At 71.1% G+C, this 57,671-nt stretch carries 50 protein-coding genes and 1 tRNA gene (1 of these 51 cut by a window edge); 28 read left to right on the forward strand and 23 right to left on the reverse strand.

Annotated features, from left to right (window positions below; genetic code table 11):
* Positions 1-124: 124 nt before the first annotated feature.
* Complete coding sequence (locus ABTX78_RS26520; protein ID WP_502993970.1) at positions 125-1,189, reverse strand: ADP-ribosylglycohydrolase family protein; 1,065 nt, start codon at positions 1,187-1,189, stop codon at positions 125-127.
* A gap of 224 nt (positions 1,190-1,413) precedes the next feature.
* Here ABTX78_RS26520 and ABTX78_RS26525 point away from each other — a divergent pair, with 224 nt between their 5' ends.
* The 6 genes from ABTX78_RS26525 (at position 1,414) to ABTX78_RS26550 (ending at position 10,983) form a co-directional block, all read left to right on the forward strand.
* A complete protein-coding gene (locus ABTX78_RS26525; protein ID WP_352209297.1) occupies positions 1,414-2,142 on the forward strand; it encodes a VIT1/CCC1 transporter family protein in 729 nt (242 codons plus the stop codon).
* A 735-nt stretch (positions 2,143-2,877) separates the two neighbouring features.
* Positions 2,878-7,452 carry a glutamate synthase large subunit gene (gene gltB, locus ABTX78_RS26530; protein WP_352209298.1) on the forward strand — a complete coding sequence of 1,525 codons (4,575 nt, stop codon included), beginning with the start codon at positions 2,878-2,880 and terminating at the stop codon, positions 7,450-7,452.
* Entirely contained in the window at positions 7,445-8,905 is a 1,461-nt protein-coding gene (locus tag ABTX78_RS26535) for a glutamate synthase subunit beta (RefSeq protein WP_352209299.1), read from the forward strand. The genes gltB and ABTX78_RS26535 overlap by 8 nt, the downstream gene beginning before the upstream one ends.
* A 230-nt stretch (positions 8,906-9,135) precedes the next feature.
* The gene (locus ABTX78_RS26540) at positions 9,136-9,876 is read left to right on the forward strand and encodes a vWA domain-containing protein (protein WP_352209300.1); all 741 of its coding nucleotides are present in this window, start codon (positions 9,136-9,138) and stop codon (positions 9,874-9,876) included.
* A complete protein-coding gene (locus tag ABTX78_RS26545) occupies positions 9,873-10,433 on the forward strand; it encodes a HutD/Ves family protein (RefSeq protein WP_352209301.1) in 561 nt (186 codons plus the stop codon). Before ABTX78_RS26540 ends, ABTX78_RS26545 begins: the two co-directional genes overlap by 4 nt.
* A 76-nt stretch (positions 10,434-10,509) precedes the next feature.
* The gene (locus ABTX78_RS26550) at positions 10,510-10,983 is read left to right on the forward strand and encodes a pyridoxamine 5'-phosphate oxidase family protein (protein ID WP_352209302.1); all 474 of its coding nucleotides are present in this window, start codon (positions 10,510-10,512) and stop codon (positions 10,981-10,983) included.
* On the opposite strand, the gene ABTX78_RS26555 is transcribed toward ABTX78_RS26550, so the two are convergent.
* Together ABTX78_RS26555 and ABTX78_RS26560 are read right to left on the reverse strand one after the other, a co-directional pair.
* The gene (locus ABTX78_RS26555) at positions 10,980-11,993 is read right to left on the reverse strand and encodes an acyl-CoA dehydrogenase family protein (RefSeq protein WP_352209303.1); all 1,014 of its coding nucleotides are present in this window, start codon (positions 11,991-11,993) and stop codon (positions 10,980-10,982) included. The two genes, ABTX78_RS26550 and ABTX78_RS26555, sit on opposite strands and share 4 nt — an antisense overlap.
* Positions 11,993-13,132, reverse strand: a complete 1,140-nt coding sequence (locus tag ABTX78_RS26560; protein ID WP_352209304.1) for an acyl-CoA dehydrogenase family protein — start codon at positions 13,130-13,132, stop codon at positions 11,993-11,995. Before ABTX78_RS26560 ends, ABTX78_RS26555 begins: the two co-directional genes overlap by 1 nt.
* A 46-nt stretch (positions 13,133-13,178) precedes the next feature.
* Here ABTX78_RS26560 and ABTX78_RS26565 point away from each other — a divergent pair, with 46 nt between their 5' ends.
* The 6 genes from ABTX78_RS26565 (at position 13,179) to ABTX78_RS26590 (ending at position 18,673) form a co-directional block, all read left to right on the forward strand.
* The gene (locus ABTX78_RS26565; RefSeq protein ID WP_352209305.1) at positions 13,179-13,967 is read left to right on the forward strand and encodes an SDR family oxidoreductase; all 789 of its coding nucleotides are present in this window, start codon (positions 13,179-13,181) and stop codon (positions 13,965-13,967) included.
* Between the two features lie 27 nt (positions 13,968-13,994).
* The gene (locus tag ABTX78_RS26570) at positions 13,995-14,606 is read left to right on the forward strand and encodes a TetR/AcrR family transcriptional regulator (protein ID WP_352209306.1); all 612 of its coding nucleotides are present in this window, start codon (positions 13,995-13,997) and stop codon (positions 14,604-14,606) included.
* A gap of 17 nt (positions 14,607-14,623) precedes the next feature.
* Positions 14,624-15,781, forward strand: a complete 1,158-nt coding sequence (locus ABTX78_RS26575) for an acetyl-CoA C-acetyltransferase (RefSeq protein WP_352209307.1) — start codon at positions 14,624-14,626, stop codon at positions 15,779-15,781.
* 156 nt (positions 15,782-15,937) lie between these two features.
* Positions 15,938-16,435 (forward strand): SRPBCC family protein, encoded by a 498-nt coding sequence (locus tag ABTX78_RS26580; protein WP_352209308.1) that lies wholly within the window; start codon positions 15,938-15,940, stop codon positions 16,433-16,435.
* Between the two features lie 229 nt (positions 16,436-16,664).
* Positions 16,665-16,868, forward strand: a complete 204-nt coding sequence (locus ABTX78_RS26585) for a cold-shock protein (RefSeq protein WP_037915390.1) — start codon at positions 16,665-16,667, stop codon at positions 16,866-16,868.
* Between the two features lie 98 nt (positions 16,869-16,966).
* The gene (locus ABTX78_RS26590) at positions 16,967-18,673 is read left to right on the forward strand and encodes a DEAD/DEAH box helicase (RefSeq protein ID WP_352209309.1); all 1,707 of its coding nucleotides are present in this window, start codon (positions 16,967-16,969) and stop codon (positions 18,671-18,673) included.
* Between the two features lie 10 nt (positions 18,674-18,683).
* Here the strand turns inward: ABTX78_RS26590 and ABTX78_RS26595 are convergent, their stop codons facing one another.
* The 4 genes from ABTX78_RS26595 to ABTX78_RS26610 are packed head-to-tail and all read right to left on the reverse strand — an operon-like array spanning position 18,684 to position 22,088.
* Entirely contained in the window at positions 18,684-19,751 is a 1,068-nt protein-coding gene (locus ABTX78_RS26595; protein WP_352209310.1) for an NAD(P)H-dependent flavin oxidoreductase, read from the reverse strand.
* Positions 19,748-20,494, reverse strand: coding sequence for a CoA-transferase subunit beta (locus ABTX78_RS26600; protein WP_352209311.1), 747 nt, complete (start codon positions 20,492-20,494; stop codon positions 19,748-19,750). The genes ABTX78_RS26595 and ABTX78_RS26600 overlap by 4 nt, the downstream gene beginning before the upstream one ends.
* Positions 20,491-21,342, reverse strand: coding sequence for a CoA transferase subunit A (locus ABTX78_RS26605; RefSeq protein WP_352209312.1), 852 nt, complete (start codon positions 21,340-21,342; stop codon positions 20,491-20,493). Before ABTX78_RS26605 ends, ABTX78_RS26600 begins: the two co-directional genes overlap by 4 nt.
* The gene (locus ABTX78_RS26610) at positions 21,339-22,088 is read right to left on the reverse strand and encodes an enoyl-CoA hydratase family protein (RefSeq protein ID WP_352209313.1); all 750 of its coding nucleotides are present in this window, start codon (positions 22,086-22,088) and stop codon (positions 21,339-21,341) included. Before ABTX78_RS26610 ends, ABTX78_RS26605 begins: the two co-directional genes overlap by 4 nt.
* A gap of 56 nt (positions 22,089-22,144) precedes the next feature.
* Between ABTX78_RS26610 and ABTX78_RS26615 the strand changes: the two genes are divergently transcribed.
* The 4 genes from ABTX78_RS26615 to ABTX78_RS26630 all read left to right on the forward strand — a co-directional run bounded on the left by ABTX78_RS26615 (position 22,145) and on the right by ABTX78_RS26630 (position 24,819).
* Positions 22,145-23,002 (forward strand): SDR family oxidoreductase, encoded by an 858-nt coding sequence (locus ABTX78_RS26615; RefSeq protein ID WP_352209314.1) that lies wholly within the window; start codon positions 22,145-22,147, stop codon positions 23,000-23,002.
* 1 nt (position 23,003) lies between these two features.
* Positions 23,004-23,885, forward strand: a complete 882-nt coding sequence (locus tag ABTX78_RS26620; RefSeq protein ID WP_352209315.1) for an SDR family oxidoreductase — start codon at positions 23,004-23,006, stop codon at positions 23,883-23,885.
* 118 nt (positions 23,886-24,003) lie between these two features.
* A complete protein-coding gene (locus ABTX78_RS26625) occupies positions 24,004-24,414 on the forward strand; it encodes a guanyl-specific ribonuclease (RefSeq protein WP_352209316.1) in 411 nt (136 codons plus the stop codon).
* Between the two features lie 18 nt (positions 24,415-24,432).
* Positions 24,433-24,819 (forward strand): barstar family protein, encoded by a 387-nt coding sequence (locus tag ABTX78_RS26630; RefSeq protein WP_352209317.1) that lies wholly within the window; start codon positions 24,433-24,435, stop codon positions 24,817-24,819.
* Between the two features lie 184 nt (positions 24,820-25,003).
* On the opposite strand, the gene ABTX78_RS26635 is transcribed toward ABTX78_RS26630, so the two are convergent.
* Entirely contained in the window at positions 25,004-26,731 is a 1,728-nt protein-coding gene (locus tag ABTX78_RS26635) for a HEAT repeat domain-containing protein (protein ID WP_352209318.1), read from the reverse strand.
* 23 nt (positions 26,732-26,754) lie between these two features.
* A complete protein-coding gene (locus ABTX78_RS26640; protein ID WP_352209367.1) occupies positions 26,755-27,657 on the reverse strand; it encodes a hypothetical protein in 903 nt (300 codons plus the stop codon).
* A 241-nt stretch (positions 27,658-27,898) separates the two neighbouring features.
* On the opposite strand from ABTX78_RS26640, the gene ABTX78_RS26645 reads away from it, so the two are divergent.
* Both ABTX78_RS26645 and ABTX78_RS26650 read left to right on the forward strand, forming a co-directional pair.
* The gene (locus ABTX78_RS26645) at positions 27,899-28,651 is read left to right on the forward strand and encodes a S1 family peptidase (RefSeq protein ID WP_313946949.1); all 753 of its coding nucleotides are present in this window, start codon (positions 27,899-27,901) and stop codon (positions 28,649-28,651) included.
* Between the two features lie 229 nt (positions 28,652-28,880).
* Complete coding sequence (locus ABTX78_RS26650) at positions 28,881-32,003, forward strand: endo-alpha-N-acetylgalactosaminidase family protein (RefSeq protein ID WP_352209319.1); 3,123 nt, start codon at positions 28,881-28,883, stop codon at positions 32,001-32,003.
* 471 nt (positions 32,004-32,474) lie between these two features.
* On the opposite strand, the gene ABTX78_RS26655 is transcribed toward ABTX78_RS26650, so the two are convergent.
* Complete coding sequence (locus tag ABTX78_RS26655; RefSeq protein WP_352209320.1) at positions 32,475-33,362, reverse strand: hypothetical protein; 888 nt, start codon at positions 33,360-33,362, stop codon at positions 32,475-32,477.
* A 121-nt stretch (positions 33,363-33,483) separates the two neighbouring features.
* On the opposite strand from ABTX78_RS26655, the gene ABTX78_RS26660 reads away from it, so the two are divergent.
* Both ABTX78_RS26660 and ABTX78_RS26665 read left to right on the forward strand, forming a co-directional pair.
* Positions 33,484-33,903 (forward strand): hypothetical protein, encoded by a 420-nt coding sequence (locus ABTX78_RS26660; protein WP_352209321.1) that lies wholly within the window; start codon positions 33,484-33,486, stop codon positions 33,901-33,903.
* Between the two features lie 83 nt (positions 33,904-33,986).
* Entirely contained in the window at positions 33,987-34,364 is a 378-nt protein-coding gene (locus tag ABTX78_RS26665) for a HEAT repeat domain-containing protein (protein WP_352209322.1), read from the forward strand.
* Here ABTX78_RS26665 and ABTX78_RS26670 read toward each other — a convergent pair.
* On the reverse strand, positions 34,351-36,099 hold the full coding sequence (locus tag ABTX78_RS26670) for a glycoside hydrolase family 35 protein (protein ID WP_352209323.1): 1,749 nt from the start codon (positions 36,097-36,099) through the stop codon (positions 34,351-34,353). The two genes, ABTX78_RS26665 and ABTX78_RS26670, sit on opposite strands and share 14 nt — an antisense overlap.
* A gap of 132 nt (positions 36,100-36,231) precedes the next feature.
* Here ABTX78_RS26670 and ABTX78_RS26675 point away from each other — a divergent pair, with 132 nt between their 5' ends.
* The 5 genes from ABTX78_RS26675 (at position 36,232) to ABTX78_RS26695 (ending at position 43,766) form a co-directional block, all read left to right on the forward strand.
* Complete coding sequence (locus ABTX78_RS26675; protein ID WP_352209324.1) at positions 36,232-37,110, forward strand: helix-turn-helix domain-containing protein; 879 nt, start codon at positions 36,232-36,234, stop codon at positions 37,108-37,110.
* Between the two features lie 20 nt (positions 37,111-37,130).
* On the forward strand, positions 37,131-37,457 hold the full coding sequence (locus ABTX78_RS26680) for a chorismate mutase (RefSeq protein ID WP_352209368.1): 327 nt from the start codon (positions 37,131-37,133) through the stop codon (positions 37,455-37,457).
* A 272-nt stretch (positions 37,458-37,729) separates the two neighbouring features.
* Positions 37,730-40,219, forward strand: coding sequence for an aminopeptidase N (gene pepN, locus ABTX78_RS26685; protein WP_352209325.1), 2,490 nt, complete (start codon positions 37,730-37,732; stop codon positions 40,217-40,219).
* A 734-nt stretch (positions 40,220-40,953) separates the two neighbouring features.
* Positions 40,954-42,327 (forward strand): pyridoxal phosphate-dependent decarboxylase family protein, encoded by a 1,374-nt coding sequence (locus tag ABTX78_RS26690; protein WP_352209326.1) that lies wholly within the window; start codon positions 40,954-40,956, stop codon positions 42,325-42,327.
* The gene (locus tag ABTX78_RS26695; RefSeq protein WP_352209327.1) at positions 42,324-43,766 is read left to right on the forward strand and encodes a lysine N(6)-hydroxylase/L-ornithine N(5)-oxygenase family protein; all 1,443 of its coding nucleotides are present in this window, start codon (positions 42,324-42,326) and stop codon (positions 43,764-43,766) included. Before ABTX78_RS26690 ends, ABTX78_RS26695 begins: the two co-directional genes overlap by 4 nt.
* Before the next feature lie 38 nt (positions 43,767-43,804).
* Here ABTX78_RS26695 and ABTX78_RS26700 read toward each other — a convergent pair whose 3' ends face one another.
* On the reverse strand, positions 43,805-45,604 hold the full coding sequence (locus ABTX78_RS26700; protein WP_352209328.1) for a bifunctional metallophosphatase/5'-nucleotidase: 1,800 nt from the start codon (positions 45,602-45,604) through the stop codon (positions 43,805-43,807).
* Positions 45,605-45,782: 178 nt separating this feature from the next.
* Here ABTX78_RS26700 and ABTX78_RS26705 point away from each other — a divergent pair, with 178 nt between their 5' ends.
* Both ABTX78_RS26705 and pyk read left to right on the forward strand, forming a co-directional pair.
* Positions 45,783-46,496 carry an SIMPL domain-containing protein gene (locus tag ABTX78_RS26705; RefSeq protein WP_352209329.1) on the forward strand — a complete coding sequence of 238 codons (714 nt, stop codon included), beginning with the start codon at positions 45,783-45,785 and terminating at the stop codon, positions 46,494-46,496.
* A 145-nt stretch (positions 46,497-46,641) separates the two neighbouring features.
* Entirely contained in the window at positions 46,642-48,075 is a 1,434-nt protein-coding gene (pyk, locus tag ABTX78_RS26710; protein ID WP_352209330.1) for a pyruvate kinase, read from the forward strand.
* 30 nt (positions 48,076-48,105) lie between these two features.
* Here pyk and ABTX78_RS26715 read toward each other — a convergent pair whose 3' ends face one another.
* Both ABTX78_RS26715 and ABTX78_RS26720 read right to left on the reverse strand, forming a co-directional pair.
* Complete coding sequence (locus tag ABTX78_RS26715) at positions 48,106-48,876, reverse strand: helix-turn-helix domain-containing protein (RefSeq protein ID WP_352209331.1); 771 nt, start codon at positions 48,874-48,876, stop codon at positions 48,106-48,108.
* 108 nt (positions 48,877-48,984) lie between these two features.
* Positions 48,985-49,059, reverse strand: a tRNA-Leu gene (locus ABTX78_RS26720).
* A gap of 99 nt (positions 49,060-49,158) precedes the next feature.
* Between ABTX78_RS26720 and ABTX78_RS26725 the strand changes: the two genes are divergently transcribed.
* Complete coding sequence (locus ABTX78_RS26725; RefSeq protein WP_352209332.1) at positions 49,159-49,812, forward strand: ANTAR domain-containing response regulator; 654 nt, start codon at positions 49,159-49,161, stop codon at positions 49,810-49,812.
* A 103-nt stretch (positions 49,813-49,915) separates the two neighbouring features.
* Here the strand turns inward: ABTX78_RS26725 and ABTX78_RS26730 are convergent, their stop codons facing one another.
* The 9 genes from ABTX78_RS26730 to ABTX78_RS26770 form a co-directional block, all read right to left on the reverse strand.
* Positions 49,916-50,632, reverse strand: a complete 717-nt coding sequence (locus tag ABTX78_RS26730) for an ABC transporter ATP-binding protein (protein ID WP_352209333.1) — start codon at positions 50,630-50,632, stop codon at positions 49,916-49,918.
* Entirely contained in the window at positions 50,632-51,525 is an 894-nt protein-coding gene (locus ABTX78_RS26735; protein ID WP_352209334.1) for an ABC transporter ATP-binding protein, read from the reverse strand. The genes ABTX78_RS26730 and ABTX78_RS26735 overlap by 1 nt, the downstream gene beginning before the upstream one ends.
* Before the next feature lie 3 nt (positions 51,526-51,528).
* Positions 51,529-53,349, reverse strand: coding sequence for a branched-chain amino acid ABC transporter permease (locus tag ABTX78_RS26740; RefSeq protein ID WP_352209335.1), 1,821 nt, complete (start codon positions 53,347-53,349; stop codon positions 51,529-51,531).
* Positions 53,350-53,354: 5 nt separating this feature from the next.
* Entirely contained in the window at positions 53,355-54,284 is a 930-nt protein-coding gene (locus tag ABTX78_RS26745) for a branched-chain amino acid ABC transporter permease (protein ID WP_352209336.1), read from the reverse strand.
* A gap of 91 nt (positions 54,285-54,375) precedes the next feature.
* The gene (locus ABTX78_RS26750) at positions 54,376-55,608 is read right to left on the reverse strand and encodes a branched-chain amino acid ABC transporter substrate-binding protein (RefSeq protein WP_352209337.1); all 1,233 of its coding nucleotides are present in this window, start codon (positions 55,606-55,608) and stop codon (positions 54,376-54,378) included.
* A gap of 104 nt (positions 55,609-55,712) precedes the next feature.
* Positions 55,713-56,462, reverse strand: coding sequence for a Tat pathway signal sequence domain protein (locus ABTX78_RS26755; protein ID WP_352209338.1), 750 nt, complete (start codon positions 56,460-56,462; stop codon positions 55,713-55,715).
* Between the two features lie 14 nt (positions 56,463-56,476).
* A complete protein-coding gene (locus ABTX78_RS26760; RefSeq protein ID WP_352209339.1) occupies positions 56,477-56,875 on the reverse strand; it encodes a hypothetical protein in 399 nt (132 codons plus the stop codon).
* A 39-nt stretch (positions 56,876-56,914) separates the two neighbouring features.
* Complete coding sequence (locus ABTX78_RS26765) at positions 56,915-57,391, reverse strand: PaaI family thioesterase (RefSeq protein ID WP_352209340.1); 477 nt, start codon at positions 57,389-57,391, stop codon at positions 56,915-56,917.
* Positions 57,392-57,497: 106 nt separating this feature from the next.
* Positions 57,498-57,671, reverse strand: partial view of an FdhF/YdeP family oxidoreductase gene (locus ABTX78_RS26770; protein WP_352209341.1) — the end only. The gene runs 2,100 nt beyond the window's last position; only the last 174 of its 2,274 coding nucleotides appear in the window; its start codon lies off the right edge, out of view; it ends in the stop codon at positions 57,498-57,500.

Below are 57,671 nucleotides of genomic sequence, written 5' to 3' on the forward strand. Positions count from 1 at the left end.
GCGCCGACCGGATGGCCGAGCACGACCGTCCCGCCCGCCGGGGGCGGAGCCGGCCGGGTCGCCGGCGCGGCGGCCGGATCGGGCTCGGGGATCGACGCGTCGTTCGTCGGTGGAGTCAGTGTCATCACGCCGCCTGCGGGTCGTCGGGGGTGAGGAGGTCCGCGATCTCCAGCACGTGGTGGCCCTTCATCGACGGGAGACAGCTGCCCCGTACCGGACCGATCACCGAGGCCCAGGCGGCGGGGATGGCCGCCGCGCCCGAGACCGCCCCCGCCAGTGCCCCCGCCACCGCCGCGGTCGTGTCGGCGTCCCGGCCCATGTTCACCGCCGTCAGCACCGAGGTACGGAAGTCCCCGCGCGCCGCCGCGAACGCGCCGAACGCCAGGCCCACCGCCTCCGGGGCCAGATCCGTCCACGGGTAGCCACCGATCACCACCGCCGAGCGCACCGCGCGTTCCGTGGACAGGGGGTCGCCCTGGCTGCGCTGGGCCGTCACCACCGCGCGCCGCAGGGAGCGGGCCGTCCAGGAGTCCATCGGGATGACCGAGAGCGCGGCGCCGATCACCCCGGCGGGGCCGGCGCCGGTCATCGCCGCCGCGACCCCCGCGGCCACCGCCTGCCCGCCGTAGATGCCCTCGCCGTCGTGGCTGACCGAGCCGTCGATCGCCACGAGCCGGGCCGCTTCGGCCGGCAGGCCCGCGGCGAAGACCCCGAAGGGCGCCGCCCGCATCGCGAGACCGTCGCTCCAGGCGTGCCGGTGCTGGGCGGAGATCGGGGCGGCGAGCCCGCGCCGCAGGTTCTCCAGGGTGCCGCGCTCACTGAAGCCCGCTCCCCGGAAGGGGCCCTCGTCCAGATCGGCGATCCAGTGATGCCACGCGGTCTCGACATGGGTGGCGGTCAGGGCCGAGCCGTGCCGGGCCAGCAGCAGGCCGGAGAAGATCGCGTACTCGGTGTCGTCCGTGCCCGCGGGGTCGTCGTCCACGAAGCCCTCGATACGGCCCCACCGGGCCCGGATCTCCGAGGGACGCATGTTCTCCGCGGGCGCGCCCAGCGCGTCGCCCACCGCCAGGCCGAGCAGTGCGCCGCGGGCCCGCTCCCGCAGCACGCAGGCGGGAACGGCCGGCGCCGCGGGAGCCGTACCGGGCGCGCGCTCGGAGGGATCAGCGGGATCGCATGCAACCAACTCCACGGGGCGGGCCCCTTTCGCGTGCGTCGGCGGTTCCTGCATCTGTGCCACACGCGGCCCGGGACGAGTCTGAGAAACGCCTCTGTCACCCGATCCGGCATCCCCCGCCCTGAGGTAAGTACGGCCTGCCTTGCTGGCGCGACCCTTACAGGCTGCGTATGTTCGACGGTGTCGAAGGGGGAGCGGACCGCTGTTTCCGCTGCTGAAAAGGGTTGAAGGGGAGAGTTGTGTCCATCATCGAAAACACCGCGACGCTGCACGAGGCGCATCGCGACAACCACACCCACCGGGACGTCAACGGCGGCTGGCTGCGTCCCGCGGTCTTCGGTGCGATGGACGGACTGGTCTCGAACCTCGCCCTGATGACCGGCGTGGCGGGGGGTGCCGTGTCGCAGCAGACCATCGTCATCACCGGGCTCGCCGGGCTGGCTGCGGGAGCGTTCTCGATGGCCGCGGGGGAGTACACCTCCGTCGCCTCCCAGCGCGAGCTCGTCCAGGCCGAGCTGGACGTCGAGCGGCGCGAGCTGCGCAAGCACCCGGTGGACGAGATGGAGGAGCTGGCGGCGCTCTACGTGGCCCGTGGCGTCCAGCCCGCGCTCGCCCGTGAGGTCGCGATGCAGCTGTCGAAGGACCCGGAACAGGCGCTGGAGATCCATGCCCGCGAGGAGCTCGGCATCGACCCGGACGATCTGCCGTCGCCGACGGTCGCCGCCGTCTCGTCCTTCGGATCGTTCGCGCTGGGCGCCCTGCTGCCGGTGCTGCCCTATCTGCTCGGCGCGACGGCGCTGTGGCCGGCGGTCCTGCTGGCGCTGGTGGGTCTCTTCGCCTGCGGTGCGGTGGTCGCTCGCGTGACGGCACGCAGCTGGTGGTTCAGCGGCCTGCGGCAGCTGGCGCTCGGTGGGGCGGCGGCGGCGCTCACCTACGGCCTGGGCTCGCTGTTCGGCGCGGCGGTCTAGCCCGTCTCGGGCGGGGTGTTGCCCCGGCCCGCGCCGGGCCCTCCCCGCCCCGCGCCGGAACCTCCCCGCCCCGGGCCGTACCTCCCCGGCCTGTGGGCCCGGCCTCCCCGGTCTGTGCCATGGGTTCTTCCGGCTCTCTGCACGCCGAGCATCCCGCCCCCGCTCAGGCCCTCCCCGGTCTGTGCCCCGGGCGTTCCTCCGGCTCTGCGCGCCGAGCCTCCCGCCCCCGCTCCAGACCCTCCCCACCCCCGCCTCGGGTTCTCCCGGCTCCGCGCCCCGGGTTTTCCGTCCGCCCGGCACCCCCGCCGCCCCGAAATGCCCCGACCTGACTGATTCGCATCCTGTCGGTGAGGGGCGAGTCGTGTCAGGCTGGGTATCCCCACACCACCGGGAAGACACCTCGCTGTGACGCACATCCCCACCGCGGATCCCGCTTCCGGTGAGACACTATGCATGGCGCTACATAAGTAGCCGTAACTCGGCGGTTTCGAATCCTTAACCACCGGGCATGAGCCGAAAGCGCTGCGGGCAACGAAGCCTGCTCTGCGATGGTCCTGCGGATACCGATCTGTCCGACGGCGACCCACCCCCGACCGCTACGCGCGGTGTCCGCATGCTGGAATGCGCTATCCACTTTTCGAGAACCATTCCATCATGTAACCTGCACGAAATTTTGCGGAGGGCCAACGTCGTCCCTCGGTACTTGCATATGCCACGACGACGACGGGAGAGCCGATGCGTTCCGACGCCTGGTCGCCCATGGACGGTCGCCCCGCCCCTCAGGGGATGTACGACCCCCGGAACGAACACGACGCGTGCGGCGTCGGGTTCGTGGCCACCCTCACCGGTGTGGCCAGCCATGAGCTGGTGGAGCAGGCGCTGACCGTACTGCGCAACCTCGAGCACCGCGGTGCCACCGGCTCCGAGCCCGACTCGGGTGACGGTGCGGGCATCCTGCTCCAGGTTCCCGATGCATTCCTGCGTGAGGTCAGCGGATTCGAACTCCCCGAAGCGGGTTCGTACGCCGTCGGCATCGCCTTCCTCCCGGCCGATGATGACGCGCAGGCCGTCTCACGTATCGAGACGATCGCCGCCGAAGAGGACCTGAAGGTCCTCGGCTGGCGTGACGTCCCCGTCAGCCCGGATCTGCTCGGCAACGGCGCCCGCGCCACCATGCCCGCCTTCCGGCAGCTCTTCGTCGCCGGCGTGGCCGGGGACGAGGGCCCCTGCACGGGTATCGCGCTGGACCGCAAGGCCTTCATCCTGCGCAAGCGCGCCGAGCGCGAGGCCGGTGTCTACTTCCCGTCGCTCTCCGCGCGCACGATCGTCTACAAGGGCATGCTGACCACCGGCCAGCTGGAGCCCTTCTTCCCCGACCTGTCCGACCGGCGCCTCGCCACGGCCGTCGCGCTCGTCCACTCGCGGTTCTCCACGAACACCTTCCCGAGCTGGCCGCTCGCCCACCCGTACCGCTTCGTCGCGCACAACGGCGAGATCAACACGGTCAAGGGCAACCGCAACTGGATGCGTGCCCGTGAGTCCCAGCTCGCGAGCGACCTCTTCGGCGCCGAGCAGCTGGACCGGATCTTCCCCGTCTGCACCCCGGACGCCTCCGACTCCGCGTCCTTCGACGAGGTGCTGGAGCTGCTCCACCTCGGCGGCCGGTCGCTGCCGCACTCCGTACTGATGATGGTCCCCGAGGCGTGGGAGAACCACGACTCCATGGACCCCGCCCGGCGCGCGTTCTACCAGTACCACGCCACGATGATGGAGCCCTGGGACGGACCCGCCTGCGTCACCTTCACCGACGGCACCCAGGTAGGCGCCGTCCTCGACCGCAACGGTCTGCGCCCCGGCCGCTACTGGGTGACGGACGACGGACTCGTCGTCCTCTCCTCCGAGGTCGGCGTCCTCGACATCGACCCGGCGAAGGTCGTCCGCAAGGGCCGCCTCCAGCCCGGCCGGATGTTCCTCGTCGACACCGCCGAGCACCGCATCATCGAGGACGACGAGATCAAGGCCGGTCTCGCCGCCGAGCTCCCGTACCAGGAGTGGCTGGAGGCCGGTGAGATCGAGCTCGAGGACCTCCCCGAGCGCGAGCACATCGTCCACACCCACGCCTCGGTCACCCGCCGCCAGCAGACCTTCGGTTACACCGAGGAAGAGCTGCGCATCATCCTCGCGCCCATGGCCAGGACGGGCGGCGAGCCGCTCGGCTCCATGGGTACGGACTCGCCGATCGCGGCCCTGTCCGAGCGCCCCCGGCTGCTCTTCGACTACTTCACCCAGCTGTTCGCGCAGGTCACCAACCCGCCGCTGGACGCCATCCGCGAGGAGCTCGTCACCTCGCTGCGCTCCTCGCTGGGCCCGGCCGGCAACCTGCTGGAGCCGACCGCCGCGTCCTGTCGCAGCGTCACCCTGCCCTTCCCGGTGATCGACAACGACGAGCTGGCCAAGCTCATCCACATCAACGCCGACGGCGACATGCCCGGCATGAAGGCGGCCACGCTCTCCGGCCTCTACCGCGTCAGCGGCGGCGGCGACGCCCTCGCCGCCCGGATCGAGGAGATCTGCGCCGAGACCGACGCGGCGATCGAGGACGGCGCCCGTCTGATCGTCCTGTCCGACCGGCACTCGGACGCCGAGCACGCGCCCATCCCGTCGCTGCTGCTCACCTCCGCCGTGCACCACCACCTCATCCGCACCAAGCAGCGCACCCAGGTGGGTCTGCTGGTCGAGGCCGGTGACGTGCGCGAGGTGCACCACATCGCGCTGCTGATCGGCTACGGCGCGGCGGCCGTCAACCCCTACCTTGCGATGGAGTCGGTCGAGGACCTCGTCCGGGCCGGCACCTTCATCGAGGGCCTGGAGCCCGAGCAGGCCATCCGCAACCTGATCTACGCCCTCGGCAAGGGCGTGCTCAAGGTGATGTCCAAGATGGGCATCTCGACCGTGGCCTCCTACCGCGGAGCGCAGGTCTTCGAGGCCGTCGGCCTGGACGAGGCCTTCGTCGAGAAGTACTTCAACGGCACCGCCACCAAGATCGGCGGAGCGGGTCTCGACGTCGTCGCCAAGGAGGTCGCCGCCCGGCACGCCAAGGCGTACCCGGCCTCCGGCATCTCCGCCTCGCACCGCGCGCTGGACATAGGCGGTGAGTACCAGTGGCGCCGTGAGGGCGAGCCGCACCTCTTCGACCCGGAGACGGTGTTCCGGCTCCAGCACTCCACGCGCAACCGCCGCTACGACATCTTCAAGAAGTACACGGACCGGGTGAACGAGCAGTCCGAGCGGCTGATGACGCTGCGCGGCCTGTTCGGCTTCAAGTCCGACCGCCCGTCGATCTCCATCGACGAGGTCGAGCCGGTCAGCGAGATCGTGAAGCGGTTCTCCACCGGTGCGATGTCCTACGGCTCCATCTCCCGCGAGGCGCACGAGACCCTCGCCATCGCCATGAACCAGCTCGGCGGCAAGTCCAACACCGGTGAGGGCGGTGAGGACGCCGACCGGCTGTACGACCCCACGCGCCGGTCCGCCATCAAGCAGGTCGCCTCCGGCCGCTTCGGTGTCACCAGCGAGTACCTGGTCAACGCGGACGACATCCAGATCAAGATGGCGCAGGGCGCCAAGCCCGGCGAGGGCGGCCAGCTGCCCGGCCACAAGGTCTACCCCTGGGTCGCCAAGACCCGGCACTCGACCCCGGGCGTCGGTCTGATCTCCCCGCCGCCGCACCACGACATCTACTCGATCGAGGACCTGGCCCAGCTGATTCACGACCTGAAGAACGCGAATCCGCAGGCGCGGATCCACGTGAAGCTGGTCTCCGAGGTCGGCGTCGGCACGGTCGCGGCGGGTGTCTCCAAGGCCCACGCGGACGTCGTGCTCATCTCCGGTCACGACGGCGGCACCGGCGCCTCCCCGCTGACCTCGCTCAAGCACGCGGGCGGCCCCTGGGAGCTCGGTCTCGCCGAGACCCAGCAGACGCTGCTGCTCAACGGGCTGCGCGACCGTATCGTCGTGCAGACCGACGGCCAGCTGAAGACCGGCCGTGACGTCGTCATCGCCGCGCTGCTGGGCGCCGAGGAGTTCGGTTTCGCGACCGCGCCGCTCGTCGTCTCCGGCTGCATCATGATGCGCGTCTGCCACCTCGACACCTGCCCGGTCGGTATCGCCACCCAGAACCCGGTGCTGCGCGACCGCTTCTCCGGCAAGGCCGAGTACGTCGTCAACTACTTCCAGTTCATCGCCGAAGAGGTGCGCGAGATCCTCGCGGAGCTGGGCTTCCGCTCCGTCGAGGAGGCCGTCGGCCACGCCGAACTCCTCGACACCGAGCGCGCCGTGAACCAGTGGAAGGCACAGGGCCTGGACCTCGCACCCCTGTTCCACGTGCCCGAGCTGCCGGACGGCGCGGTGCGCCACGCGCTGATCACCCAGGACCACGGTCTGGAGAAGGCGCTCGACAACGAGCTGATCAAGCTCGCCGCCGACGCGCTGAGCGCCGAATCCGCCGAGGCAGCCCAGCCGGTCCGCGCACAGGTCGCCATCCGCAACATCAACCGGACCGTGGGCACCATGCTCGGCCACGAGGTGACGCGGAAGTTCGGCGGTGCGGGCCTGCCCGACGACACCATCGACATCACGTTCACGGGCTCGGCCGGCCAGTCCTTCGGCGCGTTCGTCCCGCGCGGCGTCACGCTGCGGCTGGAGGGCGACGCGAACGACTACGTCGGCAAGGGCCTCTCCGGCGGCCGTGTCGTCGTCCGCCCGGACCGGGGCGCCGACCACCTGGCGGAGTACTCGACCATCGCGGGCAACACCATCGCGTATGGCGCGACCGGCGGCGAACTGTTCCTGCGCGGCCGCACCGGCGAGCGCTTCTGCGTCCGCAACTCCGGCGCCACGGTCGTCTCGGAGGGCGTGGGGGACCACGGCTGCGAGTACATGACCGGCGGCCACGCGGTGGTGCTCGGCGAGACGGGGCGCAACTTCGCGGCCGGCATGTCGGGCGGTGTCGCGTACGTGATCGACCTCGACCCGGACAACGTCAACGCCGGGAACCTGGGAGCGGTCGAGCCACTGTCGGACGCGGACAAGGAGTGGCTGCACGACGTCGTGCGCCGCCACCAGGAGGAGACGGCCTCCACCGTCGCCGAGAAGCTTCTCGCCGACTGGTCCGCGAACGTGAACCGGTTCAGCAAGATCATCCCGACCACCTACAAGGCAGTGCTCGCCGCCAAGGACGCCGCTGAGCTCGCCGGTCTCTCCGAGCAGGAGACCACCGAGAAGATGATGGAGGCGGCGATCAATGGCTGACCCCAAGGGCTTCCTGACCACCGGGCGCGAAGTCGCCCAGACCCGCCCCGTGGCCGAGCGCGTCAAGGACTGGAACGAGGTCTACGTTCCCGGCGCCCTGCTGCCGATCATCAGCAAGCAGGCCGGCCGCTGCATGGACTGCGGCATCCCGTTCTGCCACAACGGCTGTCCGCTCGGAAACCTCATCCCCGAGTGGAACGACTACGCGTACCGCGAGGACTGGTCGGCCGCCTCCGAGCGGCTGCACGCGACCAACAACTTCCCGGAGTTCACCGGCCGGCTGTGCCCCGCGCCCTGCGAGGCCGCCTGCGTCCTCGGCATCAACCAGCCCGCCGTGACCATCAAGAACGTCGAAGTCTCGATCATCGACAAGGCCTGGGACTCCGGCGACGTCACCCCGCAGCCGCCGGAGCGCCTGTCGGGCAAGACCGTCGCGGTCATCGGCTCGGGCCCTGCGGGACTCGCCGCCGCCCAGCAGCTGACCCGGGCCGGTCACACGGTCGCCGTCTACGAGCGCGCGGACCGCATCGGGGGTCTCCTCCGGTACGGCATCCCCGAGTTCAAGATGGAGAAGGTGCACATCAACCGCCGTATCGAGCAGATGCGCGCGGAGGGCACCAAGTTCCGCACCGAGGTCGAGATCGGCCGGGACATCGACGCGGCGAAGCTGCGCCGGCGCTACGACGCCGTGGTCATCGCGGCCGGTGCCACCGTCTCCCGCGACCTGCCCGTGCCGGGCCGTGAGCTGAACGGCATCCACTTCGCCATGGAGTACCTGCCGCTCGCCAACAAGGTGCAGGAGGGCGACTTCGTCGCCCCGCCGATCACCGCGGAAGGCAAGCACGTCGTCGTCATCGGCGGCGGCGACACCGGCGCCGACTGCGTGGGCACCGCCCACCGCCAGGGCGCGGCCTCGGTCACCCAGCTGGAGATCATGCCCCGCCCGGGCGACGAGCGGAGCGCCGGCCAGCCCTGGCCGACGTTCCCGATGCTCTACAAGGTCACCTCCGCGCACGAGGAGGGCGGCGAGCGGGTCTACTCCGTCTCCACCACCCACTTCGAGGGCGACGAGGACGGCAACGTCCAGTTCCTCCACCTCACCGAGGTGGAGTTCAAGGACGGCAAGCTGGAGCAGAAGCCCGGCACCGAGCGGAAGATCCCGGCGCAGCTGGTCACCCTCGCCATGGGCTTCACCGGCACCGACCAGGAGAACGGTCTGGTCCAGCAGTTCGGGCTCGAGCTGGACGAGCGCGGCAATGTCGCGCGCGACGCCGACTTCGCCACCAACGTCGACGGCGTGTACGTCGCCGGTGACGCGGGCCGCGGCCAGTCCCTGATCGTGTGGGCGATCGCCGAAGGCCGCTCGGCGGCCCGCGGTGTGGACCGCTTCCTGACCGGGGCGAGCGACCTGCACGCCCCGATCAAGCCGACGGACCGTTCGCTGATGGTCTGACGCACCGGCCGAAAGACGTCCCGTACAACGGCGTACGGAAACGAACACGGCGCCTGCTCTGTCCCCGACCGGACATGGAGCAGGCGCCGTGCTGCGTGCCAACACCGGTTGCCACGACGGGGTTCGGGGGCGCACAGGACCGGGGCGGCGAGCACCGCGGTCGCCGGGATCCCCGGGGAATGGCGGGATACCCTCGGCGGACGTCCCGCACCCGACGAACGGAGCCGCGCATGGCCACTGCTGGCATCCCCGGACCGGCCATCAGTCTCCGTAAGGTCGAGGAGCAGGCGCCCGCGCTCGTGAGCCTCTACAAGTCCGCCGGGGTCTCGCTGCGCAAGCACGGCCTGGACGGGCAGCGCGCCGCCGTCTATCTGGTGCTCGACTACTCGGGCTCCATGAAGGACTACTACAAGGACGGCAGTGTGCAGGCGCTGGCCGACCGGGTGCTGGGCCTGTCGGCGAACCTCGACGACGACGGCTGTGTCCCCGTCGTCGTCTTCTCCACCGACATCGACGCCGTCACCGAGATAGCACTGGAGAACCACCACGGCCGGATCGACGCGATCGTCGCGGGCCTCGGGCACATGGGCAGGACGAGCTACCACCTGGCCATGGACGCCGTGATCGACCACTACATCGACAGCGGCTCGACGGACCCCGCGCTCGTCGTCTTCCAGACGGACGGCGGTCCGATCAGCAAGCACGCGGCCGAGCGCTATCTGTGCAAGGCGGCGAAGCTGCCGCTGTTCTGGCAGTTCATCGGCTTCGGGAACAAGCGCAGTTCGCAGTTCGACTTCCTGCACAAGCTCGACGAACTCCCCGTGCCCGCCAAGCGGGTCGTGGACAACGCCGGCTTCTTCCACGCCGGACTCGACCCGCGCACGGTCCCGGACTCCGAGCTGTACGACCGGCTGGTCGGCGAGTTCCCGCTGTGGCTGGCCGCCGCCCGTGGCCAGGGCATCGTGCGGTGACGCCGCGGGTGCTGCGGGCCGACGGCCGCCGGGCCGTGCCGTGGAAGAACGGCGGCGGTACCACCCGTAAGGTCGCGGTGGCGCCCGAAGGCACGGGGACGGACGACTTCGACTGGCGGATCTCGCTCGCCGACGTCGGCGTGGACGGGCCGTTCTCCGCGTTCCCCGGTGTGGAGCGCATCCTGACCGTCGCCGACGGTGCGGGGATGGAACTGACGGTGGGCGGGAAGCGCACGGTCGCCGACCAGCGCTACCGGCCCCATGCCTTCCCCGGCGATGTGCCGACCGAAGGCCGGTTGCTGGGCGGCCCGGTCGTCAACTTCAATGTGATGTACCGGCGGGACCGCATCGCATGCCGGACGTCGGTCGTACGGGGAGAGGCCGCACCGGCGGTGCCGCCCGGCGCCACCGTGGTGGTGGTCGCACTCGACGGCACGACGGCCGTCGGCGACACGGGCCTGACGCTCGGTCGGTACGACGCCGTACTGCTCGACGGACCGCCCGGCCCGCTGCGTACGGACGGACACGCGGCGGTCGTCGCCCTGCGGAGGCTGTGAGGCGTTCCGCGGACCGTAGGAGGGGCCGCAGGGAAACCCGACAGCAGATGTCCGGTTTCCGCGGTTCGATGGACGCATGACCTCAACCACATGGACCGGCTTCCGTGCGGCCGAGCCCGAGTTCGCCGCTACCGTGCAGACCCGTTTCGAGCGCTACAAGCACCATGTCCTCGCCACCCTGCGCAAGGACGGGTCGCCGCGTGTGACCGGGCTGGAAGTGACCTTCCGCGGCGGGGAGTTGTGGCTCGGCATGATGCCGGACTCCCGCAAGGCCCGGGATCTGCGGCGGGATCCGCGCTTCGCCGTGCACGCCAACCCCGGGCCCGACGACTCCATGGACGGCGGTGACGTACGAATCTCCGGACGGGCCCTGGAGGTGACCGACCCCGCGGAGATCGCCGCGTTCGTGGCCGAGGTCGGGCCGCCGGAGCCGTTCCACCTGTTCCGCGTCGACGTGGGCGAGGTGGTCCGGATCACCGTCGAGGGCCAGGAGCTGGTCGTGCGGTCCTGGAACCCGGGTGGTCCCCTCCGGACCGTCCGGCGTCGCTAGCGCCACGGACGGCCGGCCAGCACCTCCGCGCGGCAGCGGGCGGGGGCGCCCCACGCGTCCCGCAGGGGCCGGGCCTTGCGCAGCCACAGCGCGAGGTCCAGCTCGTCCGTGTAGCCGACGGCGCCGTGCAGTTGCAGCGCCGTCCCGGCCGCCGCGTACGCGGCCTCGCCCGCGGTGACCTTCGCGGCGCAGATGTCCGCGGGAGCCAGGGTGAGCGCGGCCGCGTGCAGCAGCGGCCTCGCGAACTCCAGCCCGATCAGCGTGTCCGCGAGCCGGTGCTTGACCGCCTGGAACGAACCGACGGCGACACCGAACTGGGTGCGCTGCTTGACATGGGCCACGGTCCGGTCGAGGAGGGTGAGCCCGACGCCCAGTGCCTGCGCGGCGGTGAGCAGCCTCGCCAGCGCGGCCGCGCGATCGGCGGCGGCGGCCAGGTGCGGGCCGCTCGCGAGAATCGCACCGCCGGCCAGTGGGGCGGCGAGACGCCGGACCGGGTCGGCCGAGACCCGCACGGCCCCGTGCCCGGGCGCACACCGCAGCCGGGCCGCTTCCCCGTCCGCCGCCTCGGGTTCGACCACCAGCACCAGGTCCGCCGCGTCGGGGTCCAGGGCACGGGTGCCGTGGCCCGCCACCGTCAGCGTCGCCGTGCCGTCCCCCGCCACCAGCCCCGGCAGCAGCCGCTTCGCCGGTGCCGCGTCGCCCAGTTCGGCCAGACCCGTCAGCAGCGCCGCCACGACTGCCGTCTCCACGAGCGGTCCCGGCACCGCCGCGCGGCCCAGCTCCGTGAAGGCGAGCGCCAGCTCGACCGGGAGCGGGCCCACGCCGTCGTACGTCTCCGGCGCCGCGAGCGCGAAGAGGCCCGCGTCGGCGAGCCGGGACCACACCGCCCGGCCCGGCGCACGGTCGCCGGCGGCCCAGGCGCGCGCCGCCGACGGCACGTCCGCCGCGGTCAGCATCGCCTCCAGCGAGCGGACGAAACCGAGCTGTTCGGAGGTCGGCGTCAGATCCATCAGCGGCGGCCCTTCGGAAGGCCGAGCAGCCGCTCGGCGATGATGTCGCGCTGGATCTCGTTGGTCCCCGCGTAGATCGGTCCCGCCAGCGAGAAGAGATGGCCCTCCGCCCAGGCCGTGTCGGACAGTTCGCCCTCCTCGCCCAGCAGATCGAGCGCCGTCTCGTGCAGGGCGATGTCGTACTCGGACCAGAAGACCTTGTTGAGACTGGACTCCGCCCCGATGCTGCCGCCCTGCGCGAAGCGCGAGGCACCCGCCCAGGTGAACAACTCGTAGGCCCGCGCGCCGATCACCGCGTCCGCGACCCGGTCCCGTACGCCCCGGTCCTCGCCCCCCTCCCGCCACTGCCGTACGAGACGGTCGGCCGCCGCCAGGAAGCGGCCGGGGGAGCGCAGCGTCAGCCCCCGTTCGTTGCCCGTCGTGGACATCGCGATCCGCCAGCCCCGGCCCGGCTCGCCGATCACGTCCTCGTCCGGCACGAAGACGTCGTCGAGGAAGAGCTCGGCGAAGGCGGGCTTCCCGTCGAGGCGGCCGACCGGCCGGACGCTCACCCCGGGCGCCGACAGGTCGAACATCAGATATGTCAGGCCCTGGTGGGGCCGGTCAGCCGAGGGGTCGCTGCGGAAGATGCCGAACGCGCGGTCCGCGAACGCCGCCCGTGACGACCAGGTTTTCTGGCCGTTCAGCAGCCAGCCCCCGTCCGTCGGGACGGCCCGCGAGCGCAGCGACGCGAGGTCGGAACCGGCCTCGGGTTCGGACCAGGCCTGGGCCCAGACGACGTCGCCGCTCGCCATCGGGGGCAGCACCCGGGCGCGCTGCTCCTCGGTGCCGTGGTCGAAGAGGGTGGGTGCGAGGAGGCTGATGCCGTTCTGCGAGACCCGGCCGGGTGCGCCGGCGGCGTAGTACTCCTGCTCGAAGAGCAGCCAGGCGAACAGACCGGCGCCCCGGCCGCCGTACTCCCTCGGCCACGAGACGACCGACCAGCGGTCCGCGTGGAGCCGCGCCTCCCAGGCGCGGTGGGCCGCGAACCCCTCGCGTGTCTCCAGGGACGGCAGCGGGCGCTCCGGCACATGTGCGGCGAGCCACGCGCGGGCCTCGGCCCGGAGCGCCTCGTCCTCGGGGGAGTGCTGCAGGTCCATACGCGCATCCTTCCCTAACAAGTGTTTGGTAGGTTAACGTGCCGGTGTGACGGACAACAGGGCTCAGTACGTACCGGGCCACGGCCTGCTGACCGGCCGTACCGCCGTGCTCACCGCCGCGGCCGGCGCCGGGATCGGAGGAGCGACCGCCCGCAAGTTCCTGGAGGAGGGCGCGCGGATCCTGATCAGCGACGCCCACGCACGACGGCTGAAGGAGACGGAGGCCGCGCTCGCCGCGGAATTCGGCGCCTCCGCCGTCTCCTCCCAGCCGTGCGACGTCACCGACGAGGCCCAGGTGCAGGCGCTGTTCGACCGCGCGGCCGAGGACCACGGCGGGCTCGACATCGTCGTCAACAACGCCGGCCTCGGCGGTACGGCCGAACTCGTCGACATGACCGACGAGCAGTGGGACAGCGTCCTCGACGTCACCCTCACCGGCACGTTCCGCTGCACCCGCGCCGCCCTGCGCGCCTTCCGGGCGGGCGGGAGCGGCGGAGCGATCGTCAACAACGCGTCTGTGGTGGGCTGGCGGGCCCAGGCCGGCCAGGCGCACTACGCCGCCGCCAAGGCCGGGGTCATGGCGCTCACCCGCTGCGCCGCCGTCGAGGCCGCCGCCCACGGCGTACGGGTCAACGCGGTCGCGCCCAGCCTCGCCATGCACCCCCATCTGGTGAAGGTCACCTCCGCCGAGGTGCTGGCCGACCTGACCGCCAAGGAGGCGTTCGGCCGGCCCGCCGAACCGTGGGAGATCGCCAACGCCATCGTCTTCCTGGCCAGCGGCTACGCCTCGTATCTCACCGGCGAGGTCGTCTCCGTCAGCAGCCGCCATCCGTAACCGCCGAGAACGCCGGACAATGACCGTGTGCCGAACAAGAAGAAGAACCAGGTGACCCCCTCGCCCGAGCGCCGGCGTGAACTCCTCGCCCTCGCCGCCGAGGTGTTCGCCGCGCAGGGGTACAACGCCACCACCGTCCGCAGGATCGCGGACGAGGCCGGGATGCTCGCCGGCAGCCTCTACTACCACTTCGATTCCAAGGAATCGATGGTCGACGAGATCCTCTCCACGTTCCTGGACGAGTTGTGGCAGGGCTACGACAGCGTCCTCGCGGCCGGCCTCGGCCCGAGGGAGACCATCGAGGCACTCGTCACCGAGTCGTTCCGGGAGATCGACCGGCACCGGGCAGCCGTCGCGATCTACCAGAAGGAGTCCCGGCACCTGGCCGCGCAGCCCCGCTTCCACTACCTCACCGACTCTCAGCAGAAGTTCGAGAAGGCCTGGCTCGGGACGCTGGAACGCGGCGTCGCCGACCGGGCCTTCCGCGCCGACCTGGACGTCCGGCTGACCTACCGGTTCGTGCGCGACACCGTGTGGGTCGCGGCGTCCTGGTACCGGCCCGGCGGACAGCACAGTCCCGAGGAGATCGCCCGCCAGTATCTGTCGATGGTGCTGGACGGAATCGCCGTACGTCAGTAACCGACCGAGGAGTTGTCATGGGCGAGGCATACATCGTCGAAGCGGTACGGACCCCGGTGGGCCGGCGCAGGGGAGGCCTCGCCGCTGTCCACCCCGCCGACCTGGGCGCCCATGTGCTCACCGCGCTGATGGCCCGCTCCGGCGTCGATCCGTCGGCCGTCGAGGACGTCGTGTTCGGCTGTCTGGACACCGTGGGCCCGCAGGCCGGCGACATCGCGCGGACCGCCTGGCTCGCGGCGGGCCTGCCCGAGGAGGTGCCGGGCGTGACCGTCGACCGGCAGTGCGGCTCGTCGCAGCAGGCCGTGCACTTCGCGGCCCAGGCGGTGCTCTCCGGCACCCAGGACCTGGTGGTCGCGGGCGGCACCCAGAACATGTCGATGATCCCCATCGCGTTCGCCTCCCGGCAGGCAGCCGGTCCGCTCGGCCTGACCGAGGGCCCCTTCGCGGGCAGCGAGGGCTGGCGGGCGCGGTACGGCGATCAGCCGGTCAACCAGTTCCACGGCGCCGAACTGATCGCGGCGAAGTGGGGCATCACCCGCCGAGACCAGGAGGAGTACGCCCTTCGCTCCCACCGGCGCGCGGTCCGGGCGATCGACGAAGGGCGCTTCGCGCGCGAGACGGTGGCGTACGGCGACGTGACCGTGGACGAGGGCCCGCGCCGTGACACCACGGTGGAGAAGATGGCGGGCCTGGACCCCGTGATGCCGGACGGCACCATCACCGCGGCGTGCTCCTCGCAGGTGTCGGACGGCGCCGCGGCGATGCTGCTGGCGAGCGAGCGGGCCGTCCGCGAGCACGGCCTGACACCGCGGGCCCGTGTCCACCATCTGTCGGTGCGCGGCGAGGACCCCATCCGCATGCTCTCCGCCCCCATCCCGGCGACGGCCCACGCGCTGAAGAAGACCGGCATGTCGATCGACGAGCTGGACCTGGTCGAGATCAACGAGGCCTTCGCGCCCGTCGTCCTGGCGTGGCTGAAGGAGACGGGCGCGGACCCGGCCAGGGTGAACGTCAACGGCGGCGCGATCGCGCTCGGCCATCCGCTCGGCGCGACGGGAGTGCGGCTCATGACGACGCTGCTCCACGAACTGGAACGCACGGGCGGCCGCTACGGCCTCCAGACGATGTGCGAGGGCGGCGGCCAGGCGAACGTGACCATCGTCGAACGCCTCTAGGCCGCGTCCGCGCAGCCCCCGCCCGCGCCCGGCCGTGTCCGGACCGGGCGGCGCTGCGCCCGCAGGACCGATGAGTTCCTCCCCGCCGCGTCGTCTCCATGGTGTGAGCGTCTCCTGCCGCGTCGGCGGGAGGCCCGAGGCGAGACGACGAGGAGCGTGGACACCGTGCCCGAGGAGAACGTGAGCGCCACCCTGACCGTCGCCGTGCCGCCCGCGAAGGTGTACGCGGTGCTTGCGGACCCGACGACCCACGCGTCGATCGACGGCACCGGCTGGGTCCAGGACGCCGTCGACCGGCTGCCCCTGACCGAGGTGGGGCAGCTCTTCCGCATGGACATGTACCACCCGGGCCATCCGGACGGTGACTACCGCGTGTTCAACGAGGTCCAGGTGGCAGACCCGCCGCGCGCCATCGCCTGGCGTACGGGGTACGACCCCAAGGGCGACGGTCACCTGGAGTTCGGCGGCTGGTTCTGGCGGTACGACCTGACGCCGCTCGGTCCGTCCGGGACCGAGGTCACGCTCACCTACGACTGGTCCGCGGTGCCGCAGTCAGTCCGGGAGTACCTCCGGTTCCCGCCGTTCGGCCCCGAGCACCTCGGCAACTCGCTCCAGCACCTGGCCGAGCTCGCCGCGCCGACGCCCCGGCCCTGATTCCGGCGCGCGATCAAGAAACTGCCGTGCCTGCGAGCCATTCAGGAAGGGGCATGCTACGGTTACTGTGTTGCAGTTTTGGTACCCATGAACTTTGTGTGCGCCTGACGGGACGCTTCCGCAGGCGCATATTTTGTTTGCCGGTCATTTCCGGATGGGGGTCAATGCGGCGACGGGAAATCCACGAGGTGTGGATTTCCGGCTTGCCCCTCGTTTTAGGAGTAATGACATGGCTACTGGAACCGTGAAGTGGTTCAACGCGGAAAAGGGCTTCGGCTTCATCGAGCAGGACGGCGGCGGCGCCGACGTCTTCGCCCACTACTCGAACATCGCCACCCAGGGCTTCCGTGAGCTCCAGGAGGGCCAGAAGGTTTCCTTCGACGTCACGCAGGGCCAGAAGGGCCCGCAGGCGGAGAACATCGTCCCGGCCTGATCTGCCGGCGCGTGAACTCCTAGCCGGGGTCCGCACCCTCAAGGGTGCGGGCCCCGGCTTGTGCGTGCTGTCCCGAGGCCCAGGAAGGCAATATCCGCATGACTCGCTCCGATCGACCGGCCGGGCAGGACCGTCCGGCACGTCAGGACCGCCCGGCGCGGCCGGCCCGTAAGCGCACGGCTGATTCCCGTGGCACCGGCTCCGGCAGGCCCGCGGCAAAGACAGCGGGCAACGGCTCGCGAAAGAACCCCGGCAAGGGCCCCGCCCGCAAGGCGGCTCCCCCGCAGGAATTCGCGCTGCCGGAAACCGTAACCCCGGCGCTGCCCGCCGTTCACGCATTCGACGAGCTGGACATGCCGGCCGCATTGCTGAAGACCCTCGTGGCCCAGGGACTGACCGAGCCTTTCCCCATCCAGGCGGCGACGCTGCCGAACTCGCTCGCAGGCCGTGACATCCTCGGCCGCGGACGCACCGGTTCGGGCAAGACACTGGCCTTCGGGCTCGCGCTGCTCGCCCGTACCGCCGGCCGCCGTGCCGAACCCCGGGCGCCCCTCGCGCTCGTCCTGGTACCGACCCGTGAACTCGCGCAGCAGGTCACCGACGCGCTGACCCCGTACGCGACGTCCGTGCAGCTGCGGCTCACCACCGTCGTCGGCGGACTGTCGATCTCCAAGCAGGCGGGCTCGCTGCGCCGCGGCGCCGAGGTGCTCGTGGCCACGCCCGGCCGGCTCAAGGACCTGATCGAGCGCGGCGACTGCACCCTGGACCGGGTGTCCATCACCGTCCTCGACGAGGCCGACCAGATGGCCGACATGGGGTTCATGCCCCAGGTCACGGCGCTGCTCAAGCAGGTCGAGCCGGACGGTCAGCGGATGCTCTTCTCGGCGACGCTGGACAAGAACATAGACCGGCTCGTCCGGATGTTCCTGACCGATCCCGTCGTGCACTCGGTCGACGCCTCCGTGGGAGCCGTCACCACCATGGAGCACCATGTGCTGCATGTCGCGGACGAGACCGACAAGAAGGCCGTGGCCACCCGTATCGCGGCCCGCGACGGCCGGGTGATCCTCTTCGTCGACACCAAGCGCGCCGCCGACCGCTTCGCGAAGCGGCTGCTGGCCAGCGGTGTCCGCGCGGCGGCGCTGCACGGCGGCCGTTCGCAGCCGCAGCGCAACCGCACTCTGGACCAGTTCAAGAACGGGCAGGTCACCGCGCTGGTCGCGACCAATGTGGCCGCCCGCGGCATCCATGTCGACGATCTCGGACTCGTGGTGAACGTCGACCCGCCCGTCGACCACAAGGACTATCTGCACCGTGGCGGCCGTACCGCCCGCGCGGGTGAGTCCGGCAGCGTGGTGACGCTGGTGCTGCCCGAGCAGCGGCGTGAGATGACGCGGCTGATGGCGGACGCCGGTATCAGCCCGCAGACCGCGCGGATCAAGTCGAGCGACGAGGAACTGAGCCGGATCACCGGCGCTCGCGAGCCCTCGGGTGTCGCCGTCACCGTCGAGGTGCCGGAGCCGGCCGCGCAGCAGCAGCGACCCCGTCAGACCCAGGGCCGGGCGCGCAGCGCCCCCGGAGGCCGCCGTGGCGGTCAGGCCCGTGAGGGCGGCAGGACCGGTCAGAACGGTCAGGCCCGTGAGGGCGGCAGGACGGGTCAGGGCGGCCAGTCGCGCCAGAGCGGTCAGTCCCGTCAGGGCGCGTCGGTGCGACAGGGCGGCCAGGCGCGCCAGGGTCAGGCAGGCGGCCAGGCCGCAGGCCGGCAGCGCGGGACGGCGCAGAGCAGCCGCCGCAGGGCTGCCTGACCGGAACTCCTCACGGATGCCCGGGGCCCGGCAGTGCATCGAGCACCTGCCGGGCCTCGGCCATCACCCGGTCGACGAGCTCCGCACACGTGGGCAGGTCGTCGATGACCCCCGCGACCTGACCCGACGCCATCACCCCCAGGTCGGTGCGGCCCTCCACCATGGAGGCCCGCAGCAGCATGGGCGTGTTGGCGGCGAGCAGCACCTGGCTCCACGACAGTTCCCGCCCGTGCCTCATGGCCAGGCCGTCGTGGAGCATCCGTGGCCAGCTCAGACCGGAGAGCTTCCGGAAGCCGGCCGCGTGGCGGACCGCCCGGGCCAGGGTGCGCGTACGGCCGTGCCGCTCCAGCGAGTCGACCAGCTCCGTCCGCAGCATCCGGTGCGGCAGCCCGTCGACGGCCGTCGTCACCGTCACGTCCTTCACGGACGCCGCCAGATACCTCGCCTTCACCGCGTCCGGCACGGTCGACTCGGCGGTGAGCAGGAACCGGGTGCCCATCGCGATGCCCGCCGCACCGTACGCGAGCGCCGCCACCAGACCCCGCCCGTCGCGGAACCCGCCGGCCGCGATCACCGGAATGCCGACCGCGTCCACGACCTGCGGCAGGAGCACCGTGGTGGCGACATCGCCGGTGTGGCCGCCGCCCTCGCCGCCCTGAACGATCACCGCGTCCGCGCCCCAGGCGGCCACCTTCTCCGCGTGCCGTCGCGCCCCGACCGACGGGATCACGACCACCCCCGCGTCCTTGAGCTCGGTGATCAGCTCCCGTGAGGGCGCCAGGGCGAAGGAGGCCACCCGTACGCCCTCATCGACGATGATCCGCACCCTCTCGCGCGCGTCTCCCGCGTCCGCGCGCAAGTTGACCCCGAACGGCGCGTCCGTGCGGGAGGAGACCTCGCGCACCGCACGGCGCAGTTCGTCGGTGGTCATCGTCGCCGAGGCGAGGATGCCGAGCGCGCCCGCCTCCGCGGCAGCGGACACCAGCCGCGGGCCGGCCACCCAGCCCATCCCGGTCTGCACGATCGGATGGCGCACGCCCGTGAGTTCGGTGAGTGCCGTCCGGACACGGCCCGTCATCCGGCCCGGACCTCGCGGTCCCGCAGCCCCTCCGGGTCGATCACCTCGCGGATCAGCCGCAGTTCGTCCTCGGTCGGCTCGCGTGTGTACGGGACGTTGTCGGGGACCGTCAGCGCGAAGCCGGTGGCCTCCCGCACCCGGTCGAGCGTGACACCGGGGTGCAGGGAGGCGAGCCGCATCGAGCGGTCGGGGGTGGCGAAGTCGAAGACGCCCAGGTCGGACACGACGCGCGGGATGCGGTGGAACCGGGTGGCACTGGGACCGGCGGCGGCGGCGTTGTCGTGACCCACCCCGCACACCAGGTCGACCTTCGGGACGAAGACCCGGGCCGAGTGCTTGGGCACCCAGTAACTCACCGGGTTGTTCAGGGTGTTGACAGGCGCTCCGCGGACGCCGAGGAGCTGGCGCGTGGGCTGCCGCCAGTCACCGATGCAGGAGATGTTCTGGTTGCCGAAGCGGTCGATCTGACTCGCGCCCATCATGACGTGACGTCTGCCGCCGGTGACCATGGCGAGGTGCTGCCGGTAGGGCAGCCAGCCCTCCACCGTGCCGTCCGGCCCGACGAGCATCGCCTCGCCGTCGGTGAGCAGGAGGCCGGTCGAGAAGGTGCGCCGGGCCAGCCGGGCGCCGACCGAGGGGATCAGCCCCATCGGACTGGCCAGGATCTCGCCGGCGCCGCGCCATGCCTCGGCGCAGGCGACGACGCAGTACTCGGCCCGGGAGACGGTCCGTGCGGGAATCACTGCTGCTCCTTGTGCCAGGCCTGTACGGCGCGTTGGTAGTCGTGTTCGCCGGGCCCGGCCAAGAAGCGTCCCGCGAACTCGTCCCAGGTAGTGCCGGCGTACATCCGCTGGAAGGCCTCGTCGCGCCCGTGGTCGGGGGCGCAGGAGGTGAAGTGCGCGCCGTTTGGGGCCTCCACCACTCCGGTGACCGAGTGCCGGGCGACCAGCAGGGTCTGCGGAGCCGCGTCCTTGGTGAGCTCGGCCGTCTCCACCAGCTGGTCGCAGGAGACGTACGCCGCGTCGGCGGACTGGCAGAACAGGTCGTCGAAGTAGGGGTCGGGACCCAGGTACTGGCCGTTGCCCCGGCGGTCGGCCCGGTTGAGGTGGACGAGCGCGGCATCCATGCGCAGCGCCGGCGCGGCGACGAACTCCTCGCCGTCGGCGTAGGGCGAAGTGACGGTTCGCAGCGCGGGGTTGACCCGCATGACGTCGGAGCCGAGTCCCGCCCGCACCGGAAGGAAGGGCAGCCGGTTGGCGGCCGCGTGCAGACCCCACATGAACATCGCCTCGTCGATCTCGGTGAGAGCGAAGTCGCCCCGCTGGCGGGCGGCGCGGTAGTGCGGTTCGAGCGGGATCGAGTCGAGGGTGACGAAGGCCGTGACCAGTCGGCGGATCCGGCGGGCGGCGGCGAGCATGCCGATGTCGGGGCCGCCGTAGGAGATGACGGTCAGATCGGTGATCTCGGAGCGGAGCAGCGCGCGCACGAGCGCCATCGGCTTGCGGCGCGAACCCCAGCCGCCGATGCCGATGGTCATGCCGCTGCGCAGGCGCCCCACCACGTCCTCGGGCGTCATGGTCTTGTCGGTCACGGCTGCGGTTCCTTCCCGAAGGTGTCGCGGACGCGGTCGGCGACCCCGCTGAGACCCGCCTCGAAGGTGAAGCCCTGCTCGAACCGGTAGCTGCGGCGTACGTCGACGGGGTCGATGCCGTTGATCGCCGCCTTGGCCAGCCGGACGAGGGTGCCGTCCTTGCGGGCGATCTCCCGGGCCAGCTCCATGGCCGCGTCCCGGAGTTCGTCGCGCGGGACGACCTTCCAGACGGAGCCGTGGTGGTGAAGTTCGGCGGCGGTCGCGGTGCGCGAGGTGTAGTACAGGGCGCGCATCAGATGCTGCGGCACCAGGCGGGCGAGATGGGTGGCGGCGCCGAGCGCGCCGCGGTCGAGCTCCGGCAGACCGAACGTGGCGTCGTCCGAGGCGACGATCGCGTCCGCGTTGCCGACCAGCCCGATGCCGCCGCCGAGGCAGTGGCCGTGCACCGCGGCGACGACGGGGACCTCGCACTCGTACACGGCGGCGAAGGCCTCGTAGCAGCCGCGGTTGGCGCCGATCAGGGTGTGGTGACCGGGGTCGCGCTGCATCTCCTTGATGTCGACGCCGGCGTTGAACCCGCGGCCGGCGGCGGTCAGCACCACACAGCGGGTCGCGGGGTCCCGGCCCGCCGCGCGGACGGCGTCCGCGAGGTCGTACCAGCCCTGCACGGGAAGGGCGTTGACGGGTGGGAAGTCGGCCGTGACACGTGAGATGCCCTTCTCGGGGCTTGTGGTGGAGACACCCATGAGAGGATCAGCTACCTTTCCACCAAACATTTGTTAGGTGAGGAAGGTAGCAGCCGATGGAGCTGGATGGGAGGGTCGCCGTCGTCACCGGCGGCACGCGGGGCGTCGGCGCGGGCATCGCCCGGGCCTTCCTGCGGGCCGGCGCCCGGGTGGTGGTCTGCGCGCGCAGGCCGCCCGAAGTGCCGCTCGACGGAGCCGAGTTCGTGCCCGTGGACCTGCGCGAGGCCGAGGGCGTCGCAGGCTTCCTCGACGACGTGGCCGCCCGGTACGGCCGCCTCGACACCCTCGTCAACAACGCCGGAGGCACCCCTCACCGGCTGCTCGCGGACGGCGCCGTCGCGCGTCACGCACGGGTCGTCGAGCTCAACCTCGTCACCCCGCTGACCGCGTCCCTCGCCGCCTACGACCACCTCAGGGCGGCCGGGGGCTCGATCGTCATGATCGGGAGTGTCAGCGGCGGCCGGCCCTCGCCGGGATCCGCGGCGTACGGAGCGGCCAAGGCCGGACTGGAGAGCCTGGCCCGCTCGATGGCTGTGGAGTGGGCCCCCGAGGTCCGGGTGAACACGCTCGTTCTCGGCATGGTCCGCACCGAACTGTCCGGGCTCCACTACGGGGACGAGGAGGGGATCGCCGCCGCGGGCCGTACCGTCCCGCTCGGCCGTCTCGCGGAACCGTCGGACGTCGGCGACGCGGCCGTCTTCCTCGCGTCGGCACGCGCCGCCTACATCAGCGGGGCCTCGCTGCTTGTGCACGGGGGCGGGGAGCGCCCCGCCTTCCTCGATGCCGCAACGGTCAACAGGGAAACGGCCGACAAGCAGGCGGGCGACAGGCAAGCGGGCGACAGGCAAGCGGGCGACATGGAAACGGGCGACATGGAAACGAGCATCACGGGCACGGTCGACAAGGAGACGTGAGATGACGGGAATCTGTGCGGAGCGCGTGGTCGTCGTCACCGGCGGCGGACGAGGACTGGGGCGCGCGCACGCCCTCGCCTTCGCCGCCGAGGGTGCCCGGGTCGTCGTCAACGACCTGGGGGCGGGCCTGGACGGAGCGGGCGCATCAACGGGCCCGGCGCAGGAGGTCGTCGACGAGATCAGGGCGTCGGGCGGCGAGGCGGTGGCGCACAGCGGGGACGTCGCAACCGGCGAGGGCGCCGCCTCGCTCGTCTCCGCCGCGCTGGAGTCCTGGGGCCGGCTCGACACCCTCGTCAACAACGCGGGCTTCCTGCGCGACCGCATGCTCGTCAACCTCGACGAGGGCGACTGGGACGCCGTGATGCGGGTGCACGGACGGGGGCACTTCCTGCCGCTCAAGCATGCCGCCGCACACTGGCGCGCCGAAGCCAAGGGCGGACGACCGGTGGCGGCGCGTATCGTCAACACCACGTCCGGTGCGGGGCTGTTGGGCAGCGTCGGGCAGGGCAACTACGCGGCGGCCAAGGCCGCGATCATCGGTCTGACGCTGGTCGCGGCGGCCGAGCTGGGCCGGTACGGGGTCCAGGTCAACGCCATCGCCCCGGCGGCCCGCACCAGGATGACCGAGGAGACGTTCGCCGGGCTCACCGCCCTGCCCGAGGACGTGTCCCCCCTCGTCGTCTGGCTGGGTTCCGCCGCCAGTGCGGGGGTCACCGGCCGGGTCTTCGAGGCCGAGGCCGGACGGATCACCGTCATGGAGGGCTGGCGGCCGGGTCCGACGGCCGACAAGGGGGCCCGCTGGCGGCCGTCGGAGGCGGGTGAAGCGGTACGGAAACTGCTGGCGGACGCCGAGATTCCGCAGCCCGTCCACGGTGCCCGGTGACCGGTTCTCAGGCGGTCCCCACATCTTCGTGTCCACGAATCCATCCAGGTTAATTCGCAGAGAACAGCGAGGAGTTCGCCTTGACGCGTGCATGTCTACGCGCGTCATGATGGCCGACATGCGAATCCCCCCACGAATCGCCACGCTCGGCGCAGTCGCCGCTCTTGCCTCGACCCTCCTCATCGGCGGTCAGGCCACGGCCACCACCTCCACCCTCACGGCTGCCCCCACAGCAGCCGCCGCGGTCGGTGACATCTGCTACTCCGACCTTCCGTCCCAGGCCCACGACACGCTCGAACTCATCGACGCGGGTGGGCCGTTCCCCTACCCGCAGGACGGCACGGTCTTCCAGAACCGGGAAGGCATCCTGCCGTCGCACTCGATCGGCTACTACCACGAGTACACCGTCAAGACGCCGGGCTCCTCCAACCGCGGCGCACGCCGCATCGTCACGGGCGAGGCATCGCAGGAGGACTACTACACCGCCGACCACTACGCCTCGTTCGACCTCGTCGACCACGGCTGCTGACCGGCTATCCTCCGCCCCGTGACCAAGACCTATGTGATCGACGGGGCGGAGGTCACCGGCCTGGACAGCTTCTGGCGGGTGATCGGTGAAGCCGTGAACGGGCCGGAGGGGTACTTCGGCCGCAACCTCGACGCCTTCGCCGACTGCCTCAGCGGCGGGATGGGCACGCCCGACGACGGGGACTACGTCATCGAATGGCGCGACCACGAGAGTTCCCGCCGGGCCCTCGGACACCCGGAGACGGCGCGTCAGCTGGAGCTGCGGCTCGCCCGGTGCCATCCGTCGAACAAGGCGGCCGTCGCGGAGGACCTGGAGCGCGCCAGGGCCGGCGAGGGCCCGACCGTCTTCGACGACCTGGTCGGCATCATCGAGGAACGGGCGCCGGGAGTGCTGCGGCTGCTCTGACTTCACGCGTCGGCGTATCCGCGAGGCCCGTGCCGTGGGGCCTTGACGCCGGCGGTCGGTCTCCTGCGTTCAGCGCATGCGGGGGCCGTCCCGTGAGAGTCCAACGTCAGCGGTCGGTCTCCCGCGTCGGCGCGTCCGTGCGAGCGCTCCGTGGGGCTCCCGCGGCAGCGGTGTTCTCCCGGCGTCAGCGCACGCGCGGGACCGTGCCCTCCAGCCGGCGCCGGACCGTTTCGTCCTGGATCAGCTGCACCGCCTCTGCCGCTGCCTCGTGCGCGTAGCCGTCCGGGTCCCCGTCCGCCAGGATCCGTGCCAGTACCGGGAAGGCCCGCGGGTCCTGACGCCTCGCCAGCCCCTGCGCCGCCTCCGCCGCGGTGTCCGGGTCGGGGTCCTCCAGCCGGGCCGCCAGCGCCTCGCGGATCTCCGCCGTGTCACCGCCCAGGTGCGCCAGCGCGGTGGTCGCCCAGTCCCTGACCTGCTCGTCCGTGTCACGGCTGAGGGCGATCAGTGTCTCGGTGCCCTCCCGGTGGCCGTCCGGCACCAGGCCGAACAGCGACAGCGCCACGTCGTGGCGCACGGCCGCGTCCGGATGTCCCGCGTGGCGCAGGATCTCCGGCAGGGCGGCCGGGTCCCCGTGGTGGCCGAGCCCGAGGACGGCGGCCCGGATCAGCTCCTCGTCCCTCGCCTCGCGGGCCAGTTCGCGCAACAGCGGGAGCGCCCGCGCGGCGAAGGGTTGGTGCGGCGCGGTAACGGCCCTCCCCGGGGCGTCCGTACCCGCACCCGCACCCGCACCCGCACCCGCACCCGCACCCGCACCCGCACCCGCACCCGTACCCGCGTCCGTACCCGCACCCGCGTTCGCACCCGCACCTGCGTCCGAACCCCCACCCGAACCCGCACCCGCGTCCGAACCCGCACCCGCGTCCGAACCCGAACCCGCACCCGCGTTCGCACCCGCACCAACGTCCGGGCCCGCCGGGCCCGGCTGCGCCAGCACCTCCGCCGCGAACGCCTGCCGCAGCGGATCGTCGCTCGCGCACCACGCGGCCGCCACCTGGAACGTCTCCTCGTCGCCGCGCCTCCACAGCGCCAGCACCGCTTCCACCCAGTCGTCCTGGTCCCGGTCCCCGCAGCGCAGCGCGCGCTCCGCCAGCGTCGCGTACGGCGTCCGGATCCCCAGATCCTCCTCCAGGAGGGTCGCGATCGCCGCATGGCCCGTCTGCTGCTCGTTGCCCGCGACCGGCTTCCCGTCGCGCAGCACCTCGACCACGACCGTCACCCCGCCGTCCTCCTCGACACGGCGCGCGACCGTCTGCACCCCCTCGCCGTACGCCTCCAGCAGCCCGGCGCGCAGCTCCTTCTCGACATCACGCGCCAGCCAGGCGCGGGCCTCGTCGAGTGCCGCCTGCCGTGCGCCCGCGCCGTGCCGCAGCAGCGCCCTGACGGTACGGGGCGAGCCCCGGCGCGCGGCCAGGACCAGCGGGGGCTCGCCCCCCGGCGACGGCAGATCGGGGTCGGCGCCGTGGTCGAGCAGCGCTTCGGCCGTCGCTGCGTGCCCCAACTGCACGGCCCAGGTCATGGCGGTGAACCCGAAGGCCTCCGCGGTGTCCGGCCGGGCGCCGGCGGCGAGCAGTGCCAGCACCACGTCCGTGTGGCCGCCGACCGCGGCTCCGCACAGCGGCAGGTCCCCGCCCTCGTGTCCGCTGAGCCGCTCGGGATCGGCGCCGGCCGCCAGCAGCAGCCGTACGATGCCCAACTCGTCGCTCACGGCCGCCCGGTACAGCGGCGTCTGCCCGTCCTCGTCGGCCGCGTCGGCGGGAACTCCCGCCCGCAGCAGCCGTACGACGGCGTCCTCCGCGCCCTCGCACACGGCGTCGAAGAGCTGCTGGACGGGTGCTGCCGGTTCGTACGTCATCCTTCGAGCCTACGGAGAACCCGTCAGGTGTCGCATTCCAGAATCGTCCGGCACAGACCGCACCGGGCGCGCACCCGGCCGCGTACCGGGATCCGGATCCGCTGGTGACAGGTGGGGCACGAGAACGAGACGCGCAGGCCGTCGGGCCCCTGCTCGAAGGCGTACCCGGTCGCGCCGGACTGCGTGTGCGGGGTCTGTCCGGCGTGCTCCCGCGCGTACCGCCGGTCCTTGGCGTAGCGGTGGCGGCCCGTCCATCCGGCGGTGGTCAGCGGCGGCTGCTGCGCGTCGCGCAGCGCCTGCGCCTTCCCCTTGGTATATGCCGTATAGCCCTGCGGGCTGGTGAACCACGGTGAGGGGTCCTCGTCGAAGAGGAGCGACCGCTTGGCGAGGACATAGCCGAACTCCTCGGGCGTGAGGTATCCGAGTTTCTGACTGGAGACGCTGTCCTCGCGGAACGCGTCGAGCAGCAGCCAGCCCGCGCCGAGATAGGTGGTGGCGGTGTCGGTGAGGATCTCGTTGTCACGAGTGCCGGGGAAGGAGAGACCGATCCGGTGGAGCAGGACATGCATGATCTCGTGGGCGAGGGCCGCGCCGATGTCCCGGCGATGCGTACGGAACCGGTCGTTGAGCTCGATGAAGTATTCGGGTCCGGCCGTCAGTTCGACGCTCGCCGCATGGGTCATCTCGCGGAAGCTGACGATCATCCGGGCGTCCGGCAGTCGCAGGTGATGCACCAGGGCCCGGGCGACACGCTGCGCGCCCAGATGGAGGTCGTCCTGATCGGCGAAGGCCACGTCGGCCGGCAGGACGCTCGGGGCGTAGGAGAGCACGCTCTCGGACGAGAGCCGTCGGTGCAGCGCGGTGATCGCCGCCCGCACGGTGTCCAGGTGCGGATAGCCGTGTACGACCTCGCTGTCCTTCGCCACCACGTCCCGTACCCCCCATGCACGATGGTCGGCCGGGATCAACTCTACGGGGAACGGGCGGTGAATCCGCGCTGGTGGCGTGGCTGAAAACTGCTCCTTGTGGCGCACCTGACACACTCCCCATAATCCGGATCACGTCTTGTCGGGCCCATGTCAGTTGCGTGCCGCGGCTGCCTGGATCCGGTGCCGACGTCAGTCTGAACCCCCCACGAAAGGCAGTCCGTTGAAGCAGCTTCTCCGCATGGTCAAGAGATGCGCCGCCGCCGGCGCTGTCGTGCTGGCCGCTGTCAGCCTTCAGCCCTCATCGGCCTCGGCCGCGCAGCCGCCCGTCGTCGGCGGTACCCGCGCCGCCCAGGGCGAGTTCCCCTTCATGGTCCGGCTCTCCATGGGCTGTGGCGGCGCTCTGTACACCCAGCAGATCGTCCTCACGGCCGCGCACTGTGTCTCCGGCTCCGGCAACAACACCAGCATCACCGCCACCGCCGGCGTCGTAGATCTGCAGAGCGCCTCCGCCATCAAGGTCAAGTCCACCAAGGTCCTCCAGGCCCCCGGCTACAACGGCACGGGCAAGGACTGGGCGCTGATCAAGCTGGCCAAGCCGATCAATCTCCCCACACTGAAGATCGCCGACACGACGGCGTACAACAACGGCACCTTCACGGTCGCCGGCTGGGGTGCGGCCCGTGAGGGCGGGGCTCAGCAGCGCTACCTGCTCAAGGCGCAGGTGCCGTTCGTCTCGGACGCCTCCTGCAAGCAGTCCTACCCGAGCCTCGTCGCCGGTGAGGAGATCTGCGCCGGACTCCCGCAGGGCGGCGTCGACACCTGCCAGGGCGACTCCGGTGGCCCGATGTTCCGCAAGGACAACAACAACGCCTGGATCCAGGTCGGCATCGTGAGCTGGGGCGAGGGCTGCGCACGGCCCAACTACCCCGGTGTCTACACCGAGGTGTCCACCTTCGCTGCCGCCATCAAGTCCGCGGCCGCCACGCTGTAGCTCCGAGAGCGACCGAGAGCGACCGAGAACAACCGAGAACAACGAGAACAACCGGGTCGGTTCGGCCGGGTCCGCCACGGACCCGGCCGGCCGCAGCAGTATCCCGCGAAGCAGGGGCAGGTGCCGGACACTTCAGTCCAACACCTGCCCCTCCTTTGTCCATGGGCGCGTTCCTCCCTCCCGGCGCAGATTGACGTGCACGGAACACCCGTCACGAGGAGGAACGAGCGTGGACGCACAAAACCGCGGGCCCAGCCGCAGAACCGTCGTGGCCGCCACCGCCCTGGCCGGCGTCGGTGCGGCCGTCGCGGGGCAGGGAACCGCGCTCGCCGCCGCCGGGCCCGTCACGACCGCCCCCGAGACGGTCCTGCGCTCGCGCGAACTCGACGTCCTCGTCGACCGCGGCTTCCCCCGGATCGTGTCGTACACCGACCGCGCAACGGGCGCGAAGCTGTACGGGCAGCAGCGGAGCGTCACCTCCGTGCTGATCGACTCCGTGGCCCGTACGCCGCAGGTCACCGTCCGGGTCCGCCGCGACCGCATCGCCTACACCCTCGCCTTCGGCCCCGCCGGCGGCGACCGGTCCACCGAGAAGGACCCGGTCACCGAGATCGACGTCGAGATCCGGGTGGACGGCCGCACGGTCGACTGGCGGGTCACCCGCATCGCCGACACCGAGGAACTGCGCGTCGGCACCCTGGAGATCCCGGACCTCGCGCTCCTCGCGGTACGCAGCGACCAGCCCGGCGCGACGCTGTACGCCGCCCGTATCGCGCTGGACAAGGCCGGCAGCGGCGACACGCTGGTCACTCTCACCCCGGACACGCCCGCCGAGGCGAGTCCGACGGGCTGCGCCTACGCCGTCGTCGCGCACGACCGGCTCGGCGGCGCCGTGGAGACCAACACCGTCTACGACAACCCCGCCGCCACCCCGGGTGCCACCTGGGACAACGGCCGGCTCTGGCGGCAGACGACCGTGACGGACGGCCTGGCCACCGCGCACCTCGTCCCGGGGCAGTGGACGCACCGCGCGGCCACCGCACCCGTCGACGCCGTGGAATCCCTCCCGTACGCCATCGTCGTGATCACCGGCGACCGCAACGGCGACGGTGTCGTCGACTGGCAGGACGCCGCCATCGCCTTCCGCGACATCATGATCGACCCGCTCGGCGCCGACGAGCAGCATCTACGTGTCGTCCCGCACATCCCCTTCAACTTCGCCTCGCAGGCGACCAATCCGTTTCTGGCCACCCTCGACCACGTGAAGCGGATCTCGCTGGCGACGGACGGACTGCGCCAGTACACGCTGCTGAAGGGCTACCAGTCGGAGGGCCACGACTCGGCCCACCCCGACTACGCGGGCAACCACAACCGTCGCGCCGGCGGACTCACCGACCTCAACACCCTGGTGCGACAGGGCAGGAAGTGGAACAGCGACTTCGGTGTGCACGTCAACGCCACCGAGTCCTACCCCGTCGCGAACGCCTTCTCCGAGACCCTGGTCGACAAGACGAACGAACAGTGGGACTGGCTCGACCAGTCGTACCGCATCGACCAGCGGCGGGATCTGGTCTCCGGCGACATCGTCCGCCGCTTCGCCGATCTGCGGGCCGAGACCGACCCCGCCCTCACCACGCTCTACATCGACGTCTTCCGGGAGTCCGGCTGGACCTCCGACCGTCTGCAGCGCGCCCTGCGCGAACAGGGCTGGCTCATCACCACCGAATGGGGCCACGGCCTGGAACGCGCGGCGCTCTGGTCGCACTGGGCGACCGAGACCGACTACGGTCCCGACACCTCACGCGGCGTCAACTCACGGCTCATCCGCTTCATCCGCAACCACCAGAAGGACGTCTTCGCCGACAAGTGGCCCACCCTGCTGGGCATCCCGCGCACCGGCAACTTCGAGGGCTGGGTGGGCAAGACGGACTGGAACGTCTTCTACGAGCTGATCTGGACCGAGTCCCTGCCCGCCAAGTACCTCCAGGCCCATCCGATCAAGCGCTGGACCGATCACGAGATCACCTTCTTCGGGCCGAGCACCGTCTCCGACGAGGGCGGCACCCGCCGCATCGTCACCGACGGCCGCGTGGTCTACGACGGCGGCACCTATCTGCTGCCGTGGGAGCCGCGTCTGGCCACCGATCCCGCGAAGCTGTACCACTACAACCCCCGGGGCGGCACAACCAGTTGGCGGCTTCCGCGCGGCTGGTCCGGTGCCGCGCGGGTGCAGCTCTACCGGCTCACCGACCAGGGCCGGGTGCACGAGGCCGAACTGCCCGTACGCTCCGGCCACATCACCGTCGACGCCGAGGCCGGACAGCCGTACGTCGTCCACCGCACCCGGGTCCGGGCGAACGGCGACCCCGGCTGGGGCGAGGGGACACCCGTGCACGACCCCGGCTTCCACGCCGGCACCCTCGACGGCTGGACGGTGAAGGGCCCCGCCTCCGTCGTGCTCAGCCCGCTCGGTGATCACGAACTGGTCATCGGCGCGGGCGCCGCCGCCTCCGCAGGACAGCGGCTCGCGCGGCTCACGCCCGGGACGTACGCCGCCTCCGTGCAGGTCGAGGTGGGCGAGCGGGCGGGGGAGCGGCGCAGGGCGAGCCTGGAGGTCCGCACCGCCGACGGCGTCACGGCCGCCAACTGGACGGACATCTCGACCGCCGGCAACCACGTCGCCGCCGACCGCAAGCACGGCAGCCGCTTCCAGCGGATGTTCACCCACTTCACCGTCCCCCAGGGCGGCGGTCCGGTCACCCTCACGCTGCGCGCCGAGGCGGGCGAGCCGCGGGTCCGCTTCGACAACGTCCGCGTCGTCGCGGCGCCCCGGACGGCGAAGCCGGGCACCATCGCCTACGAGGACTTCCAGCATGTACCGCAGGGCTGGGGCGTGTTCGTGAAGGGCGACGCGGGCGGCGCGACCGACCCGCGGACCCATATCGCCCAGCGGCACGCGCCGTTCACCCAGCGCGGCTGGAACGGCAAGGCCATCGACGACGTCATCGACGGGGCGGAATCGCTCAAGTCCCGTGGCGAGAACGGCGGTCTGGTCTACCGGACCGTGCAGCACACCGTCCGGTTCCGGCCCGGCACCCGCTACCGCGTCTCGTTCCGCTACGAGAACGAGAAAGCGGGCCAGTACGCCTGGGTCACGGGCGCCGACGACCGCGAACTCGCCCGCGTGCCGCTGCCGGTGGCGACGGACCCGGTGTCCTACGCGTACGAGTTCACCGCTCCCGGAGACGCGGGGGAGACCTGGGTGGGCCTGCGGAAGGTCGGTGACGACGGCACGGCGGAGTTCGTGCTCGACACCTTCGAGGTACGGGAGGCGGGGCCGGGGGCACCCTGAATCCCGCTGGTGGGGCGGTGATCACCACCCTTACCATCCGACGATGACGACTCCGGCCGACGAAGCGCCCCGGAAGGCCCCGAGCCGGGACGAGAGCGGGGCGGCCCGCCGCATCGACCCGCTGGTGTGCGCGCCGTCCGTCCTCGCCCGGCTCATCGGGCACCCCGACCCGCACACCAGCCACCTGGGCCTGGTGCTGATGCGGGAGCGGGTGACCTCGGCCCGGTGGGACGAGGAGCCGGAGGGAGCCGAACTCGCGGGGCTGCTGCCCGCGTTCGTGGCGGCCCCGCCGGGAGCGGCACTCGTACAGGCGGAACTGTACGGACGGCTCGGACACCACGTCCCCGGGCGGAGACGGCCCGCCTGGCGGACGGCGGAGCTGCCGACGCCCGTACGCATCGCCTGGCTACGGGCCGAGCTGCTGTACCGTCCGCAGGCCGTACGCACGCAGCCGCGGGACGAGTTGCTCTATCAGGCGCTGCGGGAGACGCGTGCACTCGAGCACACAGGCCCGAACGGCTGGTCACCGAACTGGCTGAAACCGACGACCCCGTGGTGCAGGGCGAGGCGCTGCGTCTGCTCCGCGAAGGGCTGCACGCCGGACTGCTGAGGCCGTCGCTGGTGCGCGCCCGGCTGGCCGCCCTGCTCGGCGGGAGCGGCGCCGGCGTCGTGGCCGGGGCGCTGAGCGAACTCGCCGAGCCGTGGGCGGCGCTCGAACCGTTCCCGCTGCCGCGCCTCGCGCCGTTCCTCACCCCCGTATCGTCCCCGGCCCGGCCCGAGGTGGCCACCGCCGCACTCGCCGCAGCGGCCCGGCACGGACACGCGGACCTGCTGCGCCAGGTCGCCGAGGACGCCGGCCTGCCGCCCGCACTGCGGCAACGGAGCCTGGAACTCCTCGGGGACCCGGCAGGACGCGACGACATCGGAGCACTGACGGCGCTCGCCGGAACAGACCCCCTGCTGCTCGGCGGACCGGTCATGACCTGTCTGGGCACCCTGCACCGGCGCGGACACTTCGCGCAGGACGAGGACGTCCCCGCCGTCGTCGCTCTCGCGCTCGCCGACCACTCCATTCCGGCCGACGAGGTCGCGACGGTCCTCTTCACCTGCCGCCGGGCGGTGCTCCGCGAGCTGACGAAGACCGCGCCCGACGACCGGAGCCGGCGACGGCTCGATCTGCTGGTCGCGCTGGCCGCCCAGGGGGCGGGGGATCTGCCGGTCGGTGAGGCCGTCATCCGCCAACTGCCGCTCGCCGCCAGGCCGGAGCCGTACCTCGACGCGATCCGCGCACTGCGGCATACGGACGCGGAAGAGACGGTGCTCGGTCTCCTGCCATCCGTGCCCGAGGCCGCCCTGCACACGCTGGAGGCCATCGGCGGCCCGCGGACGGTGGCGGTCTCGCCCGTGGACTCGGGCTGGCGGAGCCGGCGCGCGAGGGCCGGCGGCCGGGCCGCAGGGGGACGGGGACGCGGGTGTCGTCGTGCCCCATCTCCGCGCCGTACGTCACCACGCCCTGGAGGTGCTGTGGCTGCTCAACGAGGATCCGGACCTGCGGCGCCGCATCCTCGGACGGCTCGATCCCACCGATCTGCCCGACCGTGTCGCGGCGGACCTCGGCGGGCCCGACGACCGCGAACTGGCGCTCCTCGGCTCCCGTCTCGACCCCGGCCTTCCCGTGGCGGCGCTGTGCCGGCTGGCCGCCAACGGCAATGCCGCGACCCTGCCCGTCCTCACGGACCTGCTGCTGCGCATCGTCACGGAGGTGGCGGACGCGCGAGACCCGGACGCGCGAGACCCGGACGCGCGAGACCCGGACGGCGGCCCGCCGCCCGCGCCGAACTGCCCGCCCTGGCGCGTACCGGTTCCCCGGACGAGCTACGCCGGGCCCTCCTGCGGCTGATCGAGGAACACAAAGGCCCGGCCGCCGGAAAACACCCCGTTCCGTCCGAGGAACCCACCGAGGAGGACCGCGGACTGCGGGAGGTGATCGGCGCACTGCTGGAGCACCCCCGCACCAAGGTCCGTCTCCAGGCCTACCGGACCTCGCGGGCGGTCTTCGACCGCGAGACCCATCTCGGACAGGTGTCGGTCCTGCTGCACGACCCGCAGCCGGACGTACGGCGCATGGCGATCCGGGCCGTGTGCCATGCGCGCTGGACGTCCGCGATCCCGGTGGTGACCGGACTGCTCGAACACCCGCATCCCGTCGTCCGCACGGCTGCCGCCGACGGGCTCACCCTGTGGGGCACCCCCGCCGTCCCCGCCCTCCGGCACGCCCTGGACCACGCACGCCCCGACCGACGCTCCGTCTACCAGGACGTTCTAGACCGCATCACCGGCCAGGACGTCACACCGGGCTGAACGACCCGGCGGGCGCTCCCGCCCCCTCCAGCTCCAGCACCCACACCTCGTTCGCCCCCGCCCGCAGCACCGGCCCGGGGACGAAGAGCGAGTGCTGCGGCCCCGCGGCCCAGTAGCGGCCGAGGCAGAAGCCGTTCACCCACACGAACCCCCGTGTCCAGCCCGGGAGTGCGAAACGCGCGTCCCCCTCGTGATCGACGAAGGCCGAGCCACGGTACAGACCCGCGGCACCCGCCTCGGCCGCCCGGAACGGCACCTTCGCGACCGCGGCGGCACCGAACGCGTCCAGCCGCAGCCCGCACGCCCGCACCCCGTGCAGATACTGGCGCTCGTGCAGCACCCCGCCGGTGATCCCCTTCGGCTCGCCCGTCCGCGGCCCGTAGTTGACCCGCCCCAGCGACTCCACCCACAGGTCCACGTCAGCGGGCCCCGCCACCGGCGCCGCCAGCGCCTCGTCCTCCCCGCCCAGCACCCCCGCCGGGGCCCCGTCGACGTGCACGACGGCCCGGTCACGCAGCCCCGCCACGCGCAGCGGGTACGGCCGGCGGGGCCCCGGAATCCGTACGCGGTAGCGGACCAGGCCGCGGTCCACGCCCAGTTCCTCGAAGGTGGGCGGCACGGGACCCTCGCTCTCCTCGTCGCCGAGCACCTCCAGGACGTCACCGAGCGGCGCCCAGCCGTCGAACTCCGCTACCACCGCGGCGCCCAGTACGGCGGGATCCGGCGGCACATCGGGCAACGGGCCGTCCCCGTAAGGCTCCAGGACCTCGCGGAACCGCCAGAACTTCTCCGTGGGACGGCCCGTCTCGTCGATCGGGGCGTCGTAGTCGTAGGAGGTGACGGTCGGTTCGAGCACCTGGTCCTGGAGTTCGCCCGAGCGATTCGCCCCCGCCCAGCCGGCGAAGCTCGTACCGCCGTGCGCCATGTACACATTGACCGAGGCCCCCGCGTCCAGGATCTCCCGCAGCGCCCCGGCCGCATCCGCCGGATCGCGTACGCAGTGGTCCTCGCCCCAGTGGTCGAACCAGCCGCACCAGAACTCCATGCACATCAGCGGTCCGCCGGGGCGGTGACGGCGCAGGGTCGCGAAGGCCTCGCGTGCCCTGGACCCGAAGTTCACCGTCGCGAGCACACCCGGCACCGAGCCGCCGGTGAGCATGTGGTCCTCGGGCCCGTCGGACGTGAACAACGGCACGGTCACCCCGCAGCCCCCGAGCAGGTCCACGAGATGGCGCAGATAGCCGCGGTCGGTGCCGTAACTGCCGTACTCGTTCTCGGCCTGCACCATGATCACCGGGCCGCCGCGGTCCGCCTGCCGCGCCACGACCTGCGGAAGCAGCCGGGTGAACCAGCGCTCCACATGCCCCAGATACTCGGCGTCGTCGGTGCGCACCCGCCGGCCGAGGCGACCCGTCAGCCAGTGCGGCAGCCCGCCGTTCTCCCACTCGGCACAGATGTACGGCCCCGGCCGCACGATCGCCCACAGTCCCGCCCGGTGCGCCGCGTCCAGGAACCGTCCCAGCGCCTCCGGGTCGGCATAGCGGCCCGGCGCCGGCTCGTGGAGGTTCCACGGGACGTACGTCTCCACACAGTTGAGGCCCATCGCCCGCAGCATCGCCAGCCGGTGGTCCCAGTGCCCCTCGTGCACCCGGAAGTAGTGGAGCGCTCCCGACAGCAGCCGCACCGGCCGCCCGTCCAGCAGAAAATCCTCGTCACCGACCGTGAACTCCGTCACGTCCCACCCCTCGCCCGATCACCCCGCCCGGCTCACCATCGCCCCCTGGCGGCGAAGGAATCCATGGACAAAGATCGGCGCTGGTTGGACGCACGCGCAGGCTGATGGCGGCCAGGGAGAGGACGAAAGCGGATGTACCACACCTGGATGCGCTATTTCACGCCCGGCGACGTGCACCAGCGGCTCGGCCTGGTCTGCCTCGGCGTCGGACTCCAGCACGGCCTGCTGCCCACCGTCGGGCCCCGCACCCTGGACCACCACGTGGCCGTCGTGATCAGCGCGGGCAGCGGCTGGTTCCGCGAACCGGACGGACAGCGCACGGCCGTCACCGCGCCCGCCCTGCTGTGGCTCACACCCGGAGTGCCCCACCACTACGGCCCCGACCCGGCGGGCGGCTGGGACGAGAGCTTCGTCGACTTCTCCGGCCCCGCCACCGCCACCTACACCGAACTCGGCTACATCGAACCCGACCGGCCGGTCGTTCCGCTCTGCGACACCGCCGCCCCGCGCGCCGCCGTGGGTCGCATCGCCCGGGCCGCCCGCCGCGGCAATCCGCTCCTGGAGGTCGAGACCGGCGCCGCCGTGCACGAACTCCTCGTCGCCCTGCGCCGCGCCCGCGCCGACACCAACGCCGAGGGCGACCCCGTACTCGGCGCGCTCGCCCGCGACGCTTTCCAGCCGCTGTCGGTCGCCGAGCACGCGGCCCGCCACGGCATGACCCCCGCGGAGCTGCGCGCCGCCGTGCGCCGGGGCGCCGGGTGCAGCCCCAAGGACTACCTCCTCGGCATCCGGCTGGGCCGGGCCAAGGAACTGCTCGTGGCGACCGAACTCCCCGTCGCCGCCGTCGCCCGCCGCGTCGGCTACGAGGACCCGGCCTACTTCTCCCGGCTGTTCACCCGACGTGTCGGAGCCGCGCCCGTCCGCTTCCGCGCCCAGCAGGGACGCGCCGTCCCGGGCGGCTGGAGCAACCGCGTCCCGGACCCCGAACACCCCCCGACGATCTCCACGTGATCGTCGTAAGCTCGCTGACCATGACCACCAGGGACATCGACGAGAACGTGCGGGCCGAGCTCAACCGTCTGCGCGAGAGCATCGACAACATCGACGCGGCCGTCGTCCACATGCTCGCCGAACGCTTCAAGTGCACCCAGCAGGTGGGCCGGCTCAAGGCCCAGCACCATCTGCCGCCCGCCGACCCGGACCGTGAGGCCCGCCAGATCGAGCGGCTGCGCCAGCTCGCGGAGAGCGCCAGGCTGGACCCCGCGTTCGCCGAGAAGCTGCTGAACTTCATCATCGCCGAGGTGATCCGCCACCACGAGACGATCGCCGCCGACCCGGACGCGGCGCCGTGCGGATGACCTGAGACGACCGCCACCGACCCGGACGCGGCGCCGCGCGGACGCCCCCGGGGCAGGCGCCACCCACGGGGATGTCGCGCCGCGCGGATGACCTGAGACGGGCGCCACCGACCCGGATGCCGCGCCGCGCAGACGTCCTGAGACAGGCGCGGCGCCCCCGACGCCGTACCGCGGAGAGACCACCGGAGGATTGCGCATCGCGCGGGGCGTGCGCTCTCAGCGCAACCGATACCCCGTGTGCGGGAGCGGACCCATCAGGCAGCATGGCCCCCATGTCCGTCCTGACGCGCGACGAAGCGCAGACCCGTGCCCAGTTCCTCGACGTCCACCGGTACACGATCGACCTCGATCTGACCACCGGGGAGGAGACCTTCGACTCCCGTACCGTCATCCACTTCACCGCGCGGGCGGACGGGGACACCTTCGTCGAGATCAAGCCGGACGTGCTGCGCTCCGTCACCCTGGACGGGCAGCCGATCGACCCCGAGACGCTCACCGGCAACCGGCTCGCGCTGCGCGGCCTGAGCGCCGGCGAGCACGAGCTGAACATCGACGCGAGCATGCGCTACTCCCGCACCGGTGAGGGCATGCACCGCTTCACCGACCCCACCGACGGCGAGACCTACGTCTACACCCAGCTGTTCATGGAGGACGTCCAGCGCGTCTTCCCGGCCTTCGACCAGCCCGACCTCAAGGCCGTCTTCGACATGTCCGTCACCGCGCCCGCCGGCTGGAAGGTCCTCGGCAACTCCATCGCCACCGACCTCGGCGACGGACGCTGGACCTGCGCCCCCACCCCGCCGCTGGCCACCTACTTCGTCGCCGTCGCCGCGGGCCCCTGGCACTCCGTCCTGACCGAGCACGCGGGACTGCCCTTCGGCATACACTGCCGGCGTTCGCTCGCCCCCTACCTGGACGCGGACGCCGACGAGATCTTCGAGATCACCCGCCAGTGCTACGACCGGTACCACGAGAAGTTCGAGGAGCCGTACCCCTTCGACTCCTACGACCAGGCCTTCGTGCCCGAGTTCAACGCCGGGGCGATGGAGAACCCGGGACTCGTCACCTTCCGCGACGAGTTCGTCTACCGCTCCGCCGTCACCGAAACCGAGCGGCAGACCCGCGCCATGGTCATCGCCCACGAGATGGCGCACATGTGGTTCGGCGACCTGGTCACCCTGCGCTGGTGGGACGACATCTGGCTGAACGAGTCCTTCGCCGAGTACATGGGCTACCAGACCCTCACCGAGGCCACCCGCTTCACCGACACCTGGGTCGACTTCGGCATCGGCCGCAAGTCCTGGGGCTACGACGCCGACCAGCGGCCCTCCACGCACCCCGTCGCACCCGACCCGGACGCCGTCCCCGACACCGCGTCCGCGATGCTCAACTTCGACGGCATCTCCTACGCCAAGGGCGCGTCCGCGCTGCGCCAGCTGGTGACCTGGATGGGCGAGAAGGACTTCCTCGCCGGCATCAACACCCACTTCACCCGTCACAAGTTCGGCAACGCCACCCTCGCCGACTTCATCGACTCCCTCGCCCAGGCCACCGACCGCGACGTGCACGGCTGGGCCGAGTCCTGGCTGCGGACGACCGGCGTCGACACGCTCACCTCGACCGTGACCGACGCGAACGGCACCTGGTCGCTCGCCGTCGCCCAGGACGGCAACCGCCCGCACCGCATCGCCGTCGGCGCGTACGACGCCGACCCCGTGGACGCGTCCGCCCTCGTCCTGCGCGACCGCTTCGAACTGGACGTCCCGCACAGCGAGAACGGCTCCCGCCCCGGCCGGCGCCCGGCCCTCGTCGTCCTCAACGACGGCGACGCCAGTTACGCCAAAATCCGTCTCGACCCCGCCTCCTGGGACACCGCCGTCCGCTCGCTGTCCGCCGTCCCGGACCCGCTGACCCGCACCGTCGTGTGGAACGCGGCCCGTGACATGGTCCGCGACGGCGACCTCGCCCCGGCCGCCTATCTGGAGGCCGCCCGCGCACACCTGCCGCGCGAGTCGGACCTCGCCGTGGTGCAGGGCGTGCTCGCGTTCGCCGCCACCCAGATCGCCGACCGCCTCTCGCCCGCGGACGAGCGCCCGGCGGCGCTCAGCGCCATCAGGAACATCTGCCGCGACCTGCTGCGCCGCACCGAGGACGGCAGCGACGCCGGACTGCGGCTGACAGCCGTACGCCACTTCATCGACGCGGCCGCCCAGCCCGAGACGATCCAGGAGTGGCTCGCCGACGGCAGCGTGCCCGGCGGACCGGAACTCGACCCGGAGCTGCGCTGGCGCATCCTCTACCGTCTCGCCGTCCTCGGTGAGACGGACGAGAAGGCGATCGCGGCCGAACTGGACCGCGACCCGAGCGCGACGGGCCAGGAGGGCGCGGCCCGCTGCCGCGCCGCGCTGCCCACCCCGGAGGCGAAGGAGGCCGCGTGGGAGGGGCTGTTCATCTCCGACTCGCTCTCCAACTACCTCTTCACCGCCACGGCGCAGGGCTTCTGGCAGCCGGAACAGGCCGACCTGGTACGGGAGTACGTGGCCCGGTACTTCGACGACGCGGTGGCACTGGCCGGCCGCCGCGGCCCGGCGATAGCGGAGGCGGCGGGCCGGTGGGCGTTCCCGCTCCACGCCGTCGACGCACAGACGCTGGAACTGGGTGAACGCTGCCTGCGCGACGCGGACATGATCCCGGCCCTGCGCCGCAAGCTTGCGGACCAGCTGGACGATCTGCGCAGGGCGCTGTCGGTGCAGGAGGGTTAGGGGACAGGCCGGGGGCGCGCTGCGGGGCGCGCCCGCACCCATTGTCCGGTGGCGCGTTGATGCCCGGGGCGAAGCTCCGCCTGATGAACCCAGGTGTGGCGGTGGCGGGTTGGCGCTCGAGTGCGCCCAATCTGCCCCGCAAGCCCCAGCGCCTGGTGGCGGGTCGACGGGTGCGGGTGCCCACGCTGCCCCATAGGGCCTCAGCCCCGCGGGTCCCGGCGAACCCCACCGCCAGGCCACCGGTTGTTACGCACCGCCGCCTCCCGCTGCCCCTCATTCCGGTCGCGGGTGCCGCCCACGCTGCCCCGTTTGGACCCCAGTACCGCGGGTCCCGGCGAACCCCCGCCCCCGCCCCCGCCCCCGGCCGCCGGCCGCACAGCCGCACCCTGCAGACCTCCTCGTCCCGGTCGCGGGTGACCTTCGACGGTCGCGGGTGCCGCCCATGCTGCCCCGCACGCCCCTTCAGACCTACCCGCCCCACCAGCCCCGGTTGACGCGGAGGCGCCGGCCCCAAACACCCGCGCCCGGCCACCGGTTGAACCCCGCCCCGCACCCCGGCGCGCGGACAAGCCGCCGAACACCACCGGCACGCCGCCGGGCGCGGCCCCCCGGCCGCACCCCCGCGCCCTCACCTTCCCCGCGCGCCAATACCCCTTGCCCGTCCCCGTCGTTGAGCATCGTGCGCACCTTCATCCCCCGGGGTGACCAGCCCGGCGACACCCGAAGGACCCTCCATGAGTACGCCGCTTCTCGCGGGAGGAACCACAGGTCCCGACGCCCTGCGACCACTGGTCGACATCGTGCTCGACGCGCTCCGGGACGGTGCCGCGGACCGGGATGGGCCCTTGTCGCCCGGCGGGCCCGGGCCGGTTGCCGCGCGGCTGCGGGAGGCCGCGGGGTCCGTTCTCCCCGAGCAGGGCACCGGCGCCGTGAAGGCGCTGCGCAGCCTCGTACGCGCCCTCACGCACGGCGCCGCCGACCCCGCGGATCCCCTGTGCGCGGCGCATCTGCACACCCCGCCCCTCGCTCTCGCCGTCGCCGCCGATCTCGCCGCCTCCGCGCTCAATCCCTCCATGGACTCCTGGGACCAGGCACCCGCCGCCTCGGAGCTGGAGACCGCCGTCGCCCGCGCACTCGCGCACGAGGTCTATCCCGAGGCGTCCGCCCCCGACGCCCTGTTCACCACCGGCGGCACGGAGTCCAACAGGCTCGGGCTGCTCCTCGCCCGCGAACGGCACGGCGCGGTCCAGGTGATCTGCGGCGCCGCCACCCACCACTCCGTGCACCGGGCCGCCTGGCTGCTCGGACTGCCCGAGCCGGTCGTCGTCCCCGCCGGATCCGGTGTGCTCGACCCCGCCGGTCTCGACGAGGCACTCACCGATCTCCCGGCACCCTGCCTCGTCGTCGCCACCGCCGGCACCACCGACACCGGGCGAATCGATCCTCTGCACGAGATCGCCGACCTCTGCGTGCGCCACGGCGCCGAACTCCACGTCGATGCGGCCTACGGCGGTCCGCTGCTGTTCAGCGACCGGCACCGGGGCCTGCTGGCCGGCCTGGAGCGCGCCGACTCCGTCACATTCGACCTGCACAAACTCGGCTGGCAGCCCGTCGCCGCCGGGGTGTTCGCGGTGTCCGACCGGTCCCGTCTCGGACCGCTCGGCGTCCGGGCCGAGTACCTCAACGCCGACGACGACACCGAGGCCGGACTGCCCGACCTGCTCGACCGTTCGCTGAGCACGACACGGCGGCCCGACGTCCTCAAGGTCGCCGTCACGCTCAAAGCCCTCGGCCGCGCCGGACTCGGCGAACTCGTCGACCGCACCTGCGCCGTCGCCGCTCAGCTCGCGGACCTCGTCGACCAGCACCCCGGCCTGGAGCTCTACGACCGGCCCGCCCTCTCGACAGTGCTGTTCCGGCCCGTCGCGGCCGACGACGAGCAGACCGCGCAGATCCGCCGCCTCCTGCTCACCCAAGGCCGTGCCGTGCTCGGCCGCGCCCGCGCCGACGGCCGCCTCTGGCTCAAAGCCACCCTCCTGAACCCGCACGCCACAACCGGCGACCTGGAAAAACTGCTCGAACTCGTGGAAGGCAGCACCCACAGATGACCGGTACGCCCGCACCCGAACCGTCCCACGACTCCGAGGGGACCTGGGGGGCCACCCAGCCCCTCGACCTCGTGGGCATCGGCATCGGCCCGTTCAACCTGTCCCTCGCGGCCCTCGCCGACGGCGTCCACGGCGGACTCACCACCGCCTTCTACGAACAGCGGCCCTCCTTCAGCTGGCACCCCGGCCTGCTGATCGAGGGCGCCACCCTCCAGGTCCCCTTCCTCGCCGACCTGGTGACCCTCGCCGACCCGGCGAGCCCCTGGAGCTTCCTGAACTATCTGCGCGCCCGCGAGCGGCTGTTCCCCTTCTACTTCGCCGAGAAGTTCCACATCCAGCGTGCCGAGTACGACGCCTACTGCCGCTGGGTCAGCGACAACCTCCCCGGCCTGCACTTCGGCCATCAGATCGACGCCGTCCGCTGGAACCCCGAACGCGCTCTGTTCGAGGTCGACTTCACCCAGCTCGATGCCGACGGCGAGGCCGAGGCACTCGGCCGCAGCTACGCCCGCAGCATCGTCCTCGGCGTCGGCACCGAACCGTACGTCCCCGAACCGCTGCGCCCGCTCACCGAAGCCCCCGCCGTCCCCGTGATCCACTCCGCGGACTACCTCGACCACCGGGAACGGCTGCTGGAGGCCGAACACATCACGATCATCGGCTCCGGACAGTCGGGCGCCGAGGTCTTCCTCGATCTGCTGCGGGCCCGCCCCGCCGGCGCGGAGAAGCTCCACTGGCTGGCCCGCACCGAGGCGTTCGCGCCCATGGAGTACTCCAAACTCGGCCTGGAGCACTTCACCCCCGACTACACCCGCTACTTCCACGCCCTGCCCGAGCAGACCCGCGACCGGCTCGTCCCTCAGCAGTGGCAGCTCCACAAGGGCATCGACAGCGACACCATCGCGGCCATCCACGAGGAGCTCTACCGCCGGACCCTCCACGGCGGCTGGCCCGATGCCGTCCTGACCCCCGGTGTCGGCGTCCGCACCGCGGGCCGGGTCGCCACCACCAAGGTCGAACTCCATCTGGAACACGTCCAGCAGGGCACCCGCTCCCGCCTCACCACCGACGCCGTCGTCCTGGCCACGGGCTACCGCGAGCGTTCCGTCGACCGGATGCTCGCCGGACTGGACCCGTACGTCTCCCGCGACGCCTCCGGCCGGCCGCGCGTCGACGCCGAGTTCAAGCTCGTCCTGGACGAATCGGTGACCGGCTCGGTGTACGTGCAGAACGCCGAGAAGCACAGCCACGGCATCGGCGCGCCCGACCTCGGTCTCGCCGCCTGGCGCAGCGCCGGCATCCTCAACTCCCTGACCGGCAAGGAGCCCTACCCCATGCCCCGGCGCACGGCCTTCACCAGCTTCGGCCTGGAACGCCGGGAGGCGCCCAGGGTCCCCGGGCAGGCGATGGCACTCACGCCCCTCGCCCAGGGAAACTGAACGCCTCCTGTGACGTCCTGTCACGCGGACGCGAGCGGTCAGAAGACCGGAGTGCCCTCACGCGTCAGCTTCCAGCCCACCGACGCGAACTGGGCCGGGTCCACCGTGCCCTTCGCCGTCACCCAGGTGATGATCGTGTTGCGGATCTCCTCCGAGTTCGCCCACAGCTGCTGGGAGCCCGCCACATGCGGGAAGTTGCCGCCGCCGCTCGCCCGGTAGTTGTTCACGGCGAGCACGAACCGCGCGGCCGGGTCGATCGGCTTGCCGTCGAAAGACAGCGCGGCGATCCGCGAACCCGCCGGCTTCGCGATGTCGATCTCGTACGTCAGACCCGAGATCGCGTCGTAGTTGTAGTCCGGCGTGTTGTCGGCGTTCGTCAGCTTGGCCGTGTCCACCGGGCCGCCCGCCGGCGTCTGCACGTAGTACCGCGCCGAGAACTCCAGATAATCCTTCAGCTGCGTGCCCGTGAGCAGCCGCGCCTCCAGGGTGTTCTCGAACGGGTACAGCCCGGCGGCGTCCTTGATGGTCACCTCGCCGGCCGGGATCGCCGCGGTCCGCGAGAAGCAGGACGCCTGCGAGAGCACCGGCAACGCCGCCCACTGACCGCCGGCCAGCGCCGCCTTCACCGTCTCCTGCTGGACGTGATTGATCAGATCGATGATCGGCTCGTCCTTCCACGGCGCATCGGCCGTGGTCATCGCGGTGACGGAGGTGCCGATGACCTGGTTGACGTACGCGACGACCTTCTTGTGCTCGTCACCGAGCAGCCGGGTGATCTCCGGGTCCTCCTCGACGGTGTTCGAGTTCAGCACCTGGGCGCCGACCTTCTCCACCGTCCAGCGGCCCTTGCCCCACACCAGGTCGAAGTCGAACAGGGTGAGCCGCTGGCCCCACTTCAGCGGCTCGGAGAGCACCACCTTCGCACCCGTCTCCTTGTTGGTGACGAAGTACTCGGCGATCTCGGTGTGCGCGTGACCGACGAGGATCGCGTCGATACCGGGCACCTGCTCGGCGACCAGACCGGCCGCGTTCTCGATGTGCGGCAGCTGGTCACCGTAGGACGAGGTGCCGCTGGAGCCCGAGTGGGCGGAGACGATGACGACGTCCGCGCCCATGGAACGCAGCTTCGGCACCCACTTGGCGGCCTGCTCCTCCAGACCCGGGAAGACCATCTTGCCCTGCACATTGGCCTTGTCCCAGATGGCGATACCCGGGTTGGTGAGCCCGAGGACCGCGACCCTGACGTCCCGGCCGCACGGCGTGGACATCCGGTGCATGCTGTACGGCGCGAACGCCGGGCGCAGCGTCTTGGCGTCCAGCGCGTTGGCGCCGAGCAGCGGGAAGCGGCACTGCTCCTCGAACTTGCGCAGCACCGGGATGCCGTAGTTGAACTCGTGGTTGCCGAGCGCCGCCGCGTCGTAGTCGATCGCGTTCATGGCCTGCGCCATGGGGTGCACCGGGCCGCGCCTGGCGGTGATCGGGTCGACCTTGGCGTAGTAGTACGACAGCTGGGTGCCCTGGATGGTGTCACCGGCGTCGATGAGCAGCGTGTTGCGCCGGCCCTTCTCCTCGCGGATCCGGTTCACCAGCGTGGAGATCTTCGCCAGGCCGACATCGTTGTGCGCCTTGTCGTCGAACTCCTTGTCGGTGAAGTAGTCCCAGTTGAAGACATTGCCGTGCAGATCGGTGGTGCCCATGACGGTGAACGAGTACCGCTTCGGCGGACGACCGGAGGCGCGCTCGTCGGCCGCGGCGGGCACGGCGGCACTGCCGGCGACGGCCACTCCGGCCCCGGCGGCGGCGGATCGCTCCAGGAAAGTCCTACGGTTCAGCGGCATTTCGTATCCCTCGTTCTCTCGGACCACAGGCAACAACGCGCGTAGATTCTGGCCCAGGGGCGGTGTCGGGCGACACCCCCCCGCGGGTTGCGATCTGGTGTCCGCCGGACGTACCACCCGGGATGCGAGAGTGTCGGACACGTCCGCCGGCACGACCACGCCGTACGAGGGAGCCACCGTGACCACCGACGCACCGCCCACCGCCGCGCCGTACGGCACCCCCGAGACCCCGCGGGTAGCCGTACGCGGCGAGGCCCGCCTGGAGTTCGACCCCGAGATCGCGCGGATCGGCGTCGCCGTGAGCGCACGCGGCACCGACCGGCGTACCGCACTCGACGACCTCACCCACCGCAACACAGCGGTCCTCGACCTCATCAAGTCCTACGGCGACGCCGTGGAGAAACTGGAGACCGGCGCCTTCTCCATCACCCCCGAACTCACCCGGCACGGCCGCGCCGAACGCATCCGCGCCTACCACGGCCGGGTGCACATCACGGCCGAACTCTCCGACTTCACCGCGCTCGGCGAACTCACCACCCGCCTCGCCGATCTCGAACTCACCCGGGTGGACGGACCCTGGTGGGCGCTGCGCCCCGACTCACCCGCCCACGGCGAAGCCCGCCGACAGGCGGTGCTCGAAGCCGTCCAGCGCGCCCGGGAGTACGCGGAGGCCCTCGGCGCACGACTCGCCGCGCTGGTGGAACTCGCCGACCTCGGAGCCGAGAACGCCGTCGGCTACGGAGTGCCACCGGCCCCGGGCGGAATGCGCATGGCCGCCTACGGAGCGGCCGACAGCGCCGAGATGGCCCCCGCCCTCGACCTCGAACCACAGCGGCAGACGGTCTACGCGCAGGTCAACGCCCGCTTCACCATGACCCCGCCGGTACTGTGACGGCCGGGCGCACCGATCGGCGCAATTGCTCATCGGAGCGCCCCCGCGCACAATTCAACACTTGTCAATAAGCCTTCACGTAAAGGTTGTTGAGTAGTCATGCCCGACCAATTGTCTACCCGTCGGTAAGCTCTAGGCTCGAACCATGCGCCGAGCAAAAATCGTTTGTACTCTGGGGCCCGCCACCGACTCGTACGACCAGATCAAGGCACTGGTCGAAGCCGGAATGGACGTCGCCCGATTCAACCTCAGCCACGGCACCTACGCCGAGCACGAGGAGCGCTATCAGCGCGTACGCAAAGCGTCCGACGAAACGGGCCGCAGCGTCGGTGTCCTCGCCGACCTTCAAGGTCCGAAGATTCGCCTCGGACGCTTCGCCGAAGGTCCCGTACTGCTTGAACGCGGCGACGAATTCGTGATCACCGTCGAGCCGACGGAGGGCGACCGCCACGTCTGCGGCACCACCTACGACGGACTCGCCGCCGATGTCACCACGGGTGAGCGCATCCTCGTCGACGACGGCAAGGTCGCCCTCGAAGTGACGGCGGTCGACGGTCCCCGGGTCACGACCACCGTGATCGAGGGCGGCATGGTCTCCGACCACAAGGGCCTCAACCTCCCCGGCGTCGCCGTCTCCGTCCCCGCCCTGTCCGAGAAGGACATCGACGACCTCCGCTGGGCCCTGCGGATCGGCGCGGACATCATCGCTCTCTCCTTCGTCCGCAGCGGCAAGGACATCGAGGACGTCCACCGCATCATGGAGGAGGAGGGACGCCGGCTCCCGGTCATCGCCAAGGTGGAGAAGCCGCAGGCCGTCGACAACATCGACGACATCGTGGCCGCGTTCGACGGAATTATGGTCGCCCGCGGCGACCTGGGCGTCGAGATGCCGCTGGAGCAGGTGCCGATCGTCCAGAAGCGCGCGATCAAGCTGGCCAAGCGCAACGCGAAGCCCGTCATCGTGGCGACACAGATGCTGGACTCGATGATCGAGAACTCGCGCCCCACCCGCGCCGAGGCCTCCGACGTGGCCAACGCCGTCATCGACGGCACGGACGCCGTGATGCTGTCGGGCGAGACGAGCGTCGGCAAGTACGCGGTCGAGACGGTCCGCACCATGGGCCGCATCGTCGAGGCGGCCGAGGAGGACGTACTCGCCAAGGGCCTTCCGCCGCTGACCGACCGCAACAAGCCCCGCACCCAGGGCGGCGCGGTGGCGCGCGCGGCCGCCGAGATGGGCGACTTCCTGGGCGCCAAGTTCCTGGTCGCGTTCACCCAGTCGGGCGACACGGTCAGGCGACTCTCCCGCTACCGCTCCCCGATCCCCCTGCTGGCCTTCACCCCCGACCCGGCCACCCGCTCCCAGCTCAACCTCACCTGGGGAGTGGAGACCTTCCTCGGCCCGCACGTCGGCTCCACGGACGCGATGGTGGCCCAGGTCGACGAGGAGCTGCTGAAGATCGGCCGCTGCCGGAAGGGCGACATCGTGGTGATCACGGCGGGCTCACCGCCGGGTGTCGCGGGCTCCACGAACCTGGTGCGGGTGCACCACATCGGCGAGGACGACAGCCCGGCGTAGGTGACATGGGCCGGAGTGCGGGCGCGCTGCTCAGTACTTCGGCCCGATGTGGCGGTCCATGAGGGCGACGGATGCCCGGCGGGCGACAGAGATGTTCTGCGCGTCGCGCGACTGGTTCGCGGACTTCCAATCGACGCCGACCCTGTTCAGGGCGTCGGTGAAGAGTCCGACGATGTCGGTCGAGGTGTTGGTGAAGAAGTAGCGGGGGTACTCGTAGCGCTTGCGCTCGCCGTCGACGAGCCGGGTCGTCCAGTTGATGATCCGGCAACCGTCGGAGTGGACGAGCCCGCGTAGGAAGTCCCAGGTGTGCGCGTTCACGATCTCCTGCTGCCAGGGCTCGAGGGCGATCGCGCGCTGGTGCTTCCTGCCGGGGCCGTGCTGGGGGAACAGGCAGGGCCAGTGCTTGCTGTAGGCCGTCACGTACTGGCAGCCCTCGCTCCGCACACGCATCACCTTGTTGCCGGGGCGGACGGCCCGCATGCTCTCGGCGCAGAGATCGATGAGACCGGGCCAGGCATCGGCGCAGGCGATACGGAGGGAGTGCACGCCGGAGCGCAGCGAGCTGATGCAGCCGTCACCGAGGTAGAGCCCCAGGAGGTAGGAGTAGGCGGCAACTTCCGCGGGAGGCCCGGGAATGTCGGCACACCGCGGGCAGCGCGTGCTCTCGCCGGAAGGGGTGGGTCGCAGAAGCCAGGATCGTACGGTCGAGCGGGAAACACCGGTTTCCTTGCTGATGGAGTTCAGGCTTCGGCCCTGCGCAGCGAGTGTCAGCACCCGCCTGCGGCATTCGAGGTCGTACATACGACCGAGTTTGGCCGGGGTGCGGCGCCCTGGTGGCCGATCCGGGAACGGTCACACAATCGGGCTGAGAATCGCGATTCCCGCGTGACCTTGGAAGTGAAGGAAAAGTGCCCCGGGTCGGACTCGAACCGACACTGTATGGGTTTTGAATCCATTGCCTGCTGCCAATTGGGCTACCGGGGCTGGCGCAATCAAAGGTTACCCTCGACCACTGAACCCCCACCCTACCGCAGCTCGGTAGGCTCTTGGGGAGCTGTATCTGCGCCGCACCAAGGAGCCCACGTGACCGCCCCCGACTCTCCCCAGCCCCCCACCGACGACGACGCGTCGCACGTCCCCCCGCTGACCACCCGCGTCGTGATCGCGGAGGACGAGGCCCTCATCCGTCTCGACCTCAAAGAGATGCTGGAGGAAGAGGGCTACGCGGTTGTCGGTGAGGCCGGCGACGGACAGCGCGCGGTCGAGCTCGCCCGGGAGCACCGGCCCGACCTGGTCATCCTCGATGTGAAGATGCCGGTCCTGGACGGCATCTCGGCGGCGGAGAAGATCGCCGAGGAGTCCATCGCGCCGGTGCTGATGCTGACCGCGTTCTCGCAGCGCGACCTCGTGGAGCGGGCCAGGGACGCCGGGGCGATGGCGTACCTGGTGAAGCCGTTCAGCAAGAGCGACGTGGTCCCCGCGATCGAGATGGCGGTGTCCCGCTTCACGGAGCTGAAGGCGCTGGAGAAGGAGGTCGCGGACCTCTCGCAGCGGCTGGAGACGCGCAAGCTGGTGGACCGCGCGAAGAGCGTTCTGCAGACGCAGTACGGCTTGACGGAGCCGGCCGCGTTCCGCTGGATCCAGAAGACCTCGATGGACCGCAGGCTGTCGATGCAGCAGGTGGCGGAGGCGGTCATCGAGGACGCGGAGGAGAAGAAGGCGGCGAAGGGGCAGTAGCCCGCATCGCCCCGTGCCCGCCGTACGAAAGCGCAGGCCATACGGAAGGGCCCGCACCCCCTGATCCTGGGGTGCGGGCCCTTCCGTGCGAGGGTGCGGTGGGTCAGTCCTCGCCGAGGTACGCCTTGCGGACGGACTCGTCGTGCAGCAGGTCCTGCCCCGTGCCGGAGAGCACGATGTTGCCGACCTCCATGACGTGACCCTGGTCGGCGAGCGACAGCGCGGCCTGGGCGTTCTGCTCGACGAGCAGAATCGTGGTGCCCTGTGCCTTGAGCTCGACGATCGTCGCCATGATCTTCTGCATCATGATCGGCGAGAGACCCATGGAGGGCTCGTCGAGCATGAGCAGCTTGGGCCGTGACATCAGCGCGCGTCCCATGGCGAGCATCTGCTGCTCACCGCCGGAGAGGGTTCCCGCGGCCTGTTTACGGCGTTCGCCCAGGATGGGGAAGAGGTCGTAGGCGCGCTGGATGTCCTTGGCGATGCCCTCGGTGTCCTTCCGGAGGAAGGCGCCGAGCCGCAGATTGTCCTCGATGGTCATCCGCGGGAAGATGTGCCGTCCCTCGGGGGAGTGGGCCAGCCCGAGGGAGACGACCTGGTGGGCGGGGACCTTCCGGAGGGACTTCCCGTTGAACTTGATGTGGCCGCTGAGCGGCTTGATGAGACCCGAGAGGGTGCGCAGCGTCGTGGTCTTCCCGGCGCCGTTGGTGCCGATGAGGGTGACGACCTCGCCGGCCTCGACGGAGAACGAGACCCCCTTGACGGCCTCGATCTTGCCGTAGGCGACGCGCAGGTCCTCGACTTCGAGAAGTGCGGTCATCAGTCGTTCTCCTTGCTGGCTGACTCGGCGGAGCCGGATTCCGCCGCTTCGACTTCGGCCACTTCTTCGGCGCCGGGGGCGCCTTCGAAGGGCTCGCCGAGGTAGGCGGCGATCACGCGCTCGTCACCCTGGACCGTCTCGCTGTCGCCCTCGACGAGCTTCTCGCCCTGGACGAGTACGGCGACCCGGTCGCAGAGGTTGAAGATGAAGCGCATGTCGTGCTCGATGACGAGGACGGCGATGCCCATGTCGCGGATGGCGAAGACGAGTTCCTCGGTGGCCCTGGTCTCCTGCGGGTTCATGCCCGCGGTGGGCTCGTCGAGGAGCAGCAGCCCGGGCTCGCTGGCGAGGGCGCGGGCGATCTCCAGTTTCCGCTGCTCACCGTAGGGCAGGTTCCGCGAGAGGTGCTCGGCCTTGGAGGCGAGTCCGACGAACTCCAGGAGTTCCATGGCGCGGGCCCGCGACTTGGCCTCGGCCTTGTGGAAGCCGGGGCCGCGCAGCAGGGCGGACCAGAGGCCCTCCTTGGTGCGGGTGTGGCGTCCGACGAGCACGTTCTCCAGAACGGTCATGTTGGCGAAGAGCCTGATGTTCTGGAAGGTGCGGGCGATGCCGGCCGCGGTGACCTTGAAGGACTTGGCCGGCAGGACAGTGCCCTTGTAGCGGACTTCGCCTTCGGTGGGGATGTAGAGACCGGTCAGGCAGTTGAAGAACGTCGTCTTCCCGGCGCCGTTGGGGCCGATGAGTCCGACGATCTCGCCGCTGTTCACGGTGAGGTCGACCGAGCGCACGGCGGTGAGTCCGCCGAACCTCATGGTGACGCCGCGGGCGTCGAGGACGGTCTCCCCGGGCGTGGTGGCCGGCGAGGTGCCCTTCGTCGTGGTGTCGGTGGTCATGGATCAGACCCCTGTCTTGCTGAGGACTGTGGGCGCGTCCGCGGATTCGTGGAATTCGAGCTGACGGCGCCGGTTCGGGATGAGTCCCTCGGGCCGGAAGCGCATCAGCAGGACGAGCGCCAGACCGAAGGCGAGGAGCTGGAGGTCGCCGAGGAACTGCAGCTTGGCCGGGATGAGGTAGAGCAGTGCGGCGCCGACGAGCGGACCGCTGATCGTTCCCATGCCGCCGAGGACCACCGCGGCGAGCAGGAAGGCCGAGTTCGGCGGGACGACGTGCGCGAACTGGTACTGCTCGGGTGTCACGGTGTAGGTGACGTGGGCCTGGACGGTGCCGGCGAGGCCGGCGAGCGTGGCGCCGAGGGCGAAGGCGATGAGCTTGACCCGGAAGCCGTTGATGCCCATGGCCAGGGCCGCGGTCTCGTCCTCGCGGATGGCGATCCAGGCACGGCCGATGCGCGAGTCACCGCTGCGCCGGAAGACCACCACGACGATGAGGGTGATCAGCAGCATCAGGAAGAAGTAGTTCGCGAACCGGCCGATGGTGACGCCGAGGATGTTGTGCTCGAGCCCGAAGTCGAAGCCGAACATCTGGAGGTTCGGGATCGAAGAGATGCCGTTGGAACCGTTGGTGATGTCCGGTCCGGACGTGCCGTCCAGGTTGTTGACGGTGATGCGGAAGATCTCACCGAAGCCGAGCGTGACGATGGCCAGGTAGTCGCCGCGGAGTCGCAGTGTCGGTGCGCCGATGAGGACACCGAAGACCATCGAGGCGCCGGCGCCGACCAGGACCGCTCCCCAGAAGGGGAAGTGGACGTCGAACGGCGAGGACGGCGAGCCGGAGACCATGGCGGCGGCGTAGGCGCCGACACCGAGGAAGGCGACGTAGCCGAGGTCGAGCAGTCCGGCGAGGCCGACGACGATGTTCAGGCCGAGGGCGACGGTGGCGAAGATCAGGATGTAGACGCCGATCGTCGCGTACTGGTCGTCGGACTGGGTGAAGGGGAACGCGGCGGCGGCGGCGAAGGCTCCCGCCATGGTCACGTTGCGGTGGCGGGAGGTGATCGCCGACAGGCGGACCGTCAGGCCTGCCTTGGCGATCGCCGCGAAGCCGAAGGCTGCGGTGATGAGGAAGCCGACGAACAGCTCGTCGTACTCCGTGCCGATGCCGTAGGTGAAGACGATCAGGCCGACGGACAGGGCCGCGACGATGATCAGGATCTCCACGTAGGAGGGCAGCGTGCGGGCGGGTGCCGTGGTGCCGGTGGCGAACGCCGCCTTGAAGTTGGACCAGTTGTTGCGCAGGCCGGTCTTCGTCTGGTCCCAGGAGGTGTCCTCGGGGTCCACCGGGTCGGGCACGGGGCGCTCGAACGGCAGGGCGAAGGCGCCGATGAGGGCGGTGACGGTGGCTATGCCGACGAGGAAGCCGCCGGGCTCCAGGTTGGCGAGTCCGCCGAGCTGGTAGCTGATCGCGATGAGGGTGTACCAGCCGGTGGCGAAGGCCGCGAGTGCCGCGAGCTTGATCGCGCTGTCCGCCCCCGCGGGGGTCAGCCAGCCGAGGCCCTTGACGCCGTACGACGAGAGGCCGAACAGCGTGGTGAGGGCGCCCGCGATGAGCACGAGCACCTGGAGGCCGCCGGGGTAGCCGTAGACCGTGAGGTTACCGGGGAAGGCAGCGGTCCAGGTCCAGGAGAGGAAGGCCGAGACGACGGTGAGGGCACCGCCGCCCGTCGCCAGCGCGCGGCCTATGTGGGCCGGGATGGAGACGAGGCCACGGGGACCGACGGTGGTGGACTTGATGTCCGGGGTGGTGGTGTTTGTCGTCATCGGTGTCACGCCCTGTCCGCGACGCGCTCGCCGAGAAGACCCTGTGGCCTCACCAGGAGCACGACGATGAGAAGTACGAATGCCCAGACGTCGGCCCAGGACTGGCCGCCGAGCAGTTCCATGCCGGGGATGTCGCTGATGTAGGCCGTGGCCATGGTCTCGGCGAGACCGAGGGCGAGTCCGCCGAGCATGGCGCCGTAGATGTTGCCGATGCCGCCGAGGACGGCGGCGGTGAATGCCTTGAGGCCGAGGATGAAGCCCATACGGAAGTTCACTTCGCCGTACTTGAGGCCGTACGCGACGGCTCCGACGGCGGCGAAGGCGGCACCGAGGGCGAACGCGACCACGATGATGCGGTCGGTGTTGATGCCCATGAGCTTCGCGGTGTCCGGGTCCTGCGCCGTGGCCTGCATTCCGCGGCCGGTCCGGGTCTTCATGACGAAGAAGGCCAGGATCGCCATGCAGATCGGGGCGGCGACCAGCAGGAAGATGTCACCGGTCTGGACGGTCACGTCACCTATGTGGAACGGACCGCCGGGGATCTCGGGGAACGTGCGGGAGGACTTCGCCTCGGGGTACCAGGCCCACACCGCCTGCTGGAGCGCGAGCGAGAGGCCGATGGCGGTGATGAGTGGGGCGAGACGTGGCGCGCCACGCAGGGGGCGGTAGGCGAACCGTTCGGCCCCAACCGCGATGGTCGTGGCGACGATGATCGCGCCGACGAGCATGAGCGGGAGGGCGAGCCACATCGTGGTGCCGGTGGGAAGGATGAGCCAGACCGTGAGGGCTCCGAAGCCACCGGTCATGAAGATCTCGCCATGGGCGAAGTTGATGAGCTGGACAATGCCATAAACCATCGTGTAGCCGATGGCGACGAGCCCGTACATGGATCCCAGTAGCAGGCCGTTGACCAGCTGTTGCGGCAGTTCGTGCACCGCAGGTCCTCCGAGTCTTTCGACGGATGTGACGCCGCGCGGGGCGCTGTGCTGCAGCGCCCCGCGCGGCTGGTGGGTGAAGGGCCGAGGATCAGCCGGCGAACGTGCCGGACTTGACCGCCTTCCAGGCAGCGCCCTCGTACTTGTAGACCGTGAGCTGCTTGTTGGTGGCGTCGCCGAACTCGTCGAAGGCGACCTTGCCGGTCACACCGTCGAAGGAGACACCCTGCATGGCCTCGAGGACCTTGGAGCGGGCGTCGGAGGGGAGCTTGCCGTCGTTGGCGTCGACGGCCTTCTTGACGGCCTCGATGATCGCCCAGGCGGAGTCGTAGGAGTAGCCGCCGTAGGCCTCGTAGGCCTCCTTGTAGCCGCCGGCCTTGTAGTTGGCCACGAACTCCTTGGCCGAGGGCAGAGTCTCGACCGGGGCGCCGACGGAGGTGGCGAGGTCGCCCACGCCCTCCTTGCCGGACAGCTTGATGAAGTCGGCGCTGTAGATGCCGTCGCCGCCGACGAGCGGGATGGCGGTGCCGGACTTCTTGATCTGCTTGCTGAGCGGGCCGGCCACCGGGTACTCGCCGCCGTAGTAGACGACGTCGGCGCCGGAGCTCTTGATCTTCGTGACGACCGCCGCGAAGTCCTTGGTGTCCGGGTTCACGTGCTCTTCGCCGGCGATGGCGCCGCCGAGCTTGGTGAACTCCGCCTTGAAGGTGGCGGCCAGACCGGCGCCGTAGGTCTTCTTGTCGTCAATGACGAAGACCTTCTTCTTCTTGGCGTCGTTGAAGAGGTACTGCGCGGCGAACGGGCCCTGGATGGCGTCCGTGGTCGCGGTGCGGAAGTACGACTTGTACGGACGGGCCTTCTCGCCACCGTTCCACTTCGGTCCCTGGGTCAGGGCCGGGTTGGTGTTGGCGGGGGAGACCTGGACCAGCTTCGCGTCGTCGAAGACCTTCTGCATGGACTCGGCGACGGAGGAGTTCAGCGGGCCGACGACACCGAGGACGTCCTTGTTGGCAACGAACTTGGTGGCGTTCTGCTGTCCGGAGGACGGCTGGGCCTGGTCGTCGAAGGCTTCGACCTTGAAGGTCACGCCGTCAACGAACTTCTTGGCGTTGGCCTGCTTGGCGGCGAGGTCGACAGAGTTCTTGATGCCCAGACCGAGGGCGGAGAGCTCACCGGTCAGCGGCGCATCGATGCCGATGACGACTGTGGTGCCGGCGCCGCCCGAGGCCTCGCTGTTCTTGTCGTCGCGCGAGCCACAGGCGGTGAGCGACAGGGCTCCCGCGGTGAGCGCAGCCGTGATGGCTATGAGCGAACGTTGACGCACGATCAGTCCTTTCACCTGGCACGGCCGTCCCCCCTGGGACGCACCGAGTCGAGCGCGGGAACCGAACTGAAGGTAATCCGGTGGCGCGGTGACTGGCGGTGACTCTAAGCGCGGTAATGGGGCTGGAGGAGTGGTCTGGCCAAGGCTGTGACGCTCTTGTTATGCCACGGCTTCACACATAGCGGCACGTGGAGGGTGGAACGGGGGAATTCACGCCGTTTCGTCTTGTCCACATACTGAGAACGAGCAGGACCATCGGGCGGTTTGAGTCCTGATATCTGATCTTGCGGACACTGCGTCTCAATCGCTCTGGCCAGGTCCTGAGCGTAGCGGTCGCCCAGGATGAAGCTCTGCTGCTGCATTGCGCGCGTATTACGCAGTGTTACGTCGAGAAAAGGGAGTCCGGCATTCCGTGCCACTTTTTCGCAGTCCGACACCCGAAGAGAAACATGCACGATCCGTGACGATCCGGCACGCACCGTGAAGGGTGGTGAAGGGCTCGCGACCAGGGTCAGCGCCCGGGAGTTCTGGTCGATCCGTACGACGGTGACAGGGGGCCCGGAAAGGGTTTCGAAGGTAATGGAGAAATCGAACACGCGGGGATCGCCGTGCGGCCCGACCGGTCCGCCGTAGGCCACGCCGACCGCCTGAGCCGGCCACGGCGTCGGTGGTGGAGGCGGGGGCAGCGGGCGTGTGGCGTAGAGATAACCGGCCCCGGCGAGCGCCACCGCCATAGCGGCGGCGATCATGACCACGCGCCGGTTACGCGGCGGAGCGGCGGCCCAACTCCCTGCGCTTCGGGAGCGGTTGAAGCTTTCCGCCGCCGCATCCTGGGTGCCGGCGCCCGGTTCCACCGGGCCGACTCCGCTCATTGCCAGGGGCCGCCCGTCGGACTCCCGCCGCGGTAGCGCTCCGTGCATCTGCTCCGCGCCTGACGGTCGATCAACGCATCTGCTGCGGAGGGGCCTCGGCTGCGCTGCTCGGTCCTGGCGGCGGCCACCACGGCCAGCAGTATCTCGTTCTGGCCGCCCGACAGGCCCATGGCCTGGTAGTCCAGCTCCGCCCGGTCCCCGCCATCGAGCACCACGCGCGACCAGTGGGCGATGAGCTTCTCGCACAGCTCCTGCGGAGACGTCGTACGGGGCGAGGGGGAGGGGGACGGCCCGCGCCCGGGTGCGGCGGACCCGCCTGCGCAGGCCGCCGTCGCGACCAGCAGCGCGCATGTGCACAGAACCACCCCGCCCCGGGGTGGCGACCCAAGCCTCATGCGGGGAACGCTAGACCGCTCCCCGGGACGGGACAACGGTCAAGCAGCGGAGTTCGGCGCCCCGGCCGCGTCCCGCAGCAGACACGTCAGCCGCGCCGTGCACACCCTCTTGCCCTGCTCGTCCGTGATCACGATCTCGTACGTCGCCGTCGAGCGCCCCCGGTGCACCGGCGTCGCCACCCCGGTCACCGTGCCGGAGCGCACGCCCCGGTGGTGTGTGCAGTTGAGGTCCACCCCGACCGCGATCTTGCTCGTGCCGCCGTGCAGCATCGAGCCCACCGAGCCGAGCGTCTCCGCGAGCACGGCCGAGGCGCCGCCGTGCAGCAGTCCGTACGGCTGGGTGTTGCCCTCCACGGGCATCGTGCCGACCACACGCTCCGCCGAGGCGTCGGTGATCTCCACGCCCATGCGGTCCCCCAGGGTCCCGGCCGAGAAGAGCGCGGGCAGGTCGACCCCGAGCTCCGCGTACTCGTCGATGACCTCTTGCGGGAAGTTGACGGTCTTCTGCTCGCCCATGGGGCCCGGCTCCGATCTGCTGCCTTGCGTGCTGTGTGCACCGTCTTACCAGATGCCTGAGCGAACGCTTAGCCCGGGTGGGATCATTCCCGCCCCCGCCCCGCCGTCAGCCGGCCCGCTCGAACCGCACGACCACGGACTTGCTCGCCGGTGTGTTGCTGGTGTCCGCGGTCGAGTCCAGCGGCACCAGCACATTGGTCTCCGGGTAGTACGCCGCCGCGCAGCCCCGGGCGGTCGGATAGTGGACCACCCGGAAGCCGGGGGCCCGCCGCTCCACGCC

Source organism: Streptomyces sp. NPDC096193 (genome assembly GCF_040302905.1).
In the GTDB taxonomy this organism is placed as follows: domain Bacteria; phylum Actinomycetota; class Actinomycetes; order Streptomycetales; family Streptomycetaceae; genus Streptomyces.

Coding starts and splice junctions, on each gene's coding strand:
- ABTX78_RS26735 (WP_352209334.1), bottom strand. CDS start 51,525: ATGACCACCGACACCACGACGAAGGGCACCTCGCCGGCCACCACGCCC.
- ABTX78_RS26680 (WP_352209368.1), top strand. CDS start 37,131: ATGACCACCAGGGACATCGACGAGAACGTGCGGGCCGAGCTCAACCGT.
- ABTX78_RS26575 (WP_352209307.1), top strand. CDS start 14,624: ATGGGCGAGGCATACATCGTCGAAGCGGTACGGACCCCGGTGGGCCGG.
- ABTX78_RS26760 (WP_352209339.1), bottom strand. CDS start 56,875: ATGAGGCTTGGGTCGCCACCCCGGGGCGGGGTGGTTCTGTGCACATGC.
- ABTX78_RS26595 (WP_352209310.1), bottom strand. CDS start 19,751: ATGACGGGCCGTGTCCGGACGGCACTCACCGAACTCACGGGCGTGCGC.
- ABTX78_RS26715 (WP_352209331.1), bottom strand. CDS start 48,876: ATGTACGACCTCGAATGCCGCAGGCGGGTGCTGACACTCGCTGCGCAG.
- ABTX78_RS26730 (WP_352209333.1), bottom strand. CDS start 50,632: ATGACCGCACTTCTCGAAGTCGAGGACCTGCGCGTCGCCTACGGCAAG.
- ABTX78_RS26620 (WP_352209315.1), top strand. CDS start 23,004: ATGACGGGAATCTGTGCGGAGCGCGTGGTCGTCGTCACCGGCGGCGGA.
- ABTX78_RS26690 (WP_352209326.1), top strand. CDS start 40,954: ATGAGTACGCCGCTTCTCGCGGGAGGAACCACAGGTCCCGACGCCCTG.
- pepN (WP_352209325.1), top strand. CDS start 37,730: ATGTCCGTCCTGACGCGCGACGAAGCGCAGACCCGTGCCCAGTTCCTC.
- ABTX78_RS26560 (WP_352209304.1), bottom strand. CDS start 13,132: ATGGACCTGCAGCACTCCCCCGAGGACGAGGCGCTCCGGGCCGAGGCC.
- ABTX78_RS26535 (WP_352209299.1), top strand. CDS start 7,445: ATGGCTGACCCCAAGGGCTTCCTGACCACCGGGCGCGAAGTCGCCCAG.
- ABTX78_RS26585 (WP_037915390.1), top strand. CDS start 16,665: ATGGCTACTGGAACCGTGAAGTGGTTCAACGCGGAAAAGGGCTTCGGC.
- ABTX78_RS26615 (WP_352209314.1), top strand. CDS start 22,145: ATGGAGCTGGATGGGAGGGTCGCCGTCGTCACCGGCGGCACGCGGGGC.
- ABTX78_RS26675 (WP_352209324.1), top strand. CDS start 36,232: ATGTACCACACCTGGATGCGCTATTTCACGCCCGGCGACGTGCACCAG.
- ABTX78_RS26540 (WP_352209300.1), top strand. CDS start 9,136: ATGGCCACTGCTGGCATCCCCGGACCGGCCATCAGTCTCCGTAAGGTC.
- ABTX78_RS26645 (WP_313946949.1), top strand. CDS start 27,899: ATGGTCAAGAGATGCGCCGCCGCCGGCGCTGTCGTGCTGGCCGCTGTC.
- ABTX78_RS26610 (WP_352209313.1), bottom strand. CDS start 22,088: ATGGGTGTCTCCACCACAAGCCCCGAGAAGGGCATCTCACGTGTCACG.
- ABTX78_RS26700 (WP_352209328.1), bottom strand. CDS start 45,604: ATGCCGCTGAACCGTAGGACTTTCCTGGAGCGATCCGCCGCCGCCGGG.
- ABTX78_RS26625 (WP_352209316.1), top strand. CDS start 24,004: ATGCGAATCCCCCCACGAATCGCCACGCTCGGCGCAGTCGCCGCTCTT.
- pyk (WP_352209330.1), top strand. CDS start 46,642: ATGCGCCGAGCAAAAATCGTTTGTACTCTGGGGCCCGCCACCGACTCG.
- gltB (WP_352209298.1), top strand. CDS start 2,878: ATGCGTTCCGACGCCTGGTCGCCCATGGACGGTCGCCCCGCCCCTCAG.
- ABTX78_RS26555 (WP_352209303.1), bottom strand. CDS start 11,993: ATGGATCTGACGCCGACCTCCGAACAGCTCGGTTTCGTCCGCTCGCTG.
- ABTX78_RS26765 (WP_352209340.1), bottom strand. CDS start 57,391: ATGGGCGAGCAGAAGACCGTCAACTTCCCGCAAGAGGTCATCGACGAG.
- ABTX78_RS26550 (WP_352209302.1), top strand. CDS start 10,510: ATGACCTCAACCACATGGACCGGCTTCCGTGCGGCCGAGCCCGAGTTC.
- ABTX78_RS26695 (WP_352209327.1), top strand. CDS start 42,324: ATGACCGGTACGCCCGCACCCGAACCGTCCCACGACTCCGAGGGGACC.
- ABTX78_RS26635 (WP_352209318.1), bottom strand. CDS start 26,731: ATGACGTACGAACCGGCAGCACCCGTCCAGCAGCTCTTCGACGCCGTG.
- ABTX78_RS26590 (WP_352209309.1), top strand. CDS start 16,967: ATGACTCGCTCCGATCGACCGGCCGGGCAGGACCGTCCGGCACGTCAG.
- ABTX78_RS26740 (WP_352209335.1), bottom strand. CDS start 53,349: ATGACGACAAACACCACCACCCCGGACATCAAGTCCACCACCGTCGGT.